Origin of the sequence: Psychrobacter sp. LFX-11D, assembly GCF_904846475.1 — a bacterium.
In the GTDB taxonomy this organism is placed as follows: domain Bacteria; phylum Pseudomonadota; class Gammaproteobacteria; order Pseudomonadales; family Moraxellaceae; genus Psychrobacter; species Psychrobacter cryohalolentis.
Genome location: NZ_CAJHAV010000010.1, coordinates 57,672 through 115,342, shown reverse-complemented (window position 1 = coordinate 115,342; position 57,671 = coordinate 57,672). Strand labels below are relative to the sequence as shown.

50 protein-coding genes (2 of these 50 cut by a window edge) are annotated in these 57,671 nt (G+C 41.9%); 26 read left to right on the top strand and 24 right to left on the bottom strand.

Annotation, left to right across the window (positions count from 1 at the left end):
• The 4 genes from JMX75_RS09015 to JMX75_RS09000 form a co-directional block, all read left to right on the top strand.
• Window positions 1-290, top strand: the final stretch of a protein-coding gene (locus tag JMX75_RS09015) for a transferrin-binding protein-like solute binding protein (protein ID WP_201532070.1). Its footprint begins 3,331 nt before the window's first position; 290 of the gene's 3,621 nt are visible here — the last part of the coding sequence; its start codon lies beyond the left edge, outside the window; it ends in the stop codon at window positions 288-290.
• 500 nt (window positions 291-790) lie between these two features.
• A complete protein-coding gene (locus JMX75_RS09010; protein WP_201532069.1) occupies window positions 791-3,070 on the top strand; it encodes a transferrin-binding protein-like solute binding protein in 2,280 nt (759 codons plus the stop codon).
• 49 nt (window positions 3,071-3,119) lie between these two features.
• Window positions 3,120-4,733 carry a transferrin-binding protein-like solute binding protein gene (locus tag JMX75_RS09005; protein WP_201532068.1) on the top strand — a complete coding sequence of 538 codons (1,614 nt, stop codon included), beginning with the start codon at window positions 3,120-3,122 and terminating at the stop codon, window positions 4,731-4,733.
• 126 nt (window positions 4,734-4,859) lie between these two features.
• Window positions 4,860-6,404 (top strand): porin family protein, encoded by a 1,545-nt coding sequence (locus JMX75_RS09000; protein WP_201532067.1) that lies wholly within the window; start codon window positions 4,860-4,862, stop codon window positions 6,402-6,404.
• An 88-nt stretch (window positions 6,405-6,492) separates the two neighbouring features.
• Here the strand turns inward: JMX75_RS09000 and putP are convergent, their stop codons facing one another.
• Both putP and JMX75_RS08990 read right to left on the bottom strand, forming a co-directional pair.
• Window positions 6,493-7,992 carry a sodium/proline symporter PutP gene (gene putP / locus JMX75_RS08995; RefSeq protein ID WP_011513904.1) on the bottom strand — a complete coding sequence of 500 codons (1,500 nt, stop codon included), beginning with the start codon at window positions 7,990-7,992 and terminating at the stop codon, window positions 6,493-6,495.
• 537 nt (window positions 7,993-8,529) lie between these two features.
• Window positions 8,530-9,402, bottom strand: coding sequence for a LysR family transcriptional regulator (locus JMX75_RS08990; protein WP_020443718.1), 873 nt, complete (start codon window positions 9,400-9,402; stop codon window positions 8,530-8,532).
• Window positions 9,403-9,723: 321 nt separating this feature from the next.
• Between JMX75_RS08990 and leuC the strand changes: the two genes are divergently transcribed.
• The 5 genes from leuC to JMX75_RS08965 all read left to right on the top strand — a co-directional run bounded on the left by leuC (window position 9,724) and on the right by JMX75_RS08965 (window position 15,579).
• Complete coding sequence (gene leuC, locus JMX75_RS08985; RefSeq protein ID WP_020443717.1) at window positions 9,724-11,142, top strand: 3-isopropylmalate dehydratase large subunit; 1,419 nt, start codon at window positions 9,724-9,726, stop codon at window positions 11,140-11,142.
• A gap of 47 nt (window positions 11,143-11,189) precedes the next feature.
• Complete coding sequence (gene leuD / locus JMX75_RS08980) at window positions 11,190-11,840, top strand: 3-isopropylmalate dehydratase small subunit (protein WP_133104508.1); 651 nt, start codon at window positions 11,190-11,192, stop codon at window positions 11,838-11,840.
• A 174-nt stretch (window positions 11,841-12,014) separates the two neighbouring features.
• Window positions 12,015-12,761 (top strand): hypothetical protein, encoded by a 747-nt coding sequence (locus JMX75_RS08975; RefSeq protein ID WP_201532066.1) that lies wholly within the window; start codon window positions 12,015-12,017, stop codon window positions 12,759-12,761.
• Window positions 12,762-12,851: 90 nt separating this feature from the next.
• Window positions 12,852-13,955, top strand: coding sequence for a 3-isopropylmalate dehydrogenase (gene leuB, locus JMX75_RS08970; RefSeq protein ID WP_201532065.1), 1,104 nt, complete (start codon window positions 12,852-12,854; stop codon window positions 13,953-13,955).
• Window positions 13,956-14,403: 448 nt separating this feature from the next.
• Window positions 14,404-15,579, top strand: a complete 1,176-nt coding sequence (locus JMX75_RS08965) for a L,D-transpeptidase family protein (RefSeq protein WP_201532064.1) — start codon at window positions 14,404-14,406, stop codon at window positions 15,577-15,579.
• 183 nt (window positions 15,580-15,762) lie between these two features.
• Here the strand turns inward: JMX75_RS08965 and infA are convergent, their stop codons facing one another.
• From infA to dinB, 7 genes are all read right to left on the bottom strand, one after another.
• Complete coding sequence (gene infA / locus JMX75_RS08960) at window positions 15,763-15,984, bottom strand: translation initiation factor IF-1 (protein WP_010199824.1); 222 nt, start codon at window positions 15,982-15,984, stop codon at window positions 15,763-15,765.
• Window positions 15,985-16,108: 124 nt separating this feature from the next.
• Entirely contained in the window at window positions 16,109-16,951 is an 843-nt protein-coding gene (truA, locus tag JMX75_RS08955; RefSeq protein ID WP_201532063.1) for a tRNA pseudouridine(38-40) synthase TruA, read from the bottom strand.
• A 33-nt stretch (window positions 16,952-16,984) separates the two neighbouring features.
• The gene (locus JMX75_RS08950) at window positions 16,985-18,070 is read right to left on the bottom strand and encodes an asparaginase (protein WP_201532062.1); all 1,086 of its coding nucleotides are present in this window, start codon (window positions 18,068-18,070) and stop codon (window positions 16,985-16,987) included.
• A gap of 141 nt (window positions 18,071-18,211) precedes the next feature.
• Entirely contained in the window at window positions 18,212-19,831 is a 1,620-nt protein-coding gene (locus JMX75_RS08945; RefSeq protein WP_201532061.1) for a FimV/HubP family polar landmark protein, read from the bottom strand.
• A 51-nt stretch (window positions 19,832-19,882) separates the two neighbouring features.
• A complete protein-coding gene (locus JMX75_RS08940) occupies window positions 19,883-21,682 on the bottom strand; it encodes a peptigoglycan-binding protein LysM (protein WP_201532060.1) in 1,800 nt (599 codons plus the stop codon).
• A 120-nt stretch (window positions 21,683-21,802) separates the two neighbouring features.
• Window positions 21,803-23,020 carry a tRNA preQ1(34) S-adenosylmethionine ribosyltransferase-isomerase QueA gene (queA, locus tag JMX75_RS08935; protein ID WP_201532059.1) on the bottom strand — a complete coding sequence of 406 codons (1,218 nt, stop codon included), beginning with the start codon at window positions 23,018-23,020 and terminating at the stop codon, window positions 21,803-21,805.
• Window positions 23,021-23,196: 176 nt separating this feature from the next.
• Complete coding sequence (gene dinB / locus JMX75_RS08930) at window positions 23,197-24,312, bottom strand: DNA polymerase IV (RefSeq protein ID WP_201532058.1); 1,116 nt, start codon at window positions 24,310-24,312, stop codon at window positions 23,197-23,199.
• Window positions 24,313-24,879: 567 nt separating this feature from the next.
• Between dinB and JMX75_RS08925 the strand changes: the two genes are divergently transcribed.
• Entirely contained in the window at window positions 24,880-25,125 is a 246-nt protein-coding gene (locus JMX75_RS08925; RefSeq protein WP_227673011.1) for a hypothetical protein, read from the top strand.
• Between the two features lie 104 nt (window positions 25,126-25,229).
• Here the strand turns inward: JMX75_RS08925 and maiA are convergent, their stop codons facing one another.
• A complete protein-coding gene (gene maiA, locus JMX75_RS08920; protein WP_201532075.1) occupies window positions 25,230-25,874 on the bottom strand; it encodes a maleylacetoacetate isomerase in 645 nt (214 codons plus the stop codon).
• Between the two features lie 172 nt (window positions 25,875-26,046).
• On the opposite strand from maiA, the gene JMX75_RS08915 reads away from it, so the two are divergent.
• On the top strand, window positions 26,047-26,907 hold the full coding sequence (locus JMX75_RS08915) for an IclR family transcriptional regulator (RefSeq protein WP_201532056.1): 861 nt from the start codon (window positions 26,047-26,049) through the stop codon (window positions 26,905-26,907).
• A 64-nt stretch (window positions 26,908-26,971) separates the two neighbouring features.
• Here JMX75_RS08915 and JMX75_RS08910 read toward each other — a convergent pair whose 3' ends face one another.
• The 4 genes from JMX75_RS08910 to JMX75_RS08895 form a co-directional block, all read right to left on the bottom strand.
• On the bottom strand, window positions 26,972-27,547 hold the full coding sequence (locus JMX75_RS08910) for a VOC family protein (RefSeq protein WP_020443703.1): 576 nt from the start codon (window positions 27,545-27,547) through the stop codon (window positions 26,972-26,974).
• Window positions 27,548-27,663: 116 nt separating this feature from the next.
• Complete coding sequence (gene fahA, locus JMX75_RS08905) at window positions 27,664-28,953, bottom strand: fumarylacetoacetase (RefSeq protein WP_201532055.1); 1,290 nt, start codon at window positions 28,951-28,953, stop codon at window positions 27,664-27,666.
• A gap of 255 nt (window positions 28,954-29,208) precedes the next feature.
• Entirely contained in the window at window positions 29,209-30,405 is a 1,197-nt protein-coding gene (locus tag JMX75_RS08900) for an aromatic amino acid transaminase (protein ID WP_201532054.1), read from the bottom strand.
• A 188-nt stretch (window positions 30,406-30,593) separates the two neighbouring features.
• Window positions 30,594-31,523: a LysR family transcriptional regulator gene (locus JMX75_RS08895; protein ID WP_201532053.1), complete on the bottom strand. Its 930-nt coding sequence runs from the start codon at window positions 31,521-31,523 to the stop codon at window positions 30,594-30,596.
• 159 nt (window positions 31,524-31,682) lie between these two features.
• Here JMX75_RS08895 and hppD point away from each other — a divergent pair, with 159 nt between their 5' ends.
• The 4 genes from hppD to nhaC all read left to right on the top strand — a co-directional run bounded on the left by hppD (window position 31,683) and on the right by nhaC (window position 35,820).
• Window positions 31,683-32,783, top strand: a complete 1,101-nt coding sequence (gene hppD, locus JMX75_RS08890) for a 4-hydroxyphenylpyruvate dioxygenase (protein WP_201532052.1) — start codon at window positions 31,683-31,685, stop codon at window positions 32,781-32,783.
• Between the two features lie 207 nt (window positions 32,784-32,990).
• On the top strand, window positions 32,991-33,866 hold the full coding sequence (gene phhA, locus JMX75_RS08885; RefSeq protein ID WP_227673013.1) for a phenylalanine 4-monooxygenase: 876 nt from the start codon (window positions 32,991-32,993) through the stop codon (window positions 33,864-33,866).
• Between the two features lie 95 nt (window positions 33,867-33,961).
• Entirely contained in the window at window positions 33,962-34,303 is a 342-nt protein-coding gene (locus JMX75_RS08880) for a 4a-hydroxytetrahydrobiopterin dehydratase (protein ID WP_201532051.1), read from the top strand.
• Window positions 34,304-34,395: 92 nt separating this feature from the next.
• The gene (nhaC, locus tag JMX75_RS08875) at window positions 34,396-35,820 is read left to right on the top strand and encodes a Na+/H+ antiporter NhaC (RefSeq protein ID WP_201532050.1); all 1,425 of its coding nucleotides are present in this window, start codon (window positions 34,396-34,398) and stop codon (window positions 35,818-35,820) included.
• Between the two features lie 32 nt (window positions 35,821-35,852).
• On the opposite strand, the gene JMX75_RS08870 is transcribed toward nhaC, so the two are convergent.
• Window positions 35,853-36,773 (bottom strand): LysR family transcriptional regulator, encoded by a 921-nt coding sequence (locus JMX75_RS08870; protein ID WP_201532049.1) that lies wholly within the window; start codon window positions 36,771-36,773, stop codon window positions 35,853-35,855.
• A 228-nt stretch (window positions 36,774-37,001) separates the two neighbouring features.
• Here JMX75_RS08870 and speB point away from each other — a divergent pair, with 228 nt between their 5' ends.
• The 5 genes from speB (at window position 37,002) to JMX75_RS08845 (ending at window position 41,874) form a co-directional block, all read left to right on the top strand.
• Window positions 37,002-37,970: an agmatinase gene (gene speB, locus JMX75_RS08865; RefSeq protein ID WP_201532048.1), complete on the top strand. Its 969-nt coding sequence runs from the start codon at window positions 37,002-37,004 to the stop codon at window positions 37,968-37,970.
• A gap of 119 nt (window positions 37,971-38,089) precedes the next feature.
• Complete coding sequence (locus JMX75_RS08860) at window positions 38,090-39,850, top strand: 5-guanidino-2-oxopentanoate decarboxylase (protein WP_201532047.1); 1,761 nt, start codon at window positions 38,090-38,092, stop codon at window positions 39,848-39,850.
• A gap of 135 nt (window positions 39,851-39,985) precedes the next feature.
• Window positions 39,986-41,392 (top strand): YjiH family protein, encoded by a 1,407-nt coding sequence (locus JMX75_RS08855; protein ID WP_201532046.1) that lies wholly within the window; start codon window positions 39,986-39,988, stop codon window positions 41,390-41,392.
• A gap of 236 nt (window positions 41,393-41,628) precedes the next feature.
• A complete protein-coding gene (locus JMX75_RS08850) occupies window positions 41,629-41,742 on the top strand; it encodes an aldehyde dehydrogenase family protein (protein WP_201532045.1) in 114 nt (37 codons plus the stop codon).
• Window positions 41,743-41,874 (top strand): aldehyde dehydrogenase family protein, encoded by a 132-nt coding sequence (locus JMX75_RS08845; protein ID WP_133104532.1) that lies wholly within the window; start codon window positions 41,743-41,745, stop codon window positions 41,872-41,874. It begins immediately after the preceding gene.
• Between the two features lie 148 nt (window positions 41,875-42,022).
• On the opposite strand, the gene JMX75_RS08840 is transcribed toward JMX75_RS08845, so the two are convergent.
• The 4 genes from JMX75_RS08840 to JMX75_RS08825 form a co-directional block, all read right to left on the bottom strand.
• On the bottom strand, window positions 42,023-42,631 hold the full coding sequence (locus JMX75_RS08840; RefSeq protein ID WP_011513876.1) for a nitroreductase family protein: 609 nt from the start codon (window positions 42,629-42,631) through the stop codon (window positions 42,023-42,025).
• Between the two features lie 135 nt (window positions 42,632-42,766).
• Window positions 42,767-43,477, bottom strand: coding sequence for a pirin family protein (locus JMX75_RS08835; protein WP_133104534.1), 711 nt, complete (start codon window positions 43,475-43,477; stop codon window positions 42,767-42,769).
• Between the two features lie 239 nt (window positions 43,478-43,716).
• A complete protein-coding gene (locus JMX75_RS08830) occupies window positions 43,717-44,439 on the bottom strand; it encodes a YoaK family protein (protein ID WP_133104535.1) in 723 nt (240 codons plus the stop codon).
• A 77-nt stretch (window positions 44,440-44,516) separates the two neighbouring features.
• Window positions 44,517-44,906 (bottom strand): DoxX family protein, encoded by a 390-nt coding sequence (locus JMX75_RS08825; protein ID WP_133104536.1) that lies wholly within the window; start codon window positions 44,904-44,906, stop codon window positions 44,517-44,519.
• 150 nt (window positions 44,907-45,056) lie between these two features.
• Between JMX75_RS08825 and JMX75_RS08820 the strand changes: the two genes are divergently transcribed.
• Window positions 45,057-45,962: a LysR family transcriptional regulator gene (locus tag JMX75_RS08820; protein WP_201532044.1), complete on the top strand. Its 906-nt coding sequence runs from the start codon at window positions 45,057-45,059 to the stop codon at window positions 45,960-45,962.
• A gap of 468 nt (window positions 45,963-46,430) precedes the next feature.
• Here the strand turns inward: JMX75_RS08820 and JMX75_RS08815 are convergent, their stop codons facing one another.
• From JMX75_RS08815 to JMX75_RS08800, 4 genes are all read right to left on the bottom strand, one after another.
• On the bottom strand, window positions 46,431-47,489 hold the full coding sequence (locus tag JMX75_RS08815; RefSeq protein ID WP_201532043.1) for a CaiB/BaiF CoA transferase family protein: 1,059 nt from the start codon (window positions 47,487-47,489) through the stop codon (window positions 46,431-46,433).
• Window positions 47,482-49,653: a 3-hydroxyacyl-CoA dehydrogenase NAD-binding domain-containing protein gene (locus JMX75_RS08810; protein WP_201532042.1), complete on the bottom strand. Its 2,172-nt coding sequence runs from the start codon at window positions 49,651-49,653 to the stop codon at window positions 47,482-47,484. The genes JMX75_RS08815 and JMX75_RS08810 overlap by 8 nt, the downstream gene beginning before the upstream one ends.
• A gap of 66 nt (window positions 49,654-49,719) precedes the next feature.
• Window positions 49,720-50,928, bottom strand: coding sequence for an acetyl-CoA C-acetyltransferase (locus JMX75_RS08805; RefSeq protein WP_201532041.1), 1,209 nt, complete (start codon window positions 50,926-50,928; stop codon window positions 49,720-49,722).
• Window positions 50,929-51,105: 177 nt separating this feature from the next.
• Window positions 51,106-52,257, bottom strand: coding sequence for an acyl-CoA dehydrogenase family protein (locus JMX75_RS08800; protein ID WP_201532040.1), 1,152 nt, complete (start codon window positions 52,255-52,257; stop codon window positions 51,106-51,108).
• A 238-nt stretch (window positions 52,258-52,495) separates the two neighbouring features.
• Here JMX75_RS08800 and JMX75_RS08795 point away from each other — a divergent pair, with 238 nt between their 5' ends.
• Entirely contained in the window at window positions 52,496-53,149 is a 654-nt protein-coding gene (locus JMX75_RS08795; protein ID WP_011513867.1) for a TetR/AcrR family transcriptional regulator, read from the top strand.
• A 945-nt stretch (window positions 53,150-54,094) separates the two neighbouring features.
• Here JMX75_RS08795 and JMX75_RS08790 read toward each other — a convergent pair.
• Complete coding sequence (locus JMX75_RS08790) at window positions 54,095-55,003, bottom strand: helix-turn-helix domain-containing protein (protein WP_201532039.1); 909 nt, start codon at window positions 55,001-55,003, stop codon at window positions 54,095-54,097.
• A gap of 247 nt (window positions 55,004-55,250) precedes the next feature.
• On the opposite strand from JMX75_RS08790, the gene JMX75_RS08785 reads away from it, so the two are divergent.
• The 4 genes in view from JMX75_RS08785 to JMX75_RS08770 are tightly spaced (at most 56 nt apart) and all read left to right on the top strand, a layout consistent with a single transcriptional unit that may run on beyond the window.
• On the top strand, window positions 55,251-55,514 hold the full coding sequence (locus JMX75_RS08785; RefSeq protein ID WP_201532038.1) for a helix-turn-helix domain-containing protein: 264 nt from the start codon (window positions 55,251-55,253) through the stop codon (window positions 55,512-55,514).
• A gap of 56 nt (window positions 55,515-55,570) precedes the next feature.
• A complete protein-coding gene (locus tag JMX75_RS08780; RefSeq protein ID WP_201532037.1) occupies window positions 55,571-56,878 on the top strand; it encodes a YdaU family protein in 1,308 nt (435 codons plus the stop codon).
• A gap of 12 nt (window positions 56,879-56,890) precedes the next feature.
• Window positions 56,891-57,445, top strand: a complete 555-nt coding sequence (locus JMX75_RS08775) for a hypothetical protein (RefSeq protein WP_201532036.1) — start codon at window positions 56,891-56,893, stop codon at window positions 57,443-57,445.
• Between the two features lie 2 nt (window positions 57,446-57,447).
• Window positions 57,448-57,671: the beginning of a hypothetical protein gene (locus JMX75_RS08770; RefSeq protein WP_201532035.1), read on the top strand. Its footprint extends 2,092 nt past the window's final position; the window shows 224 of its 2,316 coding nt (coding positions 1-224); it begins with the start codon at window positions 57,448-57,450; its stop codon lies off the right edge, out of view.

The window sequence follows — 57,671 nt, the reverse complement described above, 5'->3', positions numbered from 1 at the left end:
TAAAGGTAGACGGCGTTTCTAACTTCGATGTTGACTTTGTTAATGACACATTAACAGGTAACCTAGCATTTGATAGCATCGATAAGAGCATTGATATCAGCGCTGCTATTTCTGGTAATTCATTTGCTGGAACCAGCGCTAGCAAAGTTCAGACCTCAGGCGGATTCTATGGTGAGGATGCTAAGTTCTTGGGTGGCATATATCAAGAAGCATTACAACCAGGTGGTTCAGGCACGACTAACGGCACAGGAACAACGTTCCAAGGTACATTTGGCGCTGAGAAGCAATAAAATAATTTAAAGATAAAGCTAAAAAAGGCACCTTAGGGTGCCTTTTTTAGCTTTATCTTTCTTCAAATTGAATGAAGTGAGCAGCAGATTAATATTAAGTAATTTATAGACAAAAAAATGGTCTATTAAATTTTGAATCTATTTAAAAGGATTATAATTATTTTTATAAACTATAGTTTATTTATAAGAATCGTATTTTATGAGAGAAGATAAATATACATCACTTTTATCGGAAATATTTTCATAGATATTTAATCAAAAATACTCATATATATTGTTGAAATAAATGGTTTTATCAATCGTATTGATACGATTTATATCATAATTACAGCATATATTCAAAATATGACATTAATTTGTAACCAGATATTTTAATAGACATTATTTCATTTATTATAATTGACTTTTTACAGGTAATTTGTTTATCTATGCATGTTAATAAACTTATGTTTGTTATCTAATGCATCAACTAAACTTAAGATCTTCATGGAGGAAGATAAATGTTACCTAATCACCACCCAGTCTTGATGGCATCATCAGCAAAGAAATTAAATACTCCTTTAAAAGCCAGTGTGGTTATTTTAAGCGCGATTATATTATCCTCGTGTGCCAGTAGTGGTGGTGATAACGCAACTTCTCCAAATCCAACACCGGTTTTGCCTGGTGATGGGGGTAATGGCGGAGGAAGTGGTGCTATTAGCGAGTCTGAAAAAGCCATTAAAGCTGCAGAAGCAAAAACTAAGATAGCAGAAGAAGCGCTTAAAGTTGCTGAATCTAAAACCAAAGCGGCCACAGATGCGCTTAAAACTGCAGAAGAAAAGTTTGGTAAAGAATCGAAAGAAGCTGCTGCCGCTGCTAAAGCTGCTATAGACACTGCAAATGTAGAAGCAATTCAAGCGAAATCCGCTGCTGAAGCAGCTAGAATAGAAGCAGTCGCAAAAATTGAAGCAGCCGCAAAAGCATCTGCAGTAGAAGTAGACGCTGCTAAAAAAGCAGCAGCAGCAGCAGTAGCAAAAGTAAAAAATGCTGAGGATAAGGTTCAAGCAGCTGATGCCCGTGTTCTAGCAGCAGAAACTAAGTCCAAAGAAGTACAAGAGTCACTTAATGCAGAGATCGCTGCTAAAGAAGAAGCCAAACAACAAGCCACGTCAGCAAATAATCAAGCAATGGCTGCCCAAGCACAAGCTGTACTTGAAAAGCAAAAAGCGGCAGCAGCACAAGCTGAAGCAGACAAAGCCAAAGGGGAGCTTGCAGCCGCCGCAAAAGCATTGGCGGACGCAGAACAAGCCTTAGCAGATGCCCTAGCTTCAGGTAGTGGTAATAGCGCCGCCTTACAAGCAGAAGTGGATCGTCGCAAAGTAGCCCTTGATGCCGCTAATGCCCAAATAATAGCTGCCCAACAAGCCCAAGCTGAAGCTGCTTCTGCTGTCGCGGCCCAAATAGCCGCCGCAAACAAAGCGGCACAAGAAGCAAAAGACGCTCTAAAAGCAGCTACCATTAAGAACGCCCCTGAATCGAAGAAAAGCGGCGTTCAATCACTGAATATTGACCCAACACCTGCTGGTCTACCTGATGCCTTTAAAGCTAACAGCCGTGACTTTGAAGCCACTGTTAATAGTGTTGAAGCTCGAGCAGATATTGCATCAGGTGGTTTATTGCCAATAGTCAATATCACTACTTCTGGTGCAGATGATACTAACTTACAAGGCGGTTTTAAATCACATGATGATAGTACTGGTATTACCACAACTGCGCTTGGTGTTTTACCGCTGACCTACACCTCAACCTATAAGGATTTTGGCGATGACATGCGCATTGGTCACATCGACGGTGCAGCAGCGGTTGGTACAATACAGTTGCCAGTCAATGGGATTGCCACAATAGGTAATGCCACTCAAGCCGCTAATATGCCAACCGAAGGTAAGGTTGGATACACAGGGGATGCGACCTATCGCAAACTCGGTTTAGGTCAAGACATAGAGTTTGGTAAATCGGTCTTCACAGCAGACTTTGTCGCCAAGAATGTCAAAGGTGATCTTACCTTTGCTAATGCCGGTAAAATTGGTTTAACTGCTGGCATCAACGGCAATCAATTCTCAGGCACGGCTGCCAGCAATGCAGGCTATGCAACCGAAGGTGGATTCTTTGGTGGTGACGCGCAGTATCTAGGCGGTGTCTATGAAGGTAACGGCGCTCAAGGTACTTATGGTGCCAAGAGTGACAAACAAACCGCTGCACAGCAAGCGGCTGCCGAAGCTCAAGCAGCGGCTGATAAAGCCAATGCCGCCATTGCTGCTATCCAAGTTCAAGCGGCTGCTGCCCAAGCGGCGGCTGATAAAGCAAAAGCGGATGCTGCCAAAGCGCAAGCTGCATTGCAAAGAGCAGAAGAGGCGTTAGCCAATGCGGGTAATGGTACAGATCAGTTGGCAGCAGCATTAGCAAGAGCCGAAGCCGCTGAAGCTGCTGCACAACAAGCGGCATCAATGGCAGACGCTGCAAGAGTCGCCGCACAAGCTGCCCAAGCTGCTGCTGAAGATGCCGCTTTAAAAGCCCAGGCTGCTGCTGATAAAGCTGTCGGTGATGCTAAGGTGGAAAAAGAAGCAAAAGAAAAAGCCTTACAAGCACAGAAAGCAGCAGAGACGGCTAAACATGTAGCGGAAGCTGCTAAAGCAGAGTCGGAAATTGCTAAAAATGAAGCAATTGTTGCTAAAGCTAGTGCGGAGCGCGCAAGAGATGAAGCCATAGCTAGAGCAAAGGCTGCAGAAGCTAGAAGCTGCTAACAAGTTTACAGCTCCAGATTCGAGAGTATCAGGCGTACAAAGTACCTCTTTGGATTCTGATGACAGAATATTCGATAACAACTCTAATAGTTATAACAAACTCAAAGTTTATGCTAATGAGTTAGATGGCAGAGCTTCTTTAAAACCAATCGATATAATGCTAAAAGGCACTGATGGTGGTGCTACTGATAAGACTTATGGTACGAGTAATAATGGTTTTAAAGAATATAAAAATGATATATCGTTTGAAGGACGTTTAAGTAATACGGTCCATAAAAGAAATTTTAATTACTCTTCGGTATATAAAAACTTTGATGATCAGATGCAGATTGGTCATGTATTTGGTGATATCAAAAGCGGTACAATTGCTTCAGCATACAATAAAAACTTATCTACCACCTATGTACAAGGTAATGCTACCAACCTTAGTGACATGGACAAGTTAGCCAATATCCATGAAGGTAAAGCCAACTATAAAGGGGTGGCTACCTATGTAGAAGGCGGGAAAATCGCAGTCGACGGTACTTCTAAGTTTGACGTCGACTTCGTCGCTAAATCAGTGAAAGGTGAGCTAAACTTTGCTGATAAACAAGTAGATATTGCTGCAGATATCTCTAACAATACATTTGCTAGTAAAAAAGGTGCAGCTGTTAATACCGTTGGCGGTTTCTATGGTAAAGGTGCGGGTTTACTAGGTGGCGTCTATGAAAGAGAAATCCCAGGTACTAATTATATTAAAGGAACTTATGGCGCTACTAAGTTAGATCCAACGGTAGAAGTGGTTCCAGATCCTACAGAATCTAAAATGACAGGTTTCCAGTCAACTGCATTAAGTAGTAAAGAGAAGACTCTACCTTTTGGTCTAGGCAAATTGGATAATGCAATTGGTTATGTGCAGATTCGTGATGATAAGTCTGATTTTAAGCAGACAGAGAATAAAGACGGTAGCATTGTTCCTATCGATAACCGTGAGGGCGATAACTTTACCAATTTTAATACTGGAGTTGTCCGCGGCGATATGGTTAAGCCAGAAAGTGTATTAACACCTATATCAGTATCTCTCACCAATAATGGGTCAGTAACAGTAGATGCAGGTAAAGGTGGCTCTAATCCAACTTTTAAATATAATGCGGTCTACAAAAACTTTGACAACCAAATGCAAGTAGGGCATGTGTATGGTAATTTTGACTCATTGGCTGGGGAGGTCTCACGAGCAGCCAACGTTTATGTACAAGGCTATTTAACTTCTCAAGCGGGTATGGATATTCTAAAGAATATTAATGATGGCAAGGCGCAATATAATGGGGTGGCCACTTATATTGAAAATATCCATCTAGCAGATAATGCCTCTACTGCTCCAGTTAATGGCACTTCCGCTTTCAATGTTGATTTTGTTAATGGTTCAGTAGATGGCACGTTGTCATTTAAAGGTACGGGTTATAAATACATGCCTGCTGGCAGTGAAATAAAAATTGACGCCACTATCACAGGCAATACTTTTGCTGGTAATGCAGGTGGTATCGATACCGCTGGTGGGTTCTATGGAGAAGGTGCTAAGTTTTTAGGTGGTATCTATCAGGATGCATCAGTACAAGGTGGTAAGGGAACGATAGCTGGTACTGGAACCAAGTTCCAAGGAACATTTGGCGCTGAAAAGCAATAAGTTAATATGACTGTATAAAACAAAAAGAAAGCGTCCTAGGGCGCTTTTTTGCTCGATTAAGTTTTTAAAGTCATTTACGATGGATAAGCTTTAAGACTAAACAAATGTAATATGGTAAGGATACCTATGAATAATCAATATATGCGTAAACCGCTCACCATGTCGATTTTGTTATCAATGATAGCGGTGTCTCTACCAGCTATAGCAGATACAAGTACTTCAATAGTAGAACCTGAGCTTGACCAAGCAGCCGAGCTTGTCAAAAGACAGAACCAAACTTCTGTATCAGACCCTACCGCTCCCTCTACCGCCATATCAGATGCAGAAGCGCAAGATGCAATCAGAAGTCGTCAGCAGTTGGCAACGGCAAGCGCTTATAATTTAGCCACACTGATGGCAGATCCGGTAAAGTTTAGCCAATTTTTAAATACAGCGCTTGCCGCTCAAGATATGGAAACCGTCAAAGCATTATTACCGCACTATAAAACTCTAAAAAGTAATGATCCGATGCTGATCAAGTTTGCTGATGCACTGGTATATCGAAGTGAAGCTAAGAACAGACAAGCGATAGCCATTTATCGCGAAATGCTAGCAGCAGACCCAGACTTTCATCCTGTACGTCTAAATATGGCTATTGCCATGCAAGCCGATAAGCAATATGCAGCTGCTAAAGAACAGTTTTTAAAGCTGCAGTCGGTAGATCTTCCTATACCTATTATGGCTCGAGTTAAAAATTCATTGTCTCAAATCCAGAGTTCAGAAAAATGGCAGTTTAATGCCTCTGCAAGCTACGTAAGAGATAACAATATTAACGATGCACCGTCGAAGACTATCCAATCTCAGTTAGGTAAGTCTGTTGAGCAACAATCAGCTAACGGGATTCAGGTCTCTGGTAGTGCCAATAAACGCTTCAATCTGCCCAACAATTTCTACGCCACTGTAGGTGGTAATGCCTCCTTAAAAGGTTATTGGGACGAAACTGACTATAATGACTATCTGCTGACTGCCTCTACTGGTGTCGGCTACGATGATGCCAAAAATGATGTTTCGCTCACGCCGTTTATCACCAAGCGCTATTATGATGAAGAACCTTATAGTCTACGTAAAGGGGTAACGATTAGTGGCTCACGCTGGGTCAAACCAAAGCTTAAGCTATCTGCCACGACTATTTTTTCTAACGAAACTTTTGAAGATGATAGCAATGTAAATCGTGAAACAGATGGGCGATTCCTTGGGTTAAATGCTTTTTATATTAAAGATGCCAAAGAATATTTTTATGGAGGTTTAGGCAACTATAGAAATGATGTACCGCAATCTAGCATCATTAGTTATGATCGTAACTCAATTAACGGCGGTTGGGGTCGTGAATGGAAAAAAGGTCTCTCAACGCTGACGACAGCGGGTTATGGTATTAAAAAATATGATGATCCTGCAGAGGGATTAGCAGGTGGCGCCTTGAAAGGTTACTATGATGCGGTTGGTGGTGAATCAGGCTCGAAACGAGAAGACAAAACGGCTTCCTTAGGGTTGCAAGTATGGAAACGTGATTTTACCTTATGGGGACTGACGCCGCGGTTGGTATTTGATTATGAAACAACCTCAAGTAACTTTGCTTATTATGATGATCGTGATGAAAAATCAGCGACGGTATTATTAACCAAAACTTTTTAGGGCTACCGATTTGATAGGTTATCCTCATAAAAAAAACCTCGCCACGATAGCGAGGTTTTCTAATTTAACAGCAGTAATTAAAAAGTGCTTATTGATCTAAGTTCATTTCCATTTCTTTAAACTTCGCTGAGACTGAGGCTTTTGGACCACCTGTCATAATACTTACAGCAAAGATGGCAATGGTACTTAAGATAAAGCCTGGAACGATAGCGTATAACCAGCTATTTAGTGCCATACCATTCATCTGGAAAGGACCATAGATCCATAAGATGACAGTTAATGCACCAACGACCATACCAGCAACCGCACCGTTTCGGTTCATACCGCGCCAGATAAGACTGAAAATAACCAACGGTCCAAATGCCGCACCAAATCCTGCCCAAGCGTTAGAGACCAAACTTAATACAGAGCTTTCAGGATTAGAAGCCAGCAAAATAGCAACGACGGCGACCACGATAACTGAAAGACGACCGACCATTACTTGGCGGGCTTCTGGTGCATCTCTATCAAAAAACAGCTTGTACACATCTTTGGTTAGTGAGCTTGATACGACCAATAGCTGTGATGAGATCGTACTCATGATCGCGGCTAAAATAGCGGCTAACAAGAAGCCTGAAACTAATGGCGTGAATAAGAACTGGGTGAATACTAAGAAGATAGTTTCAGGATCATCTAAAGTCATTGCTGTTTTTTGTACGTAAGCACGACCTGCAAAACCAGTCATCAATGCACCGATTAGACTCACAATCATCCAGCTCATACCAATGTTACGTGCCGTTGGTATATCTTTGACTGAGCGAATAGCCATAAAGCGTACAATAATATGCGGCTGACCAAAGTACCCTAAACCCCAAGCCATTAACGAGACAATACCAAGGATCGTCATACCACTGGTGACATTAAGTAAGCTTGGATCAATGTTCCTGACCGCCTCAGTTGTGGCTGAAATTCCGCCAAGATCAGTAAAGGCTACAACAGGTACGATAACCATAGCAAATAGCATGATAATGCCCTGTACAAAGTCAGTCATTGACACTGCTAAAAAGCCGCCGAATAGAGTATAGGCGACAACCACACCAGCAGTCACCCACAAACCTGTGGTATAAGATAAGTTGAGTGAGCTTTCAAACAGTTTACCACCACCAACTAAGCTAGCTGCTGTATAAACAGTAAAGAATAAAATAATTACAACTGCTGAGATAACACGCAGCATATGCGACTTATCTTCGAATCGATTTGCAAAATAGTCAGGTAATGTGATGGCATTATCTGCAATCTCAGTGTAAACACGTAAGCGCGGTGCCACGATGATATAGTTTAAAAATGCACCCAATGTCAAACCGAGGGCAATCCAAATACTCACGACGCCATCGGCATACATATAACCCGGTAAACCAAGTAATAGCCAACCGGACATGTCTGATGCGCCAGCGGATAAAGCGGTTACCGCAGGACCGAGACTACGACCACCAAGCATATAGCCTTCGGTATCATTGGCTTGCTTAAAATAAGCATAAACCCCAATCCCGATCATCACTAAGAAATAGGCGCCAAGTGATATCAGCACGCCACTAGAAACTCCGTTCATATAAATAGTCCTTAACCAACGTTGTTGGCTGTCATTATTTTTAACGAGAAAAATTAAGTCTTGCAAGACGATGTTTAGAAACAATATCTAAAGACAAAAAAAGCCATTAAGTAGGACATAATGGCTTTTATTCAATATCTTCTGTTAGTTTTATATGATTGATGCTGTTTTAGGACCAATACTTATCAAACAATGTTGTATAGAAAAGGGCAAATATACTTCTGTGTTGCTACGTTAAATGCCATCATCTCTTTACCACTTGCCAAATATTAATCGCTTATATAACCAATCATTTAAAACCATTAAACCTACTGTTTACTATCATATATTACTAGAGATGTTCAATATATGATTATCAGTGCCAGTTGGGTAAAATTATGTTATAAAAAACGTCAGAGGCATTATAACGTATGAGCGTCATAAATGCTAACTCAGTATCTTTCAGCAAGTAATATTTTAGAAAGTTATTTTATCTTAGCTATCCAACCACACCAGACTAGGAGTTTTTATTGAATGACCTGTTATTTAATAGCACCATTATTCAATGGGTGCTAGCAAATCTAATAGCGCAGTTACACTGTTTGATTGGGTCAGTTTTGGGTTGATTACCACGCCTAAATGACGCTGTAATTCGATATTATCTGCCATATCAATACGCTCTAAGTCTTGGCTAATCATCGTTTGCGGCAATACTGACCAACCAAGTCCTACAGACACTAGCATCCGAATAGATTCAAGTGGGTTGGTGCTCATGGTGGCATAAGGCTTTAGATTATGTTTGGCAAATTCAGCCAAGGTAATTTGACTGGTAAAGGTATTGGCAGATGGCAAGATAGCAGGGTAACGTGCCAATTGCTCTAGTGTCACATTAGATTTACTGGCCAAAGGTGATAAGGTACCAGTCATAAAGTAAAGTGGGTCTGACCATAGGGTATGATAGGTTAAACGCTTGTCATAGACGGGTGGCAGGGTCAAAAAGGCTAGAGATAAGTCACCATCAAGTACCGCTTTATGTGCGGTTTCTGAATCGACGAAATGTACCTCTAGCTGTACGGCAGGATAGGCTTGGATAAAATGCTTAAGAACAGGGGCGAGATGGTGTAAGCCTATATGATGGCTAGTACCAATGACAAGTTTGCCGGATACAATATGCTTAGAGTGCTGCAGATTGATTTTAAAGTTTTCGTAGTCTTCAAGCCATCGTTTGGCATGAGGTAACATCTCACTGGCTGCTTGAGTTGGGACAATACCGCGACCCACCGTATCAAATAACGTGATATTAAACTCATCTTCTAAGTTTTTGATGCGTTTACTGACCGCAGGCTGAGTAATGAAAAGCTTTTCTGCTGCACCCGAAATACTACCTGTATTCATCACAGTCACGAATGTCGTCAAATTTGTGGTATTCACACCGATGTCCTTAGCTACATAACGAGCTATAAATAAAAGTTGGCTGACCCAATCATAATGTATTAGAAATAAAAGTTTGCAACTATGAAAGAATCATCAATTATTATTATAGGATTAGCCTGCTATAATCACAAGACATCGAAACGTATTTTAGACATATTTATTGTATTTACTTGATAATCTGCGCCATAAATCTTATTTTAGGCATCAATTATCGCAACCATTAGTAAGTAACAGATAAAAACCTAGCATACTATGGTCCTAGTACTAGGGTTTTAGTAAATGAGAATAAAGTCATTAGCCACTAAAAAGGATAGCAATATGGCCGGTCAAACGTTATATGACAAACTTTGGAATGCTCACGAAGTCACCAAGCGTGATGATGGTTCGAGCCTGATTTATATCGACCGCCATTTGCTACATGAAGTAACAAGTCCGCAAGCATTTGAGGGTTTGGAATTGGCTAATAGAGCACCGTGGCGTCTGTCGGCTAATATTGCAAGCCCTGACCATAATGTGCCGACAGTCACCAAAGAGCGCTCAGAAGGTGTAGCAGGTATCAAGGATAAGGTCTCGCGCTTACAAGTACTGACCTTAGATGAAAACTGCAGCAAATTTGATATCGCTGAGTTTACGATTAATGATGCTCGTCAAGGGATCTTGCATGTCGTCGGTCCTGAGCAAGGCTTGGTATTACCTGGTATGACAGTTGTTTGCGGCGACTCGCATACTGCCACGCACGGAGCACTTGGCTGCTTAGCACATGGTATCGGTACCTCTGAGGTTGAGCACGTATTGGCAACCCAGTGTTTGATTCAAAAGAAATCAAAGAATATGCAAATCCGCGTCACGGGTGAGCTTGGCGCTGGCGTAACCTCAAAAGATGTGGTGCTTGCTATCATTGCAAAAATCGGTACTGCTGGCGGAACAGGGCATGCGATTGAATTTGCTGGTCAAGTATTTGAAGACATGAGCATGGAAGGTCGTATGACCGTCTGTAATATGGCGATTGAAGCGGGCGCACGCGTGGGTATGGTTGCAGTCGATGATACGACGATTGACTATGTTAAAGGTCGTCCATATGCGCCGAACGAGTCACAATGGCAGCAAGCAGAAGCTTACTGGCGTACTTTTTACTCAGATGATGACGCTGTGTTTGATAGCGTGATTGAGATTGATGGTAGCCAAATTGCACCGCAAGTATCTTGGGGTACCTCGCCTGAGATGGTGGTTGATATCACACAGTCAGTGCCAACGCCTGATCAAGCGATTGATGAAGCACAAGAAGAAGGATGGTTGCGTGCTTATACCTATATGGGTTTGGAGGCGGGTCAAAAAATTACCGATATTCAGCTGGACCGTATCTTTATTGGCTCTTGTACCAACTCACGTATCGAAGATTTGCGTGATGCCGCAGCCGTGATCAAAGGTCGTAAAGTGGCTGATACTATCAAAGAAGCCATCGTCGTTGCGGGCTCTGGACAAGTTAAATTACAAGCAGAAGCAGAAGGCCTAGATGCTTTGTTTACGGATGCAGGCTTTGAATGGCGTGAGCCTGGCTGCTCGATGTGCCTTGCGATGAATGCTGATAAGCTTGAACCACAAGAGCATTGTGCTTCGACATCCAATCGTAACTTTGAAGGTCGACAAGGCAATGGTGGTCGTACGCATTTGGTCAGTCCAGCAATGGCTGCGGCAGCGGCATTGGCGGGTCATTTTGTGGATGTGCGAACTTTTTAGTTATTACGCGTCATTTAATAATAAGCACAATATTGATAGGAAATACTATGCAAGCTTATAACACCCAAACAGGTATCGTTTGCCCACTTGATCGCGCAAACGTTGATACCGACCAGATTATCGCAAAACAGTTTTTGAAGTCTATTAAGCGTACCGGTTTCGGCGTCAATTTATTTGATGATTGGCGTTATCTGGATGAAGGCTATCCGGGTCAAGACAATAGCACACGTGTTATTAATCCTGACTTTATTTTAAATAAACCACGATATCAAGGCGCTAGTATCTTACTGGCGCGCCGTAACTTTGGCTGTGGCTCTAGCCGTGAACACGCGCCTTGGGCGCTTTCAGAGTATGGCTTTCGTACAGTCATCGCACCAAGCTTTGCCGATATTTTTTATAACAACTGTTTTAAAAATGGCATGCTACCGATTGTATTGGATGAAGAAATCGTTGATACCTTAATGAAAGCCACGTTTGCCAACGAAGGCTATGAATTGACTGCAGATCTTGAGCGTCAGGTGGTCATCACCCCAACTGGCGAAGAGTATGCGTTTGAAGTCGATGACTTCCGTAAGCATTGCCTATTAAATGGTCTTGATGATATTGGACTGACGTTGCAGCAAAGCGATGCTATTAAAGAATACGAGCAAAAAATGATGCAAAAAACGCCTTGGATATTTAATGAAGTCAGAGCCTAGTGTTTAAGCATGAAATAAAACCGCTAATGGCAAACGATTAATAACGAATATGAATCGCCATAAAAACGAGCTTAGCGCTAATACAGCGTTGAGTTATGGCGACTAAGTGGCTAAAATGAACGGTAATCTATTCTTATATTATATATTTCCATCTGATAAATAGTAGCCACCATTATGAATAAAATACGTTTTGCGGTATGGACAAGTACAGCTATTGCCATAACCTTATTATCTGGTTGTCAGGCATTGACAGGCTATCAACAGATAGATAAAGCAGAAAGCGCAAAGGTATGGACGGGTACTATTAAGCCCATTGCTGGCGAGGTAAATATTGCCTGTGTCGGCACCTACCACTGTGAGATTGTAAAGATAGATCGCACGATGGTGATATCGCCTGAAAATCATAAACCTGTGAATGCCACCATGGTGGTTGCGATGAATGCTGTGAGCCAAAACAATAAAACTCGTACAGGAAGTAAGCATTCTCAAGCTGCTATGACGATGGATATGACGCCGCTTATTCATAATAATGCCATTAAGATTGTGCCATTATCAGCGTCTGCTATGCCAAATCTTATTAACTATTATGCTCGGGTCAAACCCGCTAAACGTGAAGTGCACGTTAATTTTTATCCAGAAAATAATCTAGGTTATGTCGAGCGTTTTGCTATGATTCATGACTTTGCTGGCCCCGGCACTTATCAGCTGCGTGCTTATCAAAAAAAGTCTGGCCAGAGCTCCGGTAGCTTGTTAGATACAGCATCGCCAGAGCCTTTATGTGTTGAGCTTTATCAAGGCAATACCGTGCAGCGCCGCTTTTGCAAGCAGATTGGCACTGAGCATCAAGGAGAGTTTGTAGAAGCCAGTATCGTTAAGGCGGCATCAGTGCCATCAAAAGTAAAGGTAAAAGCCAAAGTATAATTATTAAAAGCCTGTCGTTATTAGCTACAAACAAAAGCAAGTATAAAATAAGTCATAGAAATATAAATTTACTCAACCTCAAGGACCAGTATGGCAACGATTTTAACATTAGCGGGCGATGGTATTGGCCCTGAAATCATGACTCAGGCCATTGATGTGCTGAACGCTGTCAATGATAAGTTTGCGTTAGGTTTGACCCTTGAGTCTGGATTGATCGGCGGTGTGGCAGTTGATGCAACAGGTGAACCCTTGCCAGAAGAGACGCTACAACGTGCACGCGCAGCAGATGCAGTGTTATTAGGTGCAGTTGGTGGTCCTAAGTGGGATGGTATCGAACGTAGTAAACGTCCTGAGCGCGGTTTGCTAAAAATCCGTAGTGAGCTTGGTTTGTTTGCCAATCTGCGTGTAGCCAAACTTTATCCGCAGCTTGTGAATGCTTCAAGCATTAAACCTGAGATTATTTCAGGTCTAGACTTGCTTATCGTGCGTGAACTGACTGGTGGTATTTATTTTGGTGAGCCGCGCGGTATTCGTACACTAGAAAATGGTGAGCAGCAAGGCTATAACACCATGGTGTATAGCACTAGCGAAATCAATCGTATCGGCAAAGTTGCTTTTGAATTGGCGCAAATACGCGCGCAAGCAGCAGGAACCGCTGCCAAAGTCTGCTCTATCGACAAAGCCAATGTATTGGAAGTTACTGAGCTTTGGAAACAGACCATGATCGAACTACAGCAATCAGAATATAGCGATGTGGCGTTATCTCATATGTATGCTGACAATGCTTGCATGCAGCTGATTAAAGACCCCAAACAATTCGATGTTATGGTCACTGGCAATCTGTTTGGTGATATCTTATCTGATGAAGCAGCGATGCTGACGGGTTCTATTGGCATGCTGCCATCAGCCAGCCTTGATGAAGCGGGCAAAGGCATGTATGAGCCTTGTCATGGTTCAGCGCCTGATATCGCAGGACAAGATATAGCCAATCCACTAGCGACCATTTTATCGGTCGCTATGATGTTACGTTATACTTTTAAACAAGAAGCAGCAGCGCAAGCGATTGAACAAGCGGTCAGTAATGTGCTTGATGATGGCTTACGTACGGTCGATATCTTGGATCGCAGCGAAGCTGGACTTATACAAGTCGGTTGTCAGCAAATGGGACAAGCCGTATTGGCAAAATTGGTTTAATAGAGATTACTTTATCCTAATCTGAATTTTTGAAAATTTGTAATAATGAACCCATAATTTGCTAAGCAAGTTATGGGTTTTTTTATTGCTCGCTTTTAGAGAAGATAAGCGTTCGCTAAGGTTAACGTCTTTAAACAGAAAGCTGCATAAAAGCGTTTGTTTTAACACAGATACTGCAGTCTAATGCGCTTATTAACACAATGCTGTTATATGCTCACATGGGAATATGTCACCATAGCTTATCTATAACTGGTTTAGATAAATCAATATCTACTGGCTCAATCCACATTGTAAAATCAGTCCTATACTAGTCACAGGATTTTTGACATGGACATATGGTATGTTGAACTAATTATATAATCCTAATTGGGCATTAATGGTAATAATTTTATAATTACTTATAAGTTGTTTGTAATAAAAAATATAACTTAACAAATTGGAGTAATACATGTATCAATTGACCAAAATCAGCACGGCAATCGCAGCGCTTGGTCTATCGACCATTTTATTTATGGGGCAAAGTATTGCAGTAACGAGCGATGTCAAAAATGACACGGTCGAAGGAAGTGCAAAAGGTACTGCCACTAAGAGCACAGAGTCCAATAATACAAATCAAGTAACTAGTAATAATAACGATGTCAGTCCAGTAACCAATGGCGTAAGTCAAAAAGTTGCTGGTAAAAGTAAGACAGCAGTATCGTTGAATAAGTTTTTACCGACCATAAAATATACCACTGAAAATCTACCAATGGAGGCGCAAAAGGTAAATAGTGCTACTTGGAAACAAGGTATGAAGAGAAACCGTGATACTACTACTAAGCTGCAAGCTCTATTAAACTGGCATCAAAACGGTGTTGGTGCAGTTGATGGCTATTGGGGAAAGAACTCTCGTAAGGCGATGCAGGCTTTTCAGATGGCAAATGGGTTGGCAGTGACCGATACATTAAATACTGAGACGTGGCAGGCATTAACCAAGAATGATAAGCTTATGGCACAACCGGTATTGGTCAACTATCAGCTCACTGATGCAGATATCAATATAAAAACCACGGTTATTCCAGCAGGGGCAGAAGCCAAAGCCAAGCTTGAAGGGATGTACTATGAAACTGTCATTGAAGGTTTGGCGGAAAAGTTTCATATCAGTGAAAATTATCTTAAGGCGCTCAATCCTAATGCTAAATTTGCAGTAGGCGAAACAATTACTGTCTACAATCCAGGCAATCCTAATATCAAACCTGTTAGTCGAGTGGTTGCTGATAAGACTACCGAAACATTGTATGCATATGATGATAAAGGTATCTTGGTTGCTAGCTATCCAACCACAGTAGGAAGTACAGCGACGCCATCACCAACAGGTACGCATACAGTTGCAGTTAAGGTACACGAGCCTAATTATACTTATACAGCAGAGAACGGTAGCAAGTCTATTTTGCCACCCGGTCCTAACAACCCTGTAGGTTCGGTATGGATTGGACTCAGTAAGCCGTCTTATGGGATTCATGGTTCGCCCGATCCTGCTCGTATTAGTCGTCAGGCATCAGCGGGGTGTATACGTCTAACCAATTGGGATGCGCTTGCATTACTTGGCGTGATACAAAGTGGTGCAACTGTTGAATTTAAATAACGGCTAAATTATAGACAAAAAAATACCGCTGATATCTAGCGGTATTTTTTATGGTAAAAACCATATTAACTTACTAAAATATGATAGGCAATAATGAGTAGGTTAGCAGTATCATTATTATTATCAGTTAAACCACTCAAGCATTATACATATGCTCTTATAACTATCTTAGTAGATAAGAATTTAGTTTTTACCACGATAAGTAATGCGACCTTTAGACAAATCATAAGGTGTCATCTCAACCTTAACTTTATCACCAGTCAAAATTCGGATGTAATGCTTACGCATCTTACCTGAGATGTGCGCAATAATTTCGTGTCCGTTTTCTAAACGAACTTTAAACAAAGTATTTGGAAGGGTGTCAATGACTTCGCCTTCAAATTCAATAATCTCGTCTTTTGCCATAATTTGTATCATCAATCAATTTAAAATAAGCCCATATTATACGTAAGTTAGCAGATTAAAGCAATACGGAACCTGATTTTTACTTGACAGCCTGTAAGTGATATGTATGCCAGATCCTATTGATTTAATCGGGAAGGTTGAGCCAAATAGGTGTGAGCGGCGCATCGGGCAGTAAGGTTTGAAAATGCTCAGGATAATAGGCATTAATGAAATATAAGCCATCACCTGAAGCAGTTGGTGGTGCTATTGTCCGATCTTTTTCAGCCAAAATATTTAAGAAGTCAGCCGGTTCTAAATCGTGTCTGCCGATCGCATATAACGTACCCATCAGGTTTCGCACCATATGGTGCAAAAATCCATCAGCTTGAATATCGAAGACGATAAACTGACCATGAGTAAAAAGATTGGCATGGCTAATATGGCGCACGGGCTGATTAGATTGACAAGCGGCAGCACGGTAGCTACTAAAATCATGTGTACCAACGATATCAGATGCTGCAAGCTGCATGGCTTTTAGGTCAAGCGACTCGTGAATATGTGTCACTTGATGGTTGAGGATGGCAGGTCGCTGAGTTTGATTGAGAGTAATGTAACGATAACGACGAGCAATTGCGGCAAAACGCGCATGAAAGTCAGCAGGCATCGGCTGAACCCAGCGTAAAGCGATATCATCAGGCAAAAGACTATTTACACCACGCAGCCAATTGTGCGAGGGTCGATAAGCATGAGTAACAAAATGGGCAATCATATTGCCAGCATGAACACTTGAGTCTGTGCGCCCTGCAGCAATCACTTCTACTGGTTCATTGGCAACAGTACTAATGGCGGTCTCTAACGCTTCTTGTACGCCAAGTACCTCTCTTTGGCGTTGCCAACCATGATAGTGAGTGCCCAAAAATTCAATAGCAATGGCTAAAGTATAAGTTGGGCGCTTTGCTTCGTTGTTTTCAGTTAGGGACATGGTCATTTTGGAACTTATACAGAGTTTATGAGTGATAGTTTAACGTTTTTTGATATTGGTGCCCGTTTGCTGGACGTTATTTAACCAGCGTTGTCGGCGTCGTGCTGGGCTGTCGTGGCGCAGTAACAACCATAGTAAGCGTGAATAAATGGCTGGAATGGTTAAACGACCACCTGCAATCACTTGATGATCGTATTGCCAACTGCCAGCAGCATAGGTGTCACTTACACCACCAAACGGCGATTGGCTAGCGCACACTACCATGTGACCTTTTTCATAAGCCAGTTGCAAGGCTTCTACTAACTCTACTGAATAAGGAACGTTGCCAGCGCCATAGCCTAATAAAATAATGCCACAAGGCGGCTGTGATAATAAGGCGCGCAGCTGTTGGTTTAATGCATCGATTGCATTGGGCAAGCAGTACAACGCATGAACGTAAGCGTGCTCGGCACGAACTGCAATGTCAGCACTAATATCTTGTTGGTCATCAAGCCAGTGCTGCCGACGAGTATCTGGTAAGCTTTTGACATAACTATTGGCAGGATAAGCCGCTCTAGAGTGACCAGTAAATGCCATAAAGTCGTGGCTATGTATTTTTTGCACCGTTTGCGCTGGCCATGATTCGCCGCCGAAGGCAATCTTCACCCCCGATTCACCTGCACTTGCTAGCTTTAACGAGTCAGTAAGGTTGTTCCAAGCATCACTCTGTGCATCTACTTTATAAGAGTGCAGTTCCTCACTATCTAGCAGCGGACGCATACTACCGGTAACGACAATACAAATATCGCTACCTGCAAAGGCTTCTGCTAAGAACGCTCCCAAATAACTGAGTGTATCCGTGCCCGTAATTAACACAAAACGTCTACTGCCTTGTTGATATGCCGACAGTAAAAGCTGGTAAAAATGCACAAAATCACTGGGTGTAAACTGACTGCTGTCTTTAATCAGAGTATTGTGAAGCCAAGCAATGGGCGATAGATTAAGCGCATTATCCAATTCTGCCAGTAGTTGCTGCAAAGTTGGCAAAAAAACCTCTGCTGATAGCGGCGCTAATGGACGACCATAACTCCCGAAAGTGCCGCCAGCATAAATAAGTTGAATAGGTGCAGGGATTGTATTTGTCATAGATGAGTGCACTGTATTGGTTTTAAATTGAATAGACGATAGAGCAGAATTATTGAAAGAAAAGAGATAGAAAAAGCACCATTATTATAAATGCAGCGAGTATTCTAAGTGGCTAGAATACTCGCTATCACACCAGTCATTTTAAGCAGTGCGATCAAGCAATCGTTGTGCTTGCTGCTGCTGTTCACTATTGCCTTTAGCAATGACTTCATTGAGTAGGCGTTTGGCACTATCGTATTCGCCAAGTTGCACGTATTGACCTGCTAAATCTAGCGTGACTTGATTGCTATCTAAGGATTTAACAAAATCAAAATCTGCTGCGAACCGTGACGAAAAATCTTCAGTACTGCTAGTGTCAGCTGCAGGAGCTATATCAATAGCATTGTCGAGATGAGTATTGGCATATTCGCTATCAACTTCAACTGGTGTGCTTGCTGTTGTAGACTCTGATAAAGATAAAGAATCAAAGTCAAAATCATCGTCTATGACCGTATCATCACCGAATCTCAACGTAGTAGGGGCAGTACTAGAAGCGTCGGACTCATTTTTTATGATATCTATTTCTTCAGCGCTTATATCTTCAATATTTGCATCTTCAATACTGATATCTTCGAAACTAAAATCTTCAAAATTATCTTCGACAATAGAATGCTGAATTTCTATTTGCTCTGGCGTCTCATTCGACACATCATCACTGTGTAAAGATAAGGTCAGATGGTCATCATCTAAATAAGTTGTCTCTGTTGTAGCAGGTGCATTATTGATAACGTTATTGGTATCGTCATCACTGTTTAAATCTAAGAAAAAGTCATCTTCTAATGATAGCTCATTTAAGCTGCTGTTAAAACTATCGTCGGTAGCGTCATCGGTGGGAGCCTCTGTAGATGCAAGACTGTGCTCAGATAATTCAAAATCAAAATCGCTGTCAGTACTAGGACTATTATCAGTGTCGCTGTCAGTGTCTATAACCACAGTTGCAGGCGCAAAAATATCTTCATCTACTACATCAAGCGTGGTGACAGGTGCCGGGTTATTACTAGTATGGACAGGTTTATTAGTGCCATCTTCTAAATCACTCAGACTAAGATCAAACGCTTGCTCAATATGATCGAAATTATTATCATCAAAAGCATTCGAAGCCGTTAAGGTTTCACTCGTTGCTTCTGACAAGTCGTTTTTGTATTCAACATTTTGAACCGTATTAGTATCAAGGATTGGACTGTTGCTGCTGGCTTTATTGGTCGGTAGATCAAAATCTAAACTTTCAAATTCAGCGCTTTGACTATTATCTGCTGACAATGCTCGCTTATCGACTTGGTTTTGTTCTTCAGTTAGCAAAGCTTTTAACTCATCAGCTTGTGCGATACTTTTGTCATCATTATTTGCTTTGATAGCATCATAGACTTTATTGAAATTCTCAGACTCATCTATCGTGGCATATACCGCAAGGAGCTTGAGAGATAATTGGCTATCATTTGGCTTTTCGCTTAAGCCGCGATTGAGCGTTTCAATCGCTTTATCATAGCGCTGTTGGTCCATAAAACGTTGAGCAATCTCAATATGATCAAACTTTTTCTCATGATTGATAGCTGTTTGAGTAGGCGTACTTCTAGAAGCAGCATGCTTCGATAAGGGCTCAATTTTGCCAGTATTTGTACTCAAATGCTCTGATGGCTTTTGCGCTTTGTTTTTGCGCATGACCAAGACCGCAACGAGTAAAATAACCACCAATCCGGCGATGATATATAGCATATTGTCCATAGTTACTCCCACGCCTACGATCAGAGCTGCTTGCATTGATCTGTTAGGCAATTATTGATTGCGTAATTTTTTGAGACGAGCTTGCAGCTCAGCCAGTTTTTGATTTTGTAATTGTAATTTGCGAGTATAGCTCTCAAGCGTACCACTAGTTTTTGATAACTGCTGAGCTTGTGATGCGGTACTTTGTCTTGATGATTTAAGCAGGTCTAACACTTCCATGCTAAGTCCGTTACCCGTTGCCATGCCTGCTTTGGTTTTAGTGCCATCTGCGCTGCCTTCATGACCAGGAGCAAGGACAGAAAACTGCGCCTTTGGTAAAAATTGAGTCTTAGTGGTCGCCGGCTTTTCAGTATGTTTTGTTGCTTGCGTATTGGCACCTTTGGACACAGGATTTGATGCAGTTGGTTTTTTTGCGACAGGTGTATTGGCGCTTCTATATTGCCTTTGAGCACTGATAGCAGCTTCAAGTTTTTGCTGTGAAGGTAGCGCATCATAATTAGGTAAACTCAACTGTGCATCTGCTTTTAATTGATTGGCGTTTCTATTGATAAAAGCGTCAGGATTTTGCGTCTGAATTTCTTTCATAACGGTTTGAACGTCGATATTGTTCTTCTCTGCGATTTGCTGTGCAATCACCCACAAGTTGTCGTTACGCTGCACGGTATAATTGATCTCGCTACTAGCTGACTTATCTGATACTTGGCTTGAAGTGTTTTTTGCTGCGGCCGACGTTTTAGGCGTTACTGCTTTCTGCCAGGCATTCGAGTTAGGGGGAATATTATTGAGAGGGGCTGTAGCGACGATATTATTACTATCATTTGGGATAATAGCTTTATTTTTATTGGTGAAAGCTGCTTCATTCGGCGTCAGGGTTTTGAGCGCCATAGGACTAGCAACCATCATATCTGTATTGCTTTGACTCTTCGGCTGTATCTGACGAGTAATTTGTATGTTTAAAATATCGAGCTGTTTATCAATCTCGCTAGTAGCAGAAAGCGTACTATTTGATGAGACGGTTAAAGCTGTATTATTATTTGCGCCCGCCATGACACTATCGTTTTTTATATCAATAGGATTATTTAATCGACCATTTTCTAAACGGCTAGGCGCATAGGTTGTGATATTGCTTTGTGTCGTTTTTGCAACTGCTGTTGGTAGGCCAGAGGGTATAGTCGTTGCTTGAACGCTTGGTATTTGTGAGCTTGACGCTTGGATACTTGGCGTTTGAATAACAGGTACTCGTATATTAGGCGATTGAACATTGCGCTCGGGTAATGTTGCAGCCTTTAGTGTAGGTTTCGATGAACCAGATGATAATAAAGGTGGCGGTGCACCATTTCTAACCGTCAATGGCTGCGCGTTAGTTGTAGAAACCACGGGTAAATTAGGCTTTTTTGCGCCTGTTACGATATTTTTAGAAGTCGCAATCGGCAAGCTATCATTAAGCGGCATCAGTAATGTTTTTGGGATAACATTACGCTGATTGCCATCATTAATTGCTAGAACCACATCGGCAAAGGGTTTGGACATAGGCTTGGTGGTGGTAATAAAAACTTGACCACTTGTAGCTGAAGTCGGATGAAAGCGTACGATCATGGAATCAGTTGGGGTTAGACCCATTTGCTGATAAATGGCAGAATTTGCCAAACTGGCTGAAAAGTCAGTGTTTTCAATATCAGTGACCATAATACTGGCAACTAAAGGTTCGTGCTGAGCTGAAATAACAACTGTTTTGCCGATAGTCGCTGCTTGGGCGCTAGATATTAAGGCTGCATAACTTATTGAATAAAACAATGCCATCGATACTGCGCGATGTATGCTAGTCAAGCGGTAAGATAAATGACAAGACATATGCAGCCCTTTGGAGTAAAAGTTGTCTGTGTTGTTATAACAAAATACTGTTTAGTTTACCAGTTTATTCCACTGCTGTTGTGACCAATAGTTCAATTGCATGTTTAATACTTACACACATCAGTCAACTTTTTTATCAAGCAGCATGGCATCACCATAACTAAAAAACCGATACTCGGATTCGATGGCATGTTGATAAGCTTCTTCGATAGATTTTTTTGTCGCAAATGCGGACACTAGCATCAGCAACGTAGACTTTGGCAAGTGAAAGTTGGTCAGTAGCTTATCCACGACGCCAAACTCAAAACCGGGATATATAAAAATCTCTGTATCACCTGCCCAGCCAGAGAGTGGCTGTCTATCGACTGCGGTTTGTTGGTAAGCCGTTTCAAGGACACGTGTGACAGTAGTCCCGATAGCAATGACTTGCTTGCCATTGGCATGGGTCTGATTGATAAGGTCGGCAGTGGCTTGAGGCAGGTGTGCATATTCGCTATGCATCGTATGATTCAGCAGGTTCTCTGTTTTTACCGGAGCAAAAGTACCTGCGCCGACATGCAGTGTAACAAAAGCGGTTTGAATACCTTTTGCCGCCAGCTTTTCTAATACAATATTGTCAAAATGTAAGCTTGCTGTCGGGGCAGCGACGCTGGCAAGCTTAGCAGGGTCATGAAAAACAGTCTGATAGCGAGTATTGTCGGTCGCATCGGCATGGCGTTCGAAATAGGGTGGAATAGGCAGCTCACCATATAGCTCTAAATCAGGCAAAATGGGCGTATCAAAAGCCAAGATAAATAAGTTCTCTTGGCGTCCAATCATGACACCAGTCATATGACTATCAGCAAGTACAAGACCTTGTCCAAGCTTCAACGCTTTACTGGCTTTAACATGACAAAGAGCGATATGCTTTTTTGCAATCACCGTCATGTCTATGATGTCAGAATTTGACGTTATTGTGTCTAGATCCGCGCTATTTAAATCGGATAGAGCGACCAAACGCTCTATTAATACTTCAATCTTTCCACCGGTATCTTTTTGACCAAATAAGCGCGCTTTCATTACCTTGGTATCGTTAAAAACAATCAAGTCGCCTGCATTAAGTAATTCTGGCAACTCAGAAAACAGCTTATCTTCAACTTCAACCTGACGATTAACATTGTTAGCAGGCAAATAAAGTAGCTTTGACGCGGAGCGCTGCGCCAATGGATAACGGGCAATCAGCTGGTCTGGCAGTTCATAATCATAATCATCAACACTTAGATACTTTAAAATATCGTCATTATGACTGGCAGTAATTTCAGAGTTATTATTTAAGGTTTGAGGTTCAGAATCAGTCATAAGAAAGTCTTTCGATAGGTGGGAATTTTGAGAGCAATTGTAGCAGAAATGAGGATATGAAAGAATGTTTTACTAAGCAGGACTTTTTTATTTACCTCTAAATATAAATAAAATAGCCTAAGTAAAAAATTGAGATATTTATTTAGGAAAACTCTCTAAAGAATTCAGGCGAAAAATCATTCAAATAAATTTAATTGTGGCGTGACTTGCGTTGCAGATGTCAGTGAGGAAAATGTCACACCAACCAATCGAATAGGAAGAGTACGCGGAATGTCCAAAAAGAGTTTATCTAACCAAAAATGAGCGGATTCTGCGCTATCAAATGCCGTCGATAAGGTGTGCGAGCGCGTGACTTGAGTAAAATCTGAGTATTTGACCTTTAGAGTAATAGTATAGGCAATGAGCTGTTTTTTGTGCAGCTGACTAAAGGCATCGGCATTTTGTTCATAGACTTGTATTTTTAGTTCATTATCATCCGTTAAGTTTTCTCTAAACGTAGTCTCAGAGCCAACCGATTTGTGTGTACGCTCAGACTTGACCGCACGCTCATCACGTCCATGAGCGATATCATGATAAAACTGTCCACGCTTACCGAACTCATTGACTAGTATGGCAGCTGGCGTACGCCGAAGGTCAGCGCCGTTACTAACACCCATTGCATGCAGGCGTTTGGCCGTTGCCTTACCAATACCGTGGAAGCGTTCAATAGGCAAAGTGCTGATAAAGGCATCAGCATCCGCTGGCGTGATGACCGCTGTGCCATTAGGTTTATTAATATCAGAGGCAATTTTCGCCAGCATTTTATTAAATGAGACACCGGCAGAGGCGTTTAGACCCGTTTGTCCTAAAATCTGCGCCCGTAACCAATTTGCCATTAATGTGGCTGAGCCTTGATGGACAGACAATCCAGTAACATCCAAATAGGCTTCATCTAATGATAACGGCTCAACGTGCGGCGTCAGACTGTGCATGATACGACGTATCTCAACACTAACAGCACGGTAAACATCAAAGCGCGGCGGTACAAATATCACGTCAGGACAGCGCTTTCTGGCTTCATAGCATGACATGGCGGAGCGCACGCCAAACTTACGGACTTCGTAACTGGCAGCAGCAACCACGCCGCGACCGTTGGGATCGCCGCCAACCACCAATGGCTTGCCACGCAGCTCAGGAAAATCACGCTGTTCTACACTGGCATAAAAAGCATCCATGTCGATATGAATGATTTTGCGAAGGTCAGATTGGCTAACGTCAGGTTTAGTGTTTGTTGTTGTAACATGTATTGTCATAAAAACTATTTTACCTGATTTTTCGCACCGATTTTGGTCTCTAATGCTCACTCAAAAATTGAGAAGTGTTACATAGATTGATAAAAAACAAGAGTTTCATTAGAGTTTTCAACTACTGAAAACTATTCTAAAAATTTAATATCGATAGCGCATCATCATCGTTCATTTAATCGATAATATTCAAAGAACTATTAGGTTATAAGGTGCCAAATCTGATAAATATGCATGCCACTTAGTAATATTTTTAAATGTACTGACCGTTCATATTCATATCTTGACCATTCATCGGAAATACTATATCTGGTTGTTACACTTTTGCTTGCATAGCGTTACAATAAGACAGCTAGGATACAAAGCGTTTATAGAATAGAGCAAGAAAGGTAAATCATCGTTAAATATAGGCATAATTTTTGATGGGTACAGATGAGTAGCAAATGGATTTGCATCGCTTATATTAAGCTCATCGCTTTAGCAACGATAAAGATCATTAATAAATATCAGTATAGAAAACCCTATATTTCATGACGAATAGCTCAAACTATGGTGAGAGAAGTTAAGGAGCTGGGTATGAATAATGAGTTGAGAGGAAGCGATTTAACACGCGCATTGCTTGCACGAGGTGACAAACAAATATGGTGCGCAGTCGATGATGACAGTGACGAACAAGCGATGATGGATCATTGTGGTAACGATTTTACCGCTTATATTGTCGAATTTAAAGATGGCTGTTTTTACTGTAATTGTGGTACGGCTTGGCTGTTCGCAGTACCCATAAAAACAGTGGCTGCAACACAATATGATATGAATATTTGAATAGCCTATTTTCCATACTTTAAGTTAGAGAGTATAAATGGCAATAGCACCACTATATTTTCAGAAAAAAGCCTCCTAAATCGGAGGCTTTTTTGCAGCTTATATCAAGCATTTGGTGCATCAGGCTGCACCATAGGGTCAGCGTCGGCAAAAGCCTTTAATGTTCGACAGTGGGCGTCGATCGCAACGATATTTGGATAAGCACTGAGATCTACCTTGAAGCGTTCGGCAGAAGAGACCTGCGGAATCAGATAGCAATCTGCAAAAGTAGGGCTGTCGCCATAGCAGAATTTACCGTGTGTTTTGTCTTGTGCCAAGCGTTTTTCGAGAGCGTCAAAACCTTCAATCATCCAGCGATGGCACCAAGCCATAACTTGATCTTCATCTACTGACAGTTCATTACGCAGATACTGCAAGACACGTCGGTTATTTAGCGGATGGATATCGCAGCCAATCATAGCGCTTAAAGCCCTTACTTGCATGCGACCTGCTGCATCTTTGGGCAACAAAGGATGCTCAGGATAGACCTCTTCTAACCACTCCAAAATAGCAGGACTTTGATACAACCATAAGTCATTTACTTGTACGACGGGTACCAAGCCTTGAGGATTAATAGATTGAAAGATGGCTTCTAATTGCTCATCTTTTGCTAAATTAACCGCAACGTAATCGTAATCTAACTGCTTTAAATTCATTGCGATACGTGTACGGTAAGAGGTACTACTGCGAAAGTAGCCATAAAGTGTCATCATAGGGCATTCCTTTTATTATGCTGTGTTGTGAGTAAGATAAAGGGTTATAATTACTGAGCTTACTAATGTCTTAAAGAGTAAAAGATACCTATTATGACATTAAGTCTTTATTTCAATTTTCTAATATTGTATTGATAACGCATTCAGTTAATCATTCACAGAGTAAACCATGCCAGCAGCTGAAAACCTGATAGAAAATCTTCCTACGATGAATAAAAACCAAGGCGGCGTACAATCGCTTGAGATTGGGCTGTCGGTATTAGACGTGCTCATCGATTGTAACGAGCCGATGATGCTAAAGGATATTGCACAAGCCATGCAAATGCATCCAGCAAAGTGCCACCGTTATTTGGTCAGTCTTATTCGTAAACACTATGCTCGCCAGCTCAGTGATGGACGTTATGGACTTGGTGATAGAGTTCATGCAATGGGCGCGCTAGGAGCAGTAGGTCATAGTGGGTTTAATCAAAATAATATCTTGGATCGTCTGACGCATATTGCTAATGAGATCAAAGACATGCTTAATTGCGGTGTACAAATCGCTAAATGGTTCAGCGAAGGTCCCATTATCATTCAATCTGTTGAACCAGATAGCGCTATTAGTATTATTACTCGTATCGGATCGCGTATGCCCTTGACTACGTCGGCGACAGGTCATTTGTTTGCAAGCTATCAGCCAGATACCATTATCAAACCCTTGGTCATCGCAGAATGGCAGGCGAAGCAAGAGCAAGCAATAACGGAGAAATGGCAGTACTTTAACCAGTTGCGAGCGAAAGTTCGTACCCAAGGCTATGCGACTGTTACTGGTGATATGTTAATGGGGATTAATGCGATTACTATTCCCGTTATCATACCGCAGCTCTCAACCACTGCGAATCTATATGACAAAGACAAACTATCTGTTGAAAGTTTGTCTTTGGAGTATGCCATTACTATCATTGGTACCACAGAGCAGTTGCCCATGAGTGAGCAGCATAATGTGGTCGAGCAAATATTAGCAATTGCACAGCGTTATCAAATAGTGTAGCTCGTAAAATAGCTAAAACTTATCTTAGCTATTTTATAAAGAATAATCTAAACGCTAAAAAATATTACTCACCGGCAGGCGCGACTTCTCGTGCTTCAGCCAGCTCCTCTGCATGTAGAAACTGAGTATGAGCGGGTGCGCGTTTGGTACGTGACCATTCGTCCAGCATCTCATATTTCATCTCTTCAGTAATCATCGAAACTTTTTCTTCTGAGGTAATATCATCGTAAGTAAGCTCCATACGATGTCCATTAGGATCGAAGAAATAGATAGAATGGAAGATGCCATGATTCGTCACACCGACCACGTCGATGCCGTTTTCTTCCAAATGCTTTTTAGCTGCCATTAAGGCATCACGGTCTTTTACCTTCATCGCTAGATGTTGTACCCAGCTTGGCGTATTAGGGTCAAAGCCCATTTCAGGCTGATTAGGCACTTCAAAAAATGCCAATACATTGCCATTGCCCGCATCTAAAAACACATGCATATAAGGGTCAAAGGCTTTGGTCGAAGGTACATGATCCTCAGCGAATGCTAGGATGAAATCCATATTCAGATATTTTTTATACCATTCAACGGTTTCTTTAGCGTCTTTGCAGCGATAGGCCACATGATGGATTTTTTCAATTTTAAAACTCATATCAAACTCCTTTTGATAGGGCGTACGATTCAACACACTGTCAGAGCATCATTAATAGATAATAACTATTTGAAAGTGTGAGCCGTTTATTTATACAGCTGGTTTATGTCCGACTGTTATTTGTCAAAATCGAAGGTAAGGGCAGGCAATACTTTGCCGCGTACTTCGCCAAAGCCAACACGAATACCGTCTTTTTCGCTATAGCCTTTCATGATGACCGTGTCGCCATCTTCGATAAAGCTGCGTGTCTCACCGCCTTGGAGGGTGACAGGTTTGGTTGCATTCCACGCAATCTCTAACATTGAGCCATAAGAATCAGGCGTCGGTCCTGAGATAGTCCCTGAACCCATCATATCGCCCACTTCTACTTTACAGCCAGTAATAGTATGGTGAGTCAACTGCTGCGCCATTGACCAGTACATATATTTAAAATTGGTTTCGCAAACCACCGTTGCTTCTTCAGCATTTTCAGGCAATAGTTCTACTGATAAATGAATGTCATAACTATTATTGCTGTCTTTTTCGTTCAGATAAGCAAGCGGCTTTGGTTCTTGCGTTGGGCATGGCATCTTGAACGGTGCTAAGGCTTCCATCGTCACAATCCATGGGGATACTTCAGAGGCAAAAGTTTTGGCGTTAAATGGACCTAATGGCACGTATTCCCATTTTTGAATATCACGAGCTGACCAATCGTTCAGCAAAACCATACCGAAAATATGATCAATAGCATTATCTACGGCAATCGGTTGACCAATATTATTACCTTTGCCAACGACAAACGCCGTTTCAAGCTCAAAGTCCAGACGCTTACAAGGTGAGAAAATAGGGCGGTCATCGGCATTGGGTTTTAGCTGACCCGATGGACGTATCACATCTGTACCACTGACGATGACGGTGCTGGCGCGTCCGTTATAGCCTACTGGCATCTCAGTCCAGTTAGGCAATAAGGCGTTACTTGGGTCACGGAACATAGTACCGACGTTGGTTGCGTGTTCTTTAGACGAATAGAAATCGGTAAAGCCGGGCACTTGAACCGGCAAATGCATAGTGACATCTGATTGTTGAAATAGGGCTTTTTGCTGCAAATCTGTGTTGTCACGTAAAGTATCGCAATCACTAGAGAGTAGCGTTTGAATCGTTTTACGCGCTTTGCTCCAATTGTCTCGACCAGAATTAATAAAGGCGTTTAACGTGTTTTGATCGAAATATGAACCACCGTCTAAACTCAATAGCCCTTCAGCTTCAAGTACCGATAAGTCTAATACTTGCTCACCAATAGCCACGCCAGCGCGACGTTTGCCGTCAGTACTTTCACTAAAAATGCCATAAGGCAGATTATGAATAGAGAAGTCAGAATCGGTTGCAATATCGAGGAAAGATGAGAGGTTTTTGTCAATCGTTGACATGATCGGCTCCTTGCTAAAGCGAATATTAAATTACGTTATAATTAACTACTTACGTATAATGTAATTTATAGCGTAATCGATTGCAAGTTTTTTTATGTGCTCGTTCTATAAATTGATTGAGTTTTGACCGAGACTAAAAGCTATTTGGTTATTGTTTTTGCTAAAAATATCACCACTACGAAATCCAACGCATGAAAAAAGGCTAAGTAATGATACTTAGCCTTTGTTTATATTTTAATAAAAGCGATGAGGGAATTAATCTTTTAAAACGTCAACCATCGCATTGGCAACATAGTCGATATTGGTACTGTTTAAGCCGGCAACACACATACGCGAGTTCGATACCATGTAGATACCATACTTGCTTTGTAGTTGTGCAACTTGTTCAGGCGTTAGACCTGTAAAGCTAAACATACCGTTCTGGGCGGTCAAGTAATCAAAGCTACGACCTGGGATTTTTTCTTCTAATACTGATTTGAGTTTGGTACGCATAGATTTGATACGGTCACGCATCGCATATACTTCGCCAACCCATTGCTCATGTAGCGCTTCGTCGTTCATAACGATATCAACCACGCGACCACCATGTGATGGCGGGCTTGAGTAGATACGACGTACCGTAGAGTTCAGCTGACCAAAGACGCGATCAGTTTCATCTACCGTTGGGCAAACAACTGATAGACCACCGACACGCTCGCCATATAGCGATAAGTTTTTAGAGAATGAGTTACTCACAAACAATGGCAGACCCATATCAACCGCTTTGCGAATTGCGTAAGCATCGCTGTCCATATCTTCGCCAAAGCCTTGGTAAGCGATGTCCATAAATGGAATCAGCTCACGCGCTTGAATGACGTTTAGCACGGTATCCCACTGCTCACGAGTCAAGTCCATACCGGTTGGGTTATGGCAGCAAGGGTGCAATAAGATGACGTCGTCTTTATTTAAAGTCTCAAAAAAAGCAATCATCTCATCAAATTTGATGCTGCTGGTCGCTTTGTCGTAGTACGGATATTTACCGACTTCGACGTCAGAGCCTTCAAAGATAGCAATGTGGTTGCCCCACGTTGGGTCGCTGACGTAGCATTTAGACTGCGGGAACCATTCATGGATAAATTCTGCGCCCACTTTTAACGCACCAGAACCGCCGATAGTGGCGATGGTCGCAACCAAACCGTCTTGTAAGATTTGAGCGTCTTTACCAAACAGCAATTCCTGACAACCTTTACGGTGTCCGGGTAAGCCGGCCATTGGCAAATAAGGACGAGGAGAGATTGGGTCTGCAATACGCTGCTCAGCCGTTTTGACACACTCAAGGACTGGCAATTTGCCATCCTCATCATAATAAACGCCCACGCCTAAATTGACTTTATCTGGGTTGGTGTCGGCGGCAAATTTGTCCATCAATCCTAAGATCGGGTCACCGGCATAATAATCGATACGTTCAAACATTTTTTTTCCTTACAAGGGAGATGAGTTAAGGCGTTAAAAAGCATAAACCAGTTTGGCGATTAACTCAACGTTAGATTCAGTGATACTGATTAATTAACGCATTTTTTTGTTTATTGGCAAATTTTTGGACAGATTTTAGCCCTTGCCAAACTTAAGTAATGAGTTGGTTAAAGGAGGCTTAAATACACTTAAATACTCTGTAAATCATCAAAGTGACTCGCAAAGTAAGATTGCAAGAATTGCTTAAAGGCAATGCTGGCGGGTGATAATGCCCGTGACGAGCGTTGGTAAATAAAAAAGCGGCGCATCTTGACCGGTTGTGCCAAGGGGCGCATCTGTAAGCCATTGGCGCTTACCCAATCTATCACCTCCGGCATATAAGGCAAGCATAAGGTAATGCCAAAACCTTGGCGGGTCATCTCAAGGGCGGTGGACATAAAGTTAACTTTATAGCGTGCTTGTTGGATATGGCTGGCAATACTTTCATCAAGCTCGGCGGTCACTTGCTCAATAAACGGCCCTTGCAAGGTAATAAGCGGAATGTCTACCAAGTCCTGCCAGACGACTTCTGATTTTTGTGCCAGCGCATGGCTGTCAGGCATCACCACACAAAACGGCAGCTGATATAACAAATCGGCGCTGATGTCATCCTCAGATTCCATAAAACCAAGCTCAGTCCCGACGCCCAAATCTACCTCGATGTTTTGAATGTGTTCTAAAACATTTTCAGCTGAGCAATCAAGTAAAGACACGCTGATATCTGGATATTCTTTAGCAAACTGGGCAATAACCGCTGGCATGGAGGAGGCGGCAAATTGCGACACCGCAAGCCTAACCTGACCTTGTGCCAAACTTGTCAAACTACTGGCTTCATTTTCAAACAGCTGCATCTCATTTAAGATACGCCGCGCTTGTGGCAATAAATGATGCCCGACAACGGACAAAGAAAGCTGGCGTGTGGTGCGATCAAACAACACGATACCGAGGCTAGATTCTAGCTCTTTAATCAAACCACTGACGGCAGATTGGGTTAAATGCATCTGCTCACTGGCACGGGTAAAACTGCCATTGTCGGCAACGCTGATAAAAGCGGTCAATTGGCGAATACTGATATTCATAAGCAAACCTGATAAATAAATCAAAAAATACGATTAGTCTTATAAATCAAGCTAATCTAATATAAATGCATCGTCAATAAGAATATTGATTGAAGTTATTTTTTAGCATTATATTTTTACTGTTTTTTATACCACCAATTGAAATTAAGGATGATTACAATGGCCGATTTATTTGAAAACCCAATGGGATTGCAAGGGTTTGACTTTGTTGAATTCGCCTCACCTCAACCACAAGCTGTTGCAGAGTTATTTGAGCAGTTGGGTTTTACCCATGTGGCCAATCACCGCTCAAAGGACGTGGCGTTATACCGTCAAGGTGATATCAACCTTATCATCAATCGTGAGCCAAAAAGCCAAGCCAGTTACTTCGTTGAAGAGCATGGCGCAGGGGCTTGTAGCATGGGTTTTCGCGTCAAGGATTCTAAAAAAGCCTATGAGCTGGCGATTGAAAAAGGTGCGCAGCCAGTAGATGTGCCAACAGGGGTGATGGAATTAAGACTGCCTGCTATCAAAGGCATTGGCGGCTCTCTCATCTATTTGATTGACCGTTTTAAAGATGGCGAGTCTATCTATGATGTCGATTTTGAATTCTTACCAGACGTTGACAGACGCCCTGTAGGTTATGGCTTTAAAGTCATTGACCATCTAACGCATAACGTTTACCGCGGCCGTATGGCGTATTGGGCAAACTTCTATGAGCGCATCTTTAACTTCCGTGAAATCCGTTATTTCGATATCAAAGGCGAGTACACCGGCCTGACCAGTAAAGCGATGACCGCCCCTGATGGCAAAATCCGTATCCCGTTAAACGAAGAGTCTAAGCAAGGCGGCGGCCAAATCGAAGAATATTTGATGCACTTTAACGGTGAAGGTATTCAGCATATCGCGCTATTGAGTGATGATTTATTGTCTAGCATCGACAAATTGCGAGAGATGGGCATTCCACTCATGACGGCACCAAATGATACTTATTATAAGATGCTTGATGAGCGTCTACCAGGTCATGGCGAGAATATCTCTGAGCTACAGATGCGCGGTATCTTGTTAGATGGCACGACCGAGGGCGATGTTCCGCGTCTACTGCTACAGATTTTCTCTGAAACCATCTTAGGAAGCCCAGTATTCTTTGAGTTTATCCAGCGTAAAGGCGATTATGAAGAAGGCTTTGGTGAAGGTAACTTTAAAGCATTGTTTGAATCTATCGAGCGCGACCAAGTACGCCGCGGCATGGTTGGTCAGACAGAGACTGAAACGCCATAATTGTCAGAGATTTTTTAAGAGTACTTTTAAAAAAGCACTTTTCAATAAGTATTAAAAGGGCAAGATGAAAGGGGTTTATCTTGTCCTTATTACCTTTGTTACTCTGCTATTTAATAATAAAACGCTCAAAGCTAGGCAGACAAAGTGAATAAAGCAAATGACTGATACCAAGGTATTAGACTCATTGCAATATTAAGGAAACTAGGCATGGAAAGCCGTCAAGAGAGAACTGCGTACATAAAGCCTCTCAGTAGCAATTCGTTAAGCACTGAAGCTTCTACTCATCATTTAACTCAGAAGAAGCAACCTTACGTATCGCGTCAGCCAGACAATCATGGTCATATTCATTATAGTGACGATGAAAACGCGATGTGGCAAGCGCTGCTTGAACGTCAAGCCAAGCAAATACCCAATCGTGCCAGTTCAGCCTATATCGAGGGTTTAGAGAAACTCAAATTACCGGCAACGCATATTCCGCAACTACAAGATATTGATGAAGTATTGCAAGCCAATACCGGTTGGCAAACCGCTGCTGTACCGGCGTTAATCAGCTTCGGTAAATTCTTCAAACTCTTAGCTGATAAACGCTTTCCGGTTGCGACCTTTATCCGTCGTTTTGATGATATGGACTATATCGAAGAGCCAGATATTTTTCATGAAATCGTTGGGCATTGTCCGCTGCTGACCCATCCTGCGTTTGCAACTTTTAATGAGACTTATGGCAAGCTTGGTCTCAATGCGACCAAGCAAGAGCGTCTTTATTTAGCGCGCCTGTATTGGTTCACCATCGAATTTGGTCTAATGGGTGCTACCAAAGAAACCCGCAAGATTTATGGCGGCGGCATTTTAAGCTCACCGTCTGAAACCATCTATGCCCTAAGCGATGAACCGGACTGTCGTGCGTTTGATTTGATTGACGTCTTGCGCACTCCTTACTGTATTGACCAAATTCAGCCTATCTATTATGCAATTGACGATTTGGATACGCTATTCGATATCGTGAATAGTGACATTATGGGCGCTGTACAAAAGGCGATGAGTTTAGGACTGTTTGAGCCAACGTATGCTATCAAAACTGCTTAATAGACAGTACATTTTTCATAAGTAATAAAAGAACCAACGTCAACACGGACGTACATTTATTAAAAAATTAATCGTTAAAATAAAAGGACATTACAATGACGACATTATCACAAGCCAGCTGTGAAGCCTGCCGTATTGGCGCACCGACAGTCAGCGACAGCGAAGCAACAGAGCTATTACAACAAATTCCAGAGTGGACGTTGATTGAGGTCGATGGCATCAAGCAATTACAGCGCCAATATAAATTTAAGAACTTTGTCTTAGCAATGGCATTTGCCAATGAGCTTGCTGAGATTTCTGAGGCAGAAGGGCATCATCCGGGCATATTGGTAGAGTGGGGCAAGGTTACGGTCACTTGGTGGTCGCATAGCATTAAAGGTTTGCATCGCAATGACTTTGTCATGGCAGCCAAGACCGACAGCTTACTCACCAAATAATCAGAGTAGCAATACTGCTAGCAACTGATTAAACTTGTCACCCCAAAATCAAACCCCAATGCCAGAAACCACTGGCACACTAAGGATGTGTGATGCCTCCAAAAATTCTAACCCAAATCTCACCGCAACTGGCATTTATGATTTCAGCCATTGTCATTGCTATCATGGGCGTTACCATGATTGGCTTTGGCTGGGTACCGCATTTATCATTAATCCTCGCTATCTGTGTCCTGCTAGGCATTGGTATATTTAAAGGATTAAGTTTTGATGACATGCAAGCGCAAATGGCATCCGGCGTTATGCGCGGTATTGGTGCGATCTATTTATTCTTCTTTATCGGTTTGATGGTCGCCGCCTTAATGATGTCTGGTGCTATTCCAACCTTGATGTATTTTGGTTTTGAGCTAATATCTCCGCAATATTATTATATCTCCGCCTTTGTGTTGACCTCTATTATTGGTATCGCTTTGGGCAGTAGTTTGACGACTGCTGCGACGCTTGGCGTGGCTTTCATTGGTATGAGTGATGCCTTTGATGCTAACGTTGCGATAGCGGCAGGCGCTGTGGTATCAGGGGCGTTTTTTGGTGATAAAATGTCGCCATTATCGGATACTTGTACCATTGCTTCAGCAGTTGTAGGCATCGATTTGTTCGAGCATATACGCAATATGACGTATACCACAGTTCCGGCATGGATATTAACGGTTATATTATTTTGGTTTTTCTCTGGACAGACGGCTGGCTCAGATTTAAGTCAAGTAACGGTGCTAAAAGGACAATTGATTGACAGTGGTTTGGTACATGGTTATGCGGTATTGCCATTTGTGGTCTTGATTGCGCTGGCTCTATTTCGAGTTAATGCCATTTACACCATTATTTGTACCATTGCTGTGGCAATTATCATTACTTATATGCATAGCACGCCAAACGTTGGGCAGTTGGGTGGTTATTTCTTTGCAGGTTATACACCCGCAGAGTCATTAGAGCTTGGTGAAGTGGGCGGTATGCTGTCGCGTGGCGGTGTACAAAGTATGTTCTTTACTCAAGCCATCGTGATATTGGCGCTGAGTTTAGGCGGATTGCTGACGGCGTTGGGTATCTTGCCAGCACTGTTATCTGGTATCAAAGACAATTTAACGACAGCAGGACGCGCCATTTTTGCCGCTGCCATGTCAGCGCTGAGTATCAATGTCCTTATCGGTGAGCAGTATTTGAGTATTCTTTTATCTGGTACGGCATTTCGTCCGACGTTTGAGCGCTTGAACTTGCATCCAAAAAATCTATCACGCACCATTGAAGATGCCGGTACAGTGATCAATCCACTTGTACCATGGAGTGTGTGCGGTGTGTTTATCAGCCAAGCGTTAGGTGTGCCAGTGCTTGATTATCTACCTTATGCGTTCTTCTGCTATTTATCATTGCTACTGACAATATTGTTTGGCTTTACAGGGATAACGATTACGCGTAAAGATGGGTCTAGCGTCCGTAAGCATCAAAAAGCGCAAGCAGTTAATTAAATAACGGCTATATAAACCCCTTTAAAGAATATTCATTCTTTAAAGGGGTTTTTTCGTAATAGGCTAATCATCTGCTCTAAAAAATCAGCGACGTGCTTATGAAGGTTTTCTCGATAGGCCCAATGATGCTTGACCTCGTAACTTGCCTCATTGGGCAGTAGTATTTTCATCACCCCCATCTCTTCATAACGCTTTGCCAAATCATTGGGCAAGTAGCCGACATGATGACCCGCTAAAATTAATTGCGCGGTTGCCTCCATATGATAAGTGGTGGCACTCAAGGTTTTTGGGCGGACATGATTGATACTCAAATCAGTAATATAGCCTCGTTTTATCCATGGATAGTTTTGTTCCAAACCCTCAAAGGTTAACCCTTCCGCCTCATAAAATAGCTGATGCTCACGTCCACAGCAAACCACTTGCTTTTCGATAAATGCTGGCTGGAAAGTTAATAGGGGTGGGAAGCTACCAAAATATCCCACGCCAATATCACTTTCATTACTTAAAAGCTTATCAAGCATACTCTCAGGGCTTTGCACATCGATAGAAAAATGTATTAATGGATTATTACGATAGCTTGCTGCTAAGCACTGACGTAACGCATCATAAAAAACCGTTGGCATTTGATCGATAAGACATAACCGAATATGACCGCCGCGTACCGAATCCAGTTGCCGAATATAGTGCAGTTGATGCTGAAAGCTTGCCACCGCTTCGGTAAAACTTAAGCAAGCCTCGTAAACCGCTGCCCCATCTTCTGTCAGCTTAAAACCCGCGTGTCCACGATGACAGAGCGTCATACCCAAGCGGCCTTCTAAATGGGTCAAATGACCGCTGATGACAGACGGCGTGACATTTAAGCGTGACTGCGCGGCGGTCACACCTTGACACTCTACGATGGCCATAAAGCTCCGCAGGGTTTTGATGTCAATTTTTATCAATTCATCTAGCATCGAAAGTCATGTCCCCGTATCTATTGTCTTAACCGATTTTTTTATAAAACTTCTATAAATAACGGATAAATCAAAGTTACTACGAAAAACCAGAAGCTTACTTCTAAATTTTACCATGGTCTCGCCTCTGATATTTAGGTATTGTCAGAGCTATAGAAAAAGTGGCATAGATAAAAAGTAATATAGACAAATTGTCTGTTTTGACCAATCGATACAAGGATGTAAGTGATGAAATTTAATCAACCATTAAGCGGCAACGATATGCCAAGATTTGGCGGCTTCGCTTCTATGATGCGCCTGCCAACCCAAGCCGATGCTGAAGGACTGGATGTAGCATTCGTTGGGGTGCCTTTAGATATTGGCGCCTCAAACCGTAGCGGTGCAAGATTGGGTCCGAGACAGATTCGCGATGAATCACGCATGATTCGCCCTTATAACGTCGCCACTCGCGCCGCTCCCTTTGAGTCTTTGCAAGTCGCTGACATTGGCGACGTTCCTATCAATACCTTTAACCTGCTAAAAAGCGTCGATATTATTGAGAAATTCTATACCGATAAAATTGTCAGTCATGGCGCTATTCCTTTAACGTTAGGCGGTGATCATACGATTGCACTGCCTATCTTGCGTGCGCTTGCCAAAAAACATGGGCCTGTTGGGATGGTGCATATCGATGCGCATGCTGATATCAATGATGAAATGTTTGGCGAAAAAATTGCTCATGGCACACCATTTCGCCGCGCAGTTGAAGAGAACCTCATTGATGGCAACCGTGTGGTACAAATTGGCTTACGTGGTACGGGTTATAGTGCTGAAGAGTTTGATTGGTCAACCGAGCAAGGTTTTCGAGTAGTGCCTGCTGAAGAATGTTGGTATAAATCACTGACACCTTTGATGGCAGAAGTGCGCGAGAAGCTAGGTGATGGTCCCGTCTATCTAAGTTTTGATATTGATGGGATTGATCCTGCGTTTGCACCGGGTACGGGCACCGCGGAAATCGGTGGCTTAACGTCAACACAAGCTATTGAGATCATTCGTGGTATGCGCGGACTTGATGTGGTTGGTGGCGATTTGGTAGAGGTGTCACCGCCGTATGACCCGTTTGGTAACACCTCAGTACTAGCCGCGAACCTGCTATTTGAGATGCTATGTATTCTACCGGGCGTGCGCTATGACGACAAAGTCAAAGCCATTTATTGAGCATGATTTATAATTCCAAACTGTCCTTTATAAGGAATTAAAGGGCAGTTTGGGTTTAGCTTGGATTTGATACTGAACTACTTATTTACTTGCTATTGAATTTTTAGGATGATTAACTCATGACGCATTCTCTCCAAACGCCTTCTTCATTGCCAAAATCTGCGCTAGTTACCTCATCTCTAACTTGCGGTGAGCTACTCGTACAGTGGCTAGAATATTACGGGGTTGAGACGGTATTTGGTATTCCGGGCGTACATACGGTCGAGCTATATCGTGGCCTGCCCAATACCGATATCCGCCACGTGACACCGCGTCATGAGCAAGGCGCAGGCTTTATGGTTGATGGTTATTACCGCGCGTCTGGCAAAGTCGGGGTATGCTTTATCATCACCGGTCCCGGCATGACCAATATCATGACGGCAATGGCGCAAGCATTGGCAGATTCTATACCGATGCTAGTGATATCTAGTGTCAATAAAGTGCAGCATACCGGCAGCGGTGAAGGGCACTTGCATGAATTGCATGACCAGCAAGGTATGGTCAGTAAGGTTGCGCTCATGAGTAAAACCATCTGGCAACCTGAGTCGTTACCCAAAGTCATCGCTGAAGCTTTTGCGTTATTTAATGGCGCGCGTCTGGGACCAGTTCATATCCAGTTGCCTATTGATGTGATTACCGCCGATGCCAGTCATGTCGCCAAGCCGCCTGATTTAACCTCTAATTTTAATAAAACTAAAAATTTAAATAACACTGCAAAAAGCCAAGCTGATGATGGTTTAACACTACCGCAAGTCATGAGACCACTACCTCATCCTGCGCAATTATATTTGATTGTTGAATCTCTAAAAGCGGCAAAAAATCCAGTATTGCTCTATGGTGGTGGCTGCGTTGATGTTAATCATGACGCGCAAAAACTGGCAGAACTTATCGATGCGCCCACCTTTTTGACCATCAATGCCAAAGGTTTACTGCCACCTGCTCATCCGTTGAGTTTGGGTAGCAATCAGTCATTAGACGCCGGTCGCGCCGTCATTAGCGAGGCCGACTTAGTATTGGCGATTGGTACTGAGCTTGGCGAGACTGATTACGATGTTTTCTTTAACGGTGGCTTCCAAATCAATGGCATGTTGATTCGCATTGACTGCGATGCCCAGCAATTACAGCGTCCGTTTAGAGCGGATATTACGCTATTGTCTGATGCGCAAATGGCCATTAGCGGTTTATGTACGCGCTTAGAAAATCAACCGCTGAATCATCAAGCCCTCGTGAGAGTAGCAAAGGTAAAGCAGGCGTTGATAGAGGAAATGACACCAGACTTTGCTGGTCAAAATGCGCTGCTACAGCTGATTCGAGATGAAGTAAAAGACGTCATATTTGTTGGTGACTCGACCCAGCCTGTTTATAGTGGCAACCTTGGTTTTGAGGCCTTAGCGACGCGCCGATGGTTTAATTCATCGACTGGCTTTGGCACCTTGGGTTATGGTTTGCCTGCCGCTATTGGTGCCATGATTGGCTCAAAATCGCCGGTTGTGAGTCTGATTGGCGATGGCGGCATTCAGTTTACTATCGCAGAATTAATCTGCGCCGCCGAGCTTGAGCTGCCATTGATTGTGCTGTTATGGAACAACCAAGGTTATGGTGAGATTCGCCGCTATATGGAAGAGGGTGGCCTGCCACTGATTGGGGTCAATATTAAAACCCCGAACTTTGAGCCATTAGCCGCAGGATTTGGCGCAGGCTATCGCAGAATCACAGCCAAACAGCAACTGATCGAGGTATTAAAAGAAGACATCAAAGGCACACAACCGATGATTTATGAAGTTGATGAAGCTGATGAATTTCTTCTTGAAATGGGCAAGAGTTTTACCTGTTTTAGCTGATGTAATCAAGCATCATTTACATGAAAAATAACTAATAAAACGGCATTCAACTATTTGCTCAATTCGCTAAAACTAGGGATAGGTCAGACAGCGAAGGAAGAAATTTGGCGATCGTCGCCTATCAAGGAGGATTAAATGACGAATTATATCGATAAGTCGCAGCAGCCGATTTTGGGAAATGACCCTGTCGATCTAGAAACGCCGCAAGGGGCGCAGTGGCAAGCATCCATGTGGAAGTTTTTGCTATTTTCAGCGCTGGGTATGGCATTATTTATCATACCTTTTCAGTGGGATGGCAAAATCACCATTTTACTGGGCGTATTAACCGATACCCTGCAAGCAGTGCTGGGAGGTTATGTTGTTTACGCCGCATTAGCGATTGTTACAGTCTCCTTTGTAGGGGCGCTAGCAGTCAAGGTTTTGAAGCCTAACCTGCCAACAGACTCTATGCGCGCAAAGTTGTTTGATGTCGATTGGTTTTGGCTATCCGCGCGCTTTTTAGGGGCGCTATTTGTTTGGATGATTTACTTACAAATCGGACCTGAGTTTATTATCAACCGCAATACCGGCGGCGTGATTTTTGAAGACCTGATTCCTATTTTGATTCCTTTGTTCTTCTTTGCCATTTTATCATTGCCGTTTTTGACCGATTTTGGTTTGATGGAATTTTTGGGTACCTTGTCGAGTAAGGTGTTTGTCAAACTGTTCCGGTTGCCGGGTCGCTCAGCCGTCGATGCCATGTCTTCTTGGTTTGGCGCCGCATCTATCGGTTTACTTGTGACCATGCAAGAGTATGATAAAAGCTACTACAGTCAGCGCGAAGCAGCCATTATCGCAACGACTTTTTCGGTCACCTCCATCGCTTTTACCTATGTGGTTGCCAAAACCATCGGCGTTGACAATAACTTTGTGTATTTTTATCTGACCATTGCCTTAACGGGCTTTATTGCTGCCATTATCATGCCGCGCCTACCACCATTGTCTTTGAAGCCTGATACTTATCACTTAGGTAAGAGCATGCTTGATGAGGAGATTCCGGCTCAGTACACCACCTATCAATGGGCGCTCAACCGTGCCATCACGCGCGCGCACTCTATGCCAAGTTTGGGTAATATCTTTAAACACAGCCTAAAAAACCTATTTGATATCTATTTTGGCTTGATTCCAGTGGTTTTTGCTATCGGTACTATTGGTCTTGGCTTAGCCGAGTACACGCCGGTATTTAATTGGTTGTCGGCACCGCTCGTACCAGTGCTTGAATTGCTACAAATTCCAGAAGCTGCTGAAGCGGCACCAGCGATGATTATGGGCTTTGCTGATATGTATTTGCCGGCGTTAGTTGGTAAGAGTATTGAGAGTGAGATGACAAGATTTATCGTTGGTGCAGCTTCTATTACCCAGATTATCTATATGTCTGAAGTAGGGGCGCTGATTCTAAAATCAAACATTAAGCTGAATGTGCTAGAGCTATTTATGATTTTTATTCTGCGCACGCTGATCAGTTTGGTGGTCATTACCACTGTGGCGCATCTGTTGTATTAAAAAATGTGCTTGTGCGTAATGCTATGCCAGCAGTCGGTTGTGCCTGATTAAAGGTAGCTATTGAAGCGGTAGACCGAGATGATGAGAAAGATACTTATGCATTATATTACCCAAATTCAGGAGAGGTGATTACTACGACCAGACTGAGCACAAAAACCCGCGTAGATATAGCAGTAGATGTCGCTACTCAAGCCTATCGACCTTACACCCGTTGATATCTGTATGCTTATTGTCCCGTGGAATTTTCCAATGGTAGCCACTCTTGGAAATTAGCCTTTGCATTGGCTGCAGGCTGTACCGTACTGTTAAAACCTTCTGAGGTGACATTAATCCAAGCAGGTCGTATTTAGATAAATGAGCAACAAATAGTATTGGCAGAAGCAGGCTGGGGCGGGTTTAAGCAAAGTGGTATTGGTCGAGAGTTGGGCGCAGGTGGTCTATCAGCTTATCAAAAGAGCAAGCATGTCTTGTTACCGCAATAATGCTCAAAATCTGTACACAGAAAAGCCTCCAATAAGGAGGCTTTTTTAAGCCAATAAAGAATGTCAAAACAATAAAACCGCTAAGATATTTCGATAGCGGTTTTATTGTCTATATTGTGAGCAGCTTAGTATTGAAAACTATGCGATATTAACCGAATACTTTCATGCGCTCTTCAACAGGCTTAAACGTTTTGTCGCCTGCAGGCTGCTCGATAGCACCAAATACCATTTGAGCGTTTAGCGTCCAGTCTTTGTCAATATTCCATGCTTCAGCAACTTTGTCATCGATAATAGGATTATAGTGTTGCAGATTTGCGCCAACGTCGATACTGGCCAAAGCCGTCCAAATAACATACTGATGCATCGCGTTGGTTTGATGTGCCCAAATGGGGAACTTATCTGCATATAACGGCGCGTTTTCTTGCATGCTTTTCACGACACTTTGATTTTCAAAGAACATGATTGTACCTGCACCCGCCTTAAAGCCCGCGATTTTGTCTTTTGTTGATTTAAACTTCTCTTCATCACCAACGATTGCATGTAACGTCTCTTCAGTGATATTCCACAGTTTCTGATGCTCTTCACCAAACAATACGACAACACGCGTCGATTGTGAGTTGAACGACGACGGCGTATGCAAGATTGCATGCTCAACCAACTTAACGACTTCGTCATTCGATACGGGTAATTGATTGCTCAACGCATAGATAGAACGGCGTTTTTCAGCAAGTTGTTGTAAGGTATTTAGGTCTGACATAGTATTTCTCCACATGGTTAATATAAATTGATTCGAACTAATAAATGATCGGTACTATTAATGGTTATATCCAGTATCTACACTTCCAATAATTATCTTTTAGTATAGATAAATTAAAATGCGTTGAAGCGTCCATTAGCTCATTGGTACTTCCATTAGCAATACTTTAGCATCATCGATGACGTCCATCGTAAAGTTCTTAGTATCCCAAACACCAAGGCCATCGCGTGTATCCAAAGTGTTACCGTTTACGACAACTTTACCGCTAATGACAAAGACATAAACACCATTGTTAGGATCTTTTAGCTGATAGGTATGGGTAACACCTTTATCGAAATCACCCATGCTAAACCAAGCATCTTGATGAATCCATACGCCTGCATCGTCAGCATTGGGTGACAATACTTGATTGAACTCATTTGGCTTTAGGATATCGTCCATACGAACTTGCTGATAACGAGGCTCAACGTTCATTTTATTTGGAATAACCCAAATCTGTAGGAACTTCACCTCTTCTTTGTCATCGCCATTCATTTCGCTGTGCGTGATACCAGTACCCGCTGACATGACTTGGATTTCACCGGTTTCGATGATGCCATTATTACCGATGTTATCGCCGTGACCGAGCTTACCTGATAAAGGAATACTGATAATTTCCATATCGCGGTGTGAGTGCTTACCAAAGCCTTGACCACCAATGACGAAGTCATCATTGATGACGCGTAGCGCACCAAAACCCATACGATCTGGATTATGATAATTAGCAAAGCTAAAAGTGTGCTTGCTTTTTAGCCAGCCATGGTTGGCATCGCCACGAGAGTCTGCTGCATGATAGATCGTTTTCATAATTTATCCTTAGATATTAATAGGTTAAATGTCTATAAATTTATTATTAATTAACTTGTTTAAACAATGGGTCTATTATAATTGTTGTCCTATAATAGATAAACAACGTTAACTGCAATTAACTATTCTTTTTTTTAGAACAATTGGATGGCAGAGATAGCGCCACATATTCATAGTAGAACCATGGACTCTATAACAGGGTCAGTTGCATAAACGGTTGCCATAAACCCAAAAATCGATTACGCAATATGTTGTAAAAAGTCTCTATCACGCGCCCTAACTGATAGATACAGCACGGGCAAAACAAATAAGCCTACTGCCCAAAAACTTAGCTGCATATATAACAACGCACCCACTAATGCGCCTACTAAAAAGCTAGATACCAATACTGAGCTGTGTGCCAGTTTTTTGCGATTGTCCGCTGTGCGATTGACCAAGTAATCGGTCAGATTGATACCCAGTTGCGTAGTATTACCCGTCATCAATACTGTCGGACTCATATGCTTAATCACCGTTTTACTAGCGGTATTACGAATCGCCAGCGCAATTAAGCCTAATCCACCCGTTATCGCCACGGTTATATCACCAGCATCGACAAAAGGCTGATAGTACAAACCGGCAATCATAAAAGTGGTCAGAAAAAATGCTTCCGCTAAGAATAAATGGCTCAGTGTTAGCTGTTTATTTTTACTATGGTCAATAAATATCTTGGTCACCATGACCGTCAAAATAAATAACGGTAAGGCGGCAAGTTTAATCCATAGACCGGCTTCACCTTTCACCAAGCCACTGCCCGCCATTACCAAGTTACCCGTGACATGTGCGGTGAAGAAACCAAACAAGGTGATAAAACCAATGGTATCAATGGCACCGCCAACCACTGTCAATAACACAGGCGTTTGATGACGCTGCCAAAAACTTGGTAAGTTATCATTAGATGGGCTGTGAGCGTTAGTTGTCATGATAAGGAGCTGTCATAAGTATAAGTGAGCATAAATACACGTTTAACCATCGTTTTCTTATTTTTAGTTATAGGCAATTATCTACGCGTGTTGCTGTGATCAATTGAATAAGCACCTGCACCATGAGCAAAAATCATCAAGAACCCACCTGCTATCGCGATGTTTTTCATAAAGGGGTTCATTTGTGATTCATCAATCCAGAACTGATGGAAAAGCAGTGCTGATATGATGTTAAAACCCACGAACAATAACGCAATCAGGCGTGCTTTAAAACCAAGCAAAACAGCAATGCCACCAAATAACTCAAGGGCAATCACCAACGGTAATAGCGTATCAGGTACGCCCATCGACTCCATATAACCTTGAGTAGCAGCGTAGCCTGTGATTTTGGTAAAGCCTGAAAAGATAAAAATCATTGATAAAAATAGCCGACCAATTGGGGCGCTAAGCTCTTGTAATTTATCCATAGTAATTCTCCAAAAATGTCACAATGTGGATCTAAATCGTTTATATGTCGCTAAGTAATGATTATATTTTAATTGTTGACCACATATAGATAAACCGTAATAATCGCAAATAACAGTTCTTATTTAGAGAACAGTCAAGGAGCATCTTATATGGGACAATTAGAAGACATGGCAATGTTTGTACGCATTGTTGAAGCCGGTAGCATTACCAAGGCTGCCGAACAACTAAATATTGCCAAATCAGCGGTTAGCCGTCGCCTCAAGGATTTAGAGACGCGCTTGGGCAGTCAACTTATTAGCCGCACCACGCGCCAATCCAACTTAACCCAAGCCGGTGAGCAGTATTACCAAAAGGTGAACAATATACTGAGCGAAGTTGACGCCCTAAACGAAGAAACCAGTGGTGCGCCCACGCGTATCGAGGGCACCTTAAAAGTAACCGCGCCATTGTCATTTGGCTTGATGCATCTAAATGATGTCATTGATGAATATGCCAATCAGCATCCCAATTTGAACTTTGAGCTCGATTTCTCTGATCGGCATACAGATTTGGTTGAAGAAGGGTTTGAGTTGGGGATTCGTATTAGAGAACTGCAGGACTCAAGCTATCAAGCCAAACGTCTGGCGCTGATTCGCTATACCTTATGTGCCAGCCCTGAATATTTGAGTAAAATGGGCACACCAACTACTCTAGAAGATTTTGCCAAGCATGAGTTTTTACAATACGGTCTAAACAAATCTAGCACGATAGAGCTCATAGATGAGCAAAGTAAAAAGCACCAAGTCGCTATCAACTCAAAAATAAAGGTCAATAATGGCGACTTTTTACGAGAAATGGCGGTAAAAGGTCATGGAATCGCTTTTTTGCCCAATTTTATTACTTACAAAACCTTAGCCAGTGGTGCACTTGTGCCCATCATGCAGCAGTATCAATTGCCGACTTTAAATGCTTATGCTGTTTATCCCAAAAACCGTTTCTTATCGCAGCGCTGCCGTTATCTAATCGATTTTATCGCTGAGCGTTTTGGCGATGATCCTTATTGGGATCGTTTTTAACTTTGTTTATGCGTTGGTGTTTGTTTTGCTTAAGTTTGTAATGCCTGTATAGATTCGCTTAGAGCAACTTAATAGGTATTAAATACTTGCCCATGGTACTGACAACGACTGCTTTTAACTAAATGAGTAATTATTAGTGGTTATTTTGATGTCTCAAAATGCCTGAATAAAGATAATTAAAAACAACAATGCAAATAATTTTTTAGGTTAATGTGCCGTGTCTTATTGCTATCACCGCGATAACTATTACATCCCGTTAAATCTTTTTCGCAAAATTGCAAGCCTTCCTGATTAGTTAAACTTAGACCTGCTTTAACGACAAAGATTTTTTATAGCCTTTTGTGTGCATGGTGTCGATACCGCTGCTGCTGATATTTTTAATGTTGGTATCATGAACGATTTTTTCCAGCATAAACCTTCTTTGGTTTTTGACGATTAACTTTAACATAGCGTCCTGACTATGTCATTTTACTGCCAGCCTAATGTTGCACCATGCTCATCTTGGTGCGCAAATAAAGGGTGCGCGCGCGCTTCCTCTAGTGTAAGGACTGGCGTAACGCACACATCTGCCGATTCAAAAACCTGCTGCCAGTGAGCAAGACCATAGCTGGCAAAGGTATCAGCGACCAATTGCGCCGTTTCTTGGCTGTCTCTGGTATTAGGCATGACACCCATTTGCCAATGTTTAGTTTTGAGCTCAGGTAATTCTAATACGTCACATAAACCTTGCCAAAACTTTAGCTCTAAAGAGCCGACTGCCATATGACGGTCATCTGCTGTTTTGTACAAACGATAGCAGGGTAGTAGACCACCTAAAAAATCATGCTCCGGCTTTGGGTTTTTACCAGAGAAGCTTGCAACCAACTTACCAGTTGCTTTTGGCATGACCAGATGCTGATACAAGCTATGGGTCATACTGACCGCAACGTGACGACCTTTACCCGTGCGCTGTGCTGACAACACGGCAGCCAAAAGGGTAATGACTGCCGTATCACTGCCGCCTGCCAAATCTGCAAACTGGATGTTAGGCATTGCTTGATCACCATCTGCGGTTTTGAGCTGATCAAGCACGCCGCTCATCGCCATAAAGTTGATGTCATGACCAGCTTTATTAGCCCAATCATGGGTAATGCTCTCGCCATCAACAACGCCATAACCCGTAATCGATACCATGACCAGCTTTGGATTAATAGCATGCAGGGTCTTAGCGTCCAGCCCCATACCTTCAAGCACTTCTGGGCGAAAACTATCAAGCATCACATCGGCATCTTTAAGATGCGTTTTGATTGTTTCAATACCTACTGGATCACGAAAATCAACTTTTTGAGTCTCTTTACCATGGTTTAACGCGGTGAAAAGCTCGCCAAAGGCGCGGGCAGGATCACCATTCTTTGGCTCGATTTTGATGATTTCTGCACCTAAGTCTGCAAGCAGTCGCGTGGCAAAAGGCCCTGGTAGGTTGCGCGTCAAATCAACAACGCGCAGCCCCTCTAGGCAGTTTTTCATAGTATCAGCTTGATTAGCCATCAACAAACTCCTCACCACTTGAAGCCATATCCACTAATATTTGAGCCGGTTCAAACCGCTTACCATATTTGCTAGCAAGCTCGCGGCTACGTTCAACAAATTTATCAACGCCTACTGAGTTGATGAACTGTAATGTACCACCTTGGTTCGGTGCAAAGCCCCAACCGAAGATTGAACCTACGTTTGCATCAGCCACAGTACGTACAACATTTTCCTCGAAACACTTCGCGGTCTCATTGGCTTGCACGTAAAGTAGGCGGTCTACCAAGTCTTGCTGAGACGGCTGCTCATCTGTTATTGGGTACAGTTCAGTGAGCTCAGGCCATAAGCGCTTTTCACCATTTTCAGGATACTCATAGAAGCCTTTAGCAACCTTTTTACCTTCACGGCCAAGTTCTTTGACCATTTTTTCTACCACTGGCATGGCTGGATGCGGTGTAAAGGTTTTGCCTTGCGCTTCTAAAGCACGCTTGGTTTGCTGCATGACATGTAATGATAGGCTTAGTGACACTTCATCTTGCAGTGCGAGTGGTGGCATCGGCATACCAGATTTCATACCAGCCACTTCAATGCTGCGTGGGTGAATACCTTCACTTAACATGGCAATACCTTCTGAGACATAAGTACCAAAGACGCGAGAAGTGTAGAAGCCTCGGCTGTCATTGACAACGATAGGTGTCTTACCGATTTGACCAACATAATCAAAGCCTTTGGCTAACGTTGCATTGTCCGTTTCTTCGCCCACGATAATCTCAACCAATGGCATCTTATCTACTGGCGAGAAGAAATGTAGACCGATAAACTGGTTTGGACGCTTGCTGGCTTTGGCAAGTTCAGTGATAGGCAATGTAGACGTGTTTGACGCATAAACGGCATTTTCTGGAATTACTGCTTCAGCATTACGCGTGCATTCAGCTTTGATGTCTACATCTTCGAATACCGCTTCGATAATTAAATCACAGCCTTCTAAATCGTCGTAAGACGTTGTGGTTTTAATAAGGTCTAACAGTGCTTGTTTTTTCTCTTCCGTTGAACGACCACGGCTGATAGCCTTGTCGAGCAACTTAGCAGAATAGTTTTTGCCTTTTTCAGCACCTTCGATAGCCTTATCTAACAGCACCACTTCCATACCCGATTTAGCTGAGACGTAAGCGATACCAGCACCCATCATGCCAGCACCAAGGATACCGACTTTGCTCACTTTAGAGCGCTCAAACCCCGCTGGGCGTGACTGACCTTTTTTGATGCTATTTAGCTGCGTCCAAAGGGTATTTATCATGTTTTTGGACACATCTGATAACGCGCAGGCGACAAAAAAGCGTGATTCGATTTTAAGACCGTTATCGATATCCGTTAAGCAGCCTTCAAACACACTAGATAAGATATGAGTGATTGCCGGATAGTTGCCGTGCGATTTTTGATTTGCCATCGCTGGCGCAATTGAAAATACTTGCACCACTTTCGGATGTTTGCTGTCGCCGCCTGGGATTTTAAAACCTTTTTTATCCCATGGCTGCTGTGCTTTCGGATTTTCATTAATCCACGCTTTTGCCTTACTGATAAGCTCATCATTGTCATGAGCGACATCATCGATAAGACCAATTTCAACCGCTTGCTGTGCGCTAAGCGTTTTGCCTTGCGTCATCAGCTCAAGTGCTTTTTGAATACCAATCAGACGTGGCAGACGTTGAGTGCCGCCGCCACCAGGTAATAAACCTAGTTTAACTTCAGGTAAACCCAGCTTGGTCTTTGGAGAGTCAATAGCGATGCGATAATGACAGGCTAACGCCAGCTCTAAACCACCACCTAATGCCGTACCAGTAATGGCAGCAACCACTGGTTTACCTGAAGTTTCAAGTTTACGCAGGCTAGTTTTTAAGTCCTCAACCAAGTCAAACGCTTGCTCAGCAGTTTCAATAGTGGCCAGTTGGTCAATATCTGCGCCAACTACAAAGGTTGATTTGCCAGACGTGAGGATCAAACCTTTTACTTCTTGGTCGGTGACAAAAGCATCAGTCAACGTAGCAAAGGCGTCATTAAAGCCATCACCAATGACATTCATCTTACGATCGGTTTGATCGATAGTAACCGTGATAATTCCATGATCAGATTCGGCAGAAAAGTTTTTCAATGCATTGATGGTATCTACGCTATTAGTGCTCATATTAAGTCCTTCTTAATTTATTATGCTGTACGATTAGTCATCCATAACCATTTTTGATAAACGTTCTTATACTCGTTCAATGATAGTCGCAATCCCCATGCCACCACCCACACATAGGGTAATCATTGCTGTTTTCAAATCGCGGCGCTCAAGCTCATCAAGTACCGTGGTTAGCAGCATCGCGCCTGTCGCACCAAGTGGGTGACCCATAGCGATAGCGCCACCGTTGACGTTGACAATATCCAGCGAGATTCCAAAGTCATTGGCAGTATTTAGAGGTACAACTGCAAAGGCTTCGTTAATCTCCCAAAGGTCAATATCAGCAGCAGTCATACCCGCTTTAGCCAAAGCTTTTTTACAAGCAGGTGTAGGGCCGGTCAGCATGATGGCGGGCTCTGAACCAATGACTGATGCCATCGTGATTTTGGCACGTGGCTTAAGACCAGCTTTTTGACCAGCAGCCGCACTACCGACGAGGCAGATCGCAGCGCCATCGACGATACCCGATGAGTTACCAGCGTGGTGTACGTGGTTGACGTTTTCAATAGTGGTGTATTTGTCTAATATCACGCTATTAAAACCCATTTTTCCTGGCATCATAAATGAAGGGTTTAGGCCAGTTAAAGTCTCTACTGAAGTGTTTGGACGAATGGTTTCGTCTTTGTCTAATAGCAATAAACCGTTTAAATCTTTGACTGGAACCACTGATTTATCGTAGTAGCCTTTTTCCCAAGCTGCGGCTGCTCTTCTGTGTGACTCTGATGCAAACTCGTCAACGTCTTTACGGCTAAAGCCTTTTAAGGTTGCGATGGTATCAGCGCCCACACCTTGTGGGACAAAACTTGTAGCATCATTGACACGGGGATCCATATACCAAGCGCCGCCATCAGAACCCATTGGCACGCGGCTCATTGACTCAACACCACCAGCAACGACCATGTCTTCCATGCCAGACATCACTTTGGCAGCAGCAAGATTGATAGACTCAAGACCTGAAGCACAATAGCGTGATAATGTCACACCTGCGACACTTTGATCCCAGCCAGCATCTAGGACAGCAATACGGGCAATATCAGAGCCTTGCTCACCGACTGGTGTCACACAGCCAAGCACCACATCATCAACTAAGCTGGTATCCAAATTATGACGCTGCTGCATCTCTTGGAGTAGTGTGCGAGTCAGCCAAATAGGCGTCGCCTGATGAAGGGACCCATCTTTCTTCCCTTTGCCGCGTGGGGTGCGGATGGCATCATAGATATAAGCGGTCTCAGTCATAATAAATCCCTTTAATATTTAATTGGATATTTGTTAAATAATGAATTTTGAGGAGAATGTATTCTCCTCAATCAAATGCTTAATAACATTTGGCTTAATAACATTCGTATATTGGCTGGCATGTATTTATTTGCATGTAGCGGTTTTCATAAAGTGGCTTGGTTTCACCCAACGCTATTACATAAAGCGTGCGGCCAACTCCTTCATAATCTCATTAGTGCCGCCGTAGATTTTTTGGACGCGAGCATCCGCATACATACGAGCGATTGGGTACTCTGTCATATAGCCGTAACCACCGAATAACTGTAAGCATTCATCCATGACCTTGCACTGTTTTTCAGTCACCCAATATTTAATTAGTGACGCTTGGGGTGCGGTTAAGGTGCCATTAATCATCGCTTCAACAGCAGAGTCACACAAAGCTTTTACGGCTAGGTAATCAGCTTGAACTTCAGCCAGCTTAAAACGCGTGTTTTGGAACTTCCAAATTGACTTTCCAAAGGCTTCACGCTCTTTTACGTACTCAAGCGTCAACTCTAAAGCCAGCTTGATAGCACCGCAACCACTTAGCGCAATGATTAAACGCTCTTGCGGCAACTCTTGCATCATTTGGATGAAGCCAAGGCCTTCTATACCGCCCAATAGGTTTTTCTGTGGGACACGGACGTTACTGAAGAATAGCTCTGAGGTATCTTGAGAAGATAGACCGGTCTTTTTAAGGTTACGACCACGTGAGAAACCTTCTAGAGCGTCAGTTTCAACAACAATCAAGGAGACACCCTGAGCGCCCTGATCGCGATCCGTTTTGCAAGCTAATACGATAAGGTTGGTATGCTGACCGTTAGTAATAAACGTTTTTGAACCATTGATAATGTAGTCGTCGCCATCTTTCACCGCGTAGGTTTTTATTGCCTGTAAGTCAGAGCCTGTCGTTGGTTCTGTCATCGCGATAGCGCCAACAGATTCGCCAGTAGCCAGTTTAGGTAGCCATGATTTTTTCTGCTCTTCAGTACCGTGCTTTAAAATATAGGGCGCTACAATACCTGAGTGAACCATACCACCAAAACCAGCTTGGTTAGCCTGTGCCTGAGCCAAAAGAATCACGGCTTCGTGACCAAAATCACCGCCACCACCGCCATATTCTTCAGGCATTGACGCACATAAAAAGCCCATATCGCCTGCCTCGTGCCAAGCTTCACGGTCTATCATGCCGTTTTCACGCCACTGCTCATCTTTATCCTCCCAACTTTTAAACATCTTCAAAGCACTGTCATATACCATGCTATGTTCTTCGGTCATCCAGTTTGAGGTAAAAGCTTCAATACTCATGTTGTCCATCCTTGACAGTAATTATATAGAAATTGAATTTAGGGTAATTTATATTACCCTTTAGTTTGGTATCAAAAACTCTTTAAAATAAAAACTTGTAGAAGATATACTAGATGACCAAAATGCTTTATTCAATACGTTTAAAATAAATGGTAATACATCTTACCTTAGACAAAATTGGCTTATTGAGTAAAGAGATTGACTCTAGTCCAAGTAGATTAAAAGGGAGTAAATAGTAATGACAATGAAGGCGGTCAAGCAAAAGGATGGTATTGAGACCTCTCAACATTTAGCGCCCTTATCAGATATGCGACCTGCCACCTTGGATAAGATTGAACAAGCGGTTCGTAAAGTGTTCGCAGGCTTCGACCCTAGTGAAGTAACGATGGCGCAAATTGCAAAGTCTGCCAACGTTTCATTGCAAACGCTTTATAAATATTTTGGAGACAAGCAAACCCTGTTTAATACCATTATGGATATCGTGCTTGGTAGGTTGGCGACGCGGATCATGGATCACTTACAAGGGATTGATAGCGTGAAAGATCGATTGCGCAAGACACTCTGGGTATGTTTTGATTTTGTCGACAGCCATCCAGATGCAGTGATGGTGCTGTCCTCGATATCGGTATCCCGCATTCGCAGTATTGCTATCTATGAGAATAAAGAGCTGATTGGTGCATTTTTGGATGTGCTTGAAGATGGGCAAAAACGGGGGGTATTGAATGACAGTGTGCCGCTATATATTTTGTTTGATGTTTTTATGGGTTTTATCAGCCGTCTAGGTTTTATGCATATTATGCGGCAGACCAATACGCCGATAAACGCAGAATTTGACGCGCTATTTGTGATTTTGTGGCGAGCGATATCTAAGCCTGAAACAGAGAAAGTGTAATGGTTTATCGCCTAGACCATATTAGAACCTGACTTTCTAACAGCGTCTCCAATCTTAACTTTTATCGTTAGACAGTAATTCCATTTTGATTAAACAGTAAAAGGTGTAATTACTATCTGGTTTACTGTTATGAATCTCAGTTTGCTATAGACCTGCTCGGACTACTACAGACACAAAAAAGCCCTTATGCTATTGAACATAAGGGCTAATCAGTCATTCTTGGACTTGCTTGTACTGCTAATTGGTACCGGTGGTCGGACTCGAACCGACACGCTTTTAAAGGCAACGGATTTTGAATCCTTTGGCTATCTCAAATAACTAGATATACTTAACGATAATAAGCAATGAGTAGAGATAAAATATATTTATAAACAATGACTTAGGGTTAAATTAACTATATTTAGCTATAACTAAAAAGATGTAACAATATTTTTCAAGTATCAAATAAGTATCAAAATTACTTTTAAAAATTGGTTTGTTTAACTAGTTTTAGATCTCGTCGTTAATTTTAATATGATGAAACGCATTTATGTAACGGACTTCGATTCAGTTAAGAGTACCAAAAAAGTTATCAGCAGATTGTACAAAATATTAAATTATATAGATTGTAATAATTAAACTTTGACCCAACCGTTTATCCCTAATTATTACATTGAATGCGCAGCATATCGAATCAGCTGCGTACATTTATTTATTGCTTAGCCAATAAGCTCTCTAGTACATAATTCTTTATCATACATTAGATACAAGCAGTCCTTAGTAGTCCAAATGCATTTAATATCACTGATCCTCTTCAGATTCGAGCGATTGTCATTAAACTATTGATTTAGCGCGTTTGGATAGTCGAGCTTATTATTTGCTTATGCCTCCTAAAGGTGCAGATGACCTTTTTTTAATATTTAGTATTCTTCATAAGTAGCTTTAAGGTCACGTTAAGACATTTCTTTACCAAGGATCCATATTAGTCCAAGCATAAACATAACCGAGAACCTCTAAGCTGTCTGTTTTGGATTTAGAAATTTTCTCATCTGGATATTCCTTGTTCTTACATTGTAGTAGCAGGCCACCATCAGACTGACTAAATAGTGCTCTTACCCCGTAAAAGCTATCCGTTCTTATCAAGTAAAACTTGCCGTTTTTTATAGTGCGTTTAGTTAAATCTACTGAGCACTGTGCACCAATAGTGATTATCGGCTGCATGCTATGGTCTTCTTGATTATAGAATAGGGTCTTACTTAAGTTACTGTTCGTCCGTTCAGCAATTTCAGATTGCGACCTTAATGGTTGTTCTACATGTTTAAAATTTTCTATAAAAACACTTAAATTGGGATATTTCTTTATCTGTTCTAAGGTCGACCTATTTTCAATAAAATCATCCGCTCTTTCCTCCCATTCTAGCCACTCTTCATACTCTTCATACTCTTCGATTTGACGCTCTTGTTCAGCAGAAGGCTCGTATCGTTTTTCAAACTCTTCATGCTCACTAAAAATCTTATTCTCAAACTCTTCTTTTAAAAATCTAATACTATACGGAAGTCTAGGTTCTAAACCGAGCTCTGTAATGTAATGATCCCTCATACTTTCTTCGTAAGCGTTCATATAGTCCATAGCATCGTCAATATCTGCATATGAACTATAAGTATGCTCACCGTTTAGTATCCAATACTCAGACGTTTCTAATACTTCAGAGAGGCGGCGAAGATATTCTCCACTTGGACAAGCTTTAGCATTTAGCCATTTAGATACGCTCGATTTGGAAATTCCTATAGCTTTTACAATATCAACTTGCTTTAAGCCTTTAGAGTCCATTAAATCTTTAATTCTCTCAGCCACTTTATCAAGATCCATACTCATAAATAATCCATTATTCTTATCAAAAGTTTCTTTCAAAGATTTATTATAAAATAATCGTAGGAAACTTGATATATGCTAGTTTTTATTAATGTGTTTTATTGTTAATAAAATAAGCTATATATGCATAAAATTTACATATTAACTACAAAAGTTACATAATAAATATAAAAAGAGAACTGCATATGAGCTAATATTTTTTATGAGCTATATCTATCTTCATTAACCAATAACTAAATGGATGAATGCTATGAGTAAAAAGAATTGGTCAGAGTATACAGATGATGAAAAAGAGGTATTAAGGCAAAAAGTTATCAAAGCTGATGAAAACACTCCTTTTCCTCCTGAATTTGCCGCCGCTTACATTGGCAAGTCGTTGCACACATTGCAACATATGCGCTGTCATCAATCAGACGCTATTACTTATAGTAAAGCTGGCAGGCATGTTTTATATCGTAAAAAACATCTTGATGAATATCTTGATGTCTGCCAAAGGTCATGTACATCAAATTAAATGTTTGTGAAAAGTATTAGTAAACTCGGGACAAATTATATTTAAGGATATTAATAATGAGGAATTCGAAAAATACACCAATTAGCTCTGGTGCTATGCATTATGTTAATCATAATTTCGGTGACTGGGAGCTTGAAACTCGCCATATGACACGTATAGAGAAAGGCATCTATTTAGATATGCGTACGAATTATTTAAAAGATGGTAAGCCTTTTACTTCTGATGTAGATCTATTAGCACACAGGTTATCTTGTAGTAGTGATGATGAGAGAAGAGCCTTGGAAATAATTTTAAAAGATAAATTTAAGTTGGATAAACGTACTAAATCATACAAACACGCTGCGTGGGAGACTATCTTAAAGAATTATAGGGCTGGTAACTGGAGAAATAGCACAAACGACACAATAAGTAGTGATGATGTCACGACTGATAATAGTACTGCTACTTCAAACACTCCTTTAACTGATGCTCAAAGAAAAGCCAAGTCACGTGATGCTGAAAAATTAATGCGCAAGCAGTTATCAGAGATAGGTGTAGATAGTAAAGGCGCTGAAGGTATGATTGAATTACGAAAGTTATTTGACACACATCGAAATAAGATTAATTCAAACTACAAGGATGTCGCAACGTGTCACTCTGAGAGTCACGCAATAGTCACGCAAAAAGAAGCTATAACCAGAAAACACAAACAGGAAAACAAGAACCAGAAACCATTTGAGAGAGAAGCACACTCGCAAGGCTCTTCTGTTATTTACTCAGATGTTCAAACTGATCTTGTTGAGCAAACTGATACTAATCATAATCTATCTACTCACAGTTATGGTGGTATTGAAGAATGGGAAGCGCCTGTAAAAAGCGCTATGCAAAACGAATTATCACTGATAAACATCAAACTAGAGATGACAGACGATGAGTATGAGTTACACGTTAAAGATTTTAAAATATATTATGCGGAGAAAGCTCAAAATGGTAAGCCTCTAAAAAATGAAAATATTCGTAAACTAAGGTTACGTCAATGGTTACAGCGTGTTGTAGATGGCCAACGCACTATTAAAGAGCAGACCGATAAACGCTTCAATATCGATGATGAAGACTGGGAAAATGAGAGAAGCAGCAAATCAAATAAGAATGATAGCAGAGAGATTACGACTGATGTTTATCATCCAAGTCATAAAACTTCATCAACTTCTAAAGTTAAAGCCAACCCTAAAATTAATGTAGTTCTTAACGGGTTATGGAGGTCATCGCTACCAAATATGTCAGTTGATGAAACCTACACATATATAGGACAACATCAAATGCCTGGCGAGTCGCAGGACGAGACTTATGATCGATTAATAATTGAAATACAAAAAGAAAAATAAATTTGAGACAGTATGAAAACTACAAACTTAAAACCAAATCAAAAGCTCATTAATTTAGATAGAGACAAATTAATTGTACATCCACAAGCTGAGCAAGCTTTAATAATTTGGCAAAGACTTAGGCTTAGCTCATCTTCTGTGAGCATTAGATATCTAGATAAGTTTTATTGTCCACCTATTAGAGTGATCAAAAACAGTAGTGATACATATTACTTTATTAATGATTTTGAGAGAGTTAATGACTTATTAAGAGTAAGAGACGTGGACAGTTATCCATGTCTTGTTACGCCTGAGAGCATCAAAGATATTCAAATGCTGGCATGGTCTGAAGTAGTACAACTTACTAATTTAAAAAATATTAATCATCTAGACTTGTTTAAGGCGCTTAAGCAGACAGCGCCTAGCTCAGTTATTTGTAAATTGATGCGCATAGAGGTTTTATCCGTTGAGTCGTATTGTCAATATGCAGGTATTAAAAAGGCAAGCTTTGAGTATCAACAATGCAGAAGGTCTATTGAGAACGATGTGATAGGTATTCCAAAAAACATGGATTGGCTGGTGAACTAATTATGATGAATTTGAGTAGAGATGAGCTAAAAACAGCTCTCAATAAGTTAATACCTAAAGATTCCCCTGACAGTCTAAAAATACAAAATTTGATTATTTACGTAGTGGGCTTTAGGCCAGACTTTGCTCTGAATATAAACTCCACTATAAATTTATTTGAGGTGACTTTTACAAGAAATGAATGCGCTAGCATAGCTAATACGATTATTAAAGAGCAGAAAATTGA

Bases quoted from the DNA above. Each gene is read 5' to 3' on its own strand.
- JMX75_RS08855 (WP_201532046.1), top strand. From the start codon at position 39,986: ATGACGAATTATATCGATAAGTCGCAGCAGCCGATTTTGGGAAATGAC.
- JMX75_RS08805 (WP_201532041.1), bottom strand. From the start codon at position 50,928: ATGACTGAGACCGCTTATATCTATGATGCCATCCGCACCCCACGCGGC.
- JMX75_RS08880 (WP_201532051.1), top strand. From the start codon at position 33,962: ATGACGACATTATCACAAGCCAGCTGTGAAGCCTGCCGTATTGGCGCA.
- JMX75_RS08940 (WP_201532060.1), bottom strand. From the start codon at position 21,682: ATGTCTTGTCATTTATCTTACCGCTTGACTAGCATACATCGCGCAGTA.
- leuD (WP_133104508.1), top strand. From the start codon at position 11,190: ATGCAAGCTTATAACACCCAAACAGGTATCGTTTGCCCACTTGATCGC.
- JMX75_RS08820 (WP_201532044.1), top strand. From the start codon at position 45,057: ATGGGACAATTAGAAGACATGGCAATGTTTGTACGCATTGTTGAAGCC.
- JMX75_RS08780 (WP_201532037.1), top strand. From the start codon at position 55,571: ATGAGGAATTCGAAAAATACACCAATTAGCTCTGGTGCTATGCATTAT.
- leuC (WP_020443717.1), top strand. From the start codon at position 9,724: ATGGCCGGTCAAACGTTATATGACAAACTTTGGAATGCTCACGAAGTC.
- JMX75_RS08915 (WP_201532056.1), top strand. From the start codon at position 26,047: ATGCCAGCAGCTGAAAACCTGATAGAAAATCTTCCTACGATGAATAAA.
- JMX75_RS08810 (WP_201532042.1), bottom strand. From the start codon at position 49,653: ATGAGCACTAATAGCGTAGATACCATCAATGCATTGAAAAACTTTTCT.
- putP (WP_011513904.1), bottom strand. From the start codon at position 7,992: ATGAACGGAGTTTCTAGTGGCGTGCTGATATCACTTGGCGCCTATTTC.
- JMX75_RS09000 (WP_201532067.1), top strand. From the start codon at position 4,860: ATGAATAATCAATATATGCGTAAACCGCTCACCATGTCGATTTTGTTA.
- JMX75_RS08795 (WP_011513867.1), top strand. From the start codon at position 52,496: ATGACAATGAAGGCGGTCAAGCAAAAGGATGGTATTGAGACCTCTCAA.
- maiA (WP_201532075.1), bottom strand. From the start codon at position 25,874: ATGACACTTTATGGCTACTTTCGCAGTAGTACCTCTTACCGTACACGT.
- JMX75_RS08800 (WP_201532040.1), bottom strand. From the start codon at position 52,257: ATGAGTATTGAAGCTTTTACCTCAAACTGGATGACCGAAGAACATAGC.
- infA (WP_010199824.1), bottom strand. From the start codon at position 15,984: ATGGCAAAAGACGAGATTATTGAATTTGAAGGCGAAGTCATTGACACC.
- nhaC (WP_201532050.1), top strand. From the start codon at position 34,396: ATGCCTCCAAAAATTCTAACCCAAATCTCACCGCAACTGGCATTTATG.
- JMX75_RS08825 (WP_133104536.1), bottom strand. From the start codon at position 44,906: ATGGATAAATTACAAGAGCTTAGCGCCCCAATTGGTCGGCTATTTTTA.
- JMX75_RS08860 (WP_201532047.1), top strand. From the start codon at position 38,090: ATGACGCATTCTCTCCAAACGCCTTCTTCATTGCCAAAATCTGCGCTA.
- JMX75_RS08830 (WP_133104535.1), bottom strand. From the start codon at position 44,439: ATGACAACTAACGCTCACAGCCCATCTAATGATAACTTACCAAGTTTT.
- speB (WP_201532048.1), top strand. From the start codon at position 37,002: ATGAAATTTAATCAACCATTAAGCGGCAACGATATGCCAAGATTTGGC.
- JMX75_RS08965 (WP_201532064.1), top strand. From the start codon at position 14,404: ATGTATCAATTGACCAAAATCAGCACGGCAATCGCAGCGCTTGGTCTA.
- JMX75_RS08870 (WP_201532049.1), bottom strand. From the start codon at position 36,773: ATGCTAGATGAATTGATAAAAATTGACATCAAAACCCTGCGGAGCTTT.
- JMX75_RS08835 (WP_133104534.1), bottom strand. From the start codon at position 43,477: ATGAAAACGATCTATCATGCAGCAGACTCTCGTGGCGATGCCAACCAT.
- JMX75_RS08925 (WP_227673011.1), top strand. From the start codon at position 24,880: ATGAATAATGAGTTGAGAGGAAGCGATTTAACACGCGCATTGCTTGCA.
- JMX75_RS08975 (WP_201532066.1), top strand. From the start codon at position 12,015: ATGAATAAAATACGTTTTGCGGTATGGACAAGTACAGCTATTGCCATA.
- dinB (WP_201532058.1), bottom strand. From the start codon at position 24,312: ATGACAATACATGTTACAACAACAAACACTAAACCTGACGTTAGCCAA.
- leuB (WP_201532065.1), top strand. From the start codon at position 12,852: ATGGCAACGATTTTAACATTAGCGGGCGATGGTATTGGCCCTGAAATC.
- fahA (WP_201532055.1), bottom strand. From the start codon at position 28,953: ATGTCAACGATTGACAAAAACCTCTCATCTTTCCTCGATATTGCAACC.
- JMX75_RS08950 (WP_201532062.1), bottom strand. From the start codon at position 18,070: ATGACAAATACAATCCCTGCACCTATTCAACTTATTTATGCTGGCGGC.
- JMX75_RS08910 (WP_020443703.1), bottom strand. From the start codon at position 27,547: ATGAGTTTTAAAATTGAAAAAATCCATCATGTGGCCTATCGCTGCAAA.
- JMX75_RS08775 (WP_201532036.1), top strand. From the start codon at position 56,891: ATGAAAACTACAAACTTAAAACCAAATCAAAAGCTCATTAATTTAGAT.
- JMX75_RS08900 (WP_201532054.1), bottom strand. From the start codon at position 30,405: ATGTTTGAACGTATCGATTATTATGCCGGTGACCCGATCTTAGGATTG.
- JMX75_RS08895 (WP_201532053.1), bottom strand. From the start codon at position 31,523: ATGAATATCAGTATTCGCCAATTGACCGCTTTTATCAGCGTTGCCGAC.
- phhA (WP_227673013.1), top strand. From the start codon at position 32,991: ATGGAAAGCCGTCAAGAGAGAACTGCGTACATAAAGCCTCTCAGTAGC.
- JMX75_RS08815 (WP_201532043.1), bottom strand. From the start codon at position 47,489: ATGGCTAATCAAGCTGATACTATGAAAAACTGCCTAGAGGGGCTGCGC.
- JMX75_RS08790 (WP_201532039.1), bottom strand. From the start codon at position 55,003: ATGAGTATGGATCTTGATAAAGTGGCTGAGAGAATTAAAGATTTAATG.
- JMX75_RS08840 (WP_011513876.1), bottom strand. From the start codon at position 42,631: ATGTCAGACCTAAATACCTTACAACAACTTGCTGAAAAACGCCGTTCT.
- JMX75_RS09010 (WP_201532069.1), top strand. From the start codon at position 791: ATGTTACCTAATCACCACCCAGTCTTGATGGCATCATCAGCAAAGAAA.
- hppD (WP_201532052.1), top strand. From the start codon at position 31,683: ATGGCCGATTTATTTGAAAACCCAATGGGATTGCAAGGGTTTGACTTT.
- queA (WP_201532059.1), bottom strand. From the start codon at position 23,020: ATGACTGATTCTGAACCTCAAACCTTAAATAATAACTCTGAAATTACT.
- JMX75_RS08945 (WP_201532061.1), bottom strand. From the start codon at position 19,831: ATGGACAATATGCTATATATCATCGCCGGATTGGTGGTTATTTTACTC.
- JMX75_RS08785 (WP_201532038.1), top strand. From the start codon at position 55,251: ATGAGTAAAAAGAATTGGTCAGAGTATACAGATGATGAAAAAGAGGTA.
- truA (WP_201532063.1), bottom strand. From the start codon at position 16,951: ATGACCATGTCCCTAACTGAAAACAACGAAGCAAAGCGCCCAACTTAT.